This is a genomic window from Blastococcus brunescens (genome assembly GCF_035320885.1).
Lineage (GTDB): Bacteria > Actinomycetota > Actinomycetes > Mycobacteriales > Geodermatophilaceae > Blastococcus_B > Blastococcus_B brunescens.
In genome coordinates this window covers 2,570,176-2,626,584 of sequence record NZ_CP141261.1, presented here as the reverse complement: position 1 = coordinate 2,626,584, position 56,409 = coordinate 2,570,176, and the positions used below count along the sequence as shown (strand labels likewise).

Genomic DNA, 56,409 nt, shown 5'->3' with positions numbered 1-56,409 from the left:
ATCTCCTTGGTGGCCTTGACCTCGTCGTCGCCGAGGGCCGAGCCGTGCGCGGCGCCGGTGTTCTGCTTGTTGGGCGCGGGCCAGGCGATGATCGTCCGGAGCACGATGATCGAGGGCCGGGAGGTCTCGGCCTTCGCGGCGGCGAACGCGGCGTCGACCGCGGCCAGGTCCTCGCCGTCGTCGACGTGCTGCACGTGCCAGCCGTAGGCCTCGTAGCGCTTGCCGACGTCCTCGGTGAAGGCGACCGTCGTGTCGTCCTCGATGGAGATCCGGTTGTCGTCGTAGACGAGGACCAGGTTGCCCAGTTCCTGGGTCCCGGCCAGGGACGACGCCTCGCCGCTGACGCCCTCCTCGAGGTCACCGTCGGAGGCGAACGCCCAGATGGTGTGGTCGAAGAGGCTCTCCCCTCGGGGGTGTCCGGGTCGAACAGGCCGCGCTCGCGGCGGGCGGCCATCGCCATGCCGACGGCGTTGCCGACGCCCTGGCCGAGCGGGCCGGTCGTCGTCTCCACGCCGGGCGTGTGGTTGACCTCGGGGTGGCCGGGCGTCAGAGAACCCCAGGTCCGCAGTGCCTTGAGGTCGTCGAGCTCGAGGCCGTAGCCCGACAGGTAGAGCTGGACGTAGAGCGTGAGGCTCGAGTGGCCCATCGAGAGCACGAACCGGTCGCGGCCGACCCAGTTCGGATCGGTCGGGTCGTGGCGCAGCCACTTCTGGAAGAGCAGGTAGGCCGTCGGCGCCATGCTCATCGCGGTGCCGGGGTGGCCGTTGCCGACCTTCTGGACGGCGTCCATGGCCAGGATGCGGGCGGTGTCGATCGCGCGGCGGTCCAGGTCGCCGAAGCCGTCCGGGAGAGTGGGTCGCGGCTCGGTCGGGCTGCCGGTGGGGCTGTCGGTGGCCGCCTCGGCGGGGGCTTCGGACCGGGTGCTCTGCGTCATGTGCTGGGTGCTCCCTCGAGATCTGGCCCTGGAAATGGCCCTGCGTGGTGCGGTCGGCGTCCGGGCGGGGCCCGCGCTGGACCGGCGGCGCGCCGTCGTCGTCGACGACAGCCCTACCCGCTGCACACGCAGCAACAACGCGTTCAACCCTAGTCATCCGCACTCGTCCCGCGACGTGACCGGTGCGCCCTCCCGGCTACAGTGGCTCGCGTTCCCCGTCCTCGGTTCGAAGAGGCCCCCTTGCTGTTCAGCCGGTCGGCAGTGCCCTGCGATGCGCGCGCCCGCGCGCACGAGGGCACCCGGTGACGGCGCTGTCGACGCGCCGGGCCGATCCGGAACGGCGTCCTCCCAGCGCCCTCCGCGCACGGGTCACCGCTTACGTGGCCCTGACCAAGCCGCGGATCATCGAGCTGCTGCTGGTGACCACGGTCCCGGCGATGATGCTGGCGGCCCGCGGCTGGCCGTCGCTGTCGCTGCTGCTGCTCACCCTGCTCGGCGGCACCCTGGCCGCGGGCGCGGCGAACGTCTTCAACTGCTACGTCGACCGGGACATCGACCGGTTGATGCAGCGCACCCAGAAGCGGCCGCTGGTGACCGGTCAGGTGACACCGCGTGCGGCGCTGGTCTTCGGGTCCGTCCTGACGGTCACGTCCATCGTGCTGCTGGCGCTGACCACCACGCCGCTGGCCGCCGCGCTGGCGGCGGCGGCGATCTTCTACTACGCCGTCCTCTACACGATGGTGTTCAAGCGGCACACCCGCCGCAGCACCGAGTGGGGCGGCGTCCCGGGGCGGCGCCGGTGCTGATCGGCTGGGCCGCGGTCACCGGGTCGCTGGACTGGCCGGCCGTCGTCGTCTTCGGCGTCGTCTTCTGCTGGCAGATGCCGCACTTCTGGGCGCTGGCGCTGCGGTTCAAGGACGACTACGCGCGGGCCGACGTCCCGATGCTGCCGGTCGTCACCACCGCGGTCTCGGTCGGCCGGCAGAGCGTGGCCTGGGCCTATGCGACCGTCGCCGTGTCGTTGTCGCTGTGGCCGATCGCGGCCGACTACGGCATCGGGCTCGGCTACACGATCGCCGCTGCCCTCCTGGGGGCTGGTTCGTCGTCGAGGCGCACCGCCTGCTGCGCCGGATCGTGCGCGGCGGCGACTTCAAGCCCATGCAGCTGTTCCACGTCTCGATCTCGTACCTGGCGCTGCTGATGGTGGCGATCGTCGTCGACGCCATCGTCTGAGCAAGGACCACCCTTCCCCCACGCCTCGCACGCTCGGCGTGGGCCCCTGAAGGGCGGCCGCTCCATGACGTCGCCAGCGGCGGTAGCTTCCGTGCCGTGCGGAGGGACCTCGCGAACGCGCGGATGGGTCAGCTGGTCGGGGCCGACGGCCGGACGTACGCACTGAGGACGACGGGGCTCGAACCGGCCGAGGTCGAGGCACTGATCGAGGCCGGCTGGCCGGTGGTCACCTACTTCGCGGGCGGGCGGCTGGTCTGGCACGACGAGGGGGACGCCTGGCCGGCGTGGGCCGACGCCCGCAGCGCCCCGGAGACGGTGACCAACGGCCACTGGGAGTCACCGGACGGATCGCTCGCCGTCGTCCTCGTCTGGCACGAGTGAGCGCCCGGCCGGTCGCCGCTCAGCGGGTGGCGGCGGCCGCTTCGGTCGTCGTGCTGAGCGGCAACTCCGACGCCGGGCCGCGGACCGACCACACCAGTCGCGCGGTGTACGCGGTGATCAGCACGGCGCCGAGCATGTGCAGCAGCACCAGCGCGATCGGCAGGTCGGTGAAGTACTGCACGTACCCGATGACGCCCTGCGCGAGCTGCACGATCAGCAGGTCGCGAGCGGCCCGGCGGACGCGGCTGGGGAGTCGGTGGCGTGGAGGGCCACGAGCAGCGCGACGGTCAGGCCGAGGAGCAGGAAGACGACGTCGGCGTGGAGCTGGCTGACCAGCTCGGGGTCGAACCCCATCCGGACCGGCCCGGCGTCCGGGTCGTCCGGCACGTCGCCGCTGTGCGGGCCGCTGCCGGTGACGACGGTGCCGAACACCAGGACGACGGCGGTGACGGCTGCGATGCCGTTGACCAGCAGCACGAAGGGACGGCGCAGCAGCGGCCGGCCGACCCCGGTTCGCGCGAGCGCAGCCACAGCGTCGTCGCCAGCGCCACCAGGAGTGCCGACACGAGGAAGTGCGCGGCCACCGTCCACGGGTTGAGGCCGGTCAGCACGGTGACGCCGCCGAGCGCCGCCTGCGCAGGGATGCCGAGGAACGTGAGGACGGCGAGGGTGCGCAGGTCGCGCCGCGGCGCGCGCCACACGGCCACGACGGTCGCGATGGCGACCGCGGCCAGCACGAAGGTGAGCAGCCGGTTGCCGAACTCGATGGCGCCGTGGCCGGCCAGCTCCGGGGTCGCCACGAAGCTCTCGTCGGTGCAGCGCGGCCACGTCGGGCACCCCAGCCCCGAGCCGGTCAGCCGGACCAGCCCGCCGGTCACCACGATCAGCCCGTTGGCGACGGCGTTGAGCAGGGCGATCCGGGAGACGGTCGCGGGGAGAAGGAGGTGGGCAGGCCCGGCACGGCCCCGATGCTATGCGGTGGCACCGTCGGCACGGCTCCCTGCTGTGGTCACGGCGCCGCAGCCGCGTGAGCCTGCTCACGGGCGGTCCCTGTGGCGGCTGTTCTTAGGTTGACCTTGCTTGCGGCGTTCCCGATATAGGACACACTTGTGTTGTGGAAAGCGCTGGGTCGGTCGAGGAGCGGGCACACCCGCGCGCGTCGGCGACCGCCGACGACGGGCGTACCCGCGACCGCGTCAGCAGCCTGCTCCTCGAGCACGGGCCGCAGACCGCCACCGAGCTGGCCGCCCGCCTCGGCATCTCGCCGGCCGCCGTCCGCCGGCACCTGGACTCCCTCGTCGCCGCGGGCCGGCTCGAGGAGCGGCTCACGCGGGACGCCCACCGTGGCCGCGGCCGGCCCGCCCGCCGCTTCCACCTGACCGATGCCGGACGGTCGGCCTTCCCGCACGCCTACGACGACCTCGCGCTGACCGCCCTGCGCTACGTGGCGGCGTCCGGTGGGCCCGACGCCGTCCGCGCCGTCGCCGAGCAGCAGCTCGCCGGGCTGGAACGCCGCGCGTCCGACGCCGTCCAGCAGGCCGTCGACGCCCGTCCGGACCAGCCGGTGGACCGGGCGCAGGCCCTCGCCGCCGCCCTCACGGCGGAGGGCTACGCTGCCACGGCCTCGGCGATCTCCGGCGGGGGCAGCTCTGCCAGCACCACTGCCCGGTGGCGCACGTGGCCGCGGAGTTCCCCAGCTGTGCGAGGCCGAGACCGCGGTGATCGGCCGGCTCGTGGGCACCCACGTCCAGCGGCTGGCCACGATCGCCCACGGCGACGGGATCTGCACCACGCACATCCCCGGGCCACTGCGCAGCCAGAACCACACCCGCGCGGGGAACAGATCAGCCCCCGCACGCCCTGTACCAGGTGAGCGAGCAGCGCCGCACCGCGAGCGCCCCGCACCGTCCACCACGAGCACCACCCCCACGATCGACCGGGAGAGGACGCCCGCATGACCAGCACCCAGCAGCCGGTGACCAGCACGCCGCTGACGCAGGACGAGCAGATCGACCAGCTCGGCCGCTACAAGTACGGCTGGGCGGACGCCGACACCGCCGGTGCCTCGGCCCGCCGCGGGATCGACGAGGACGTCGTCGCCGACATCTCGCGGCGCAAGAGCGAGCCCGACTGGATGCTCGAGCGCCGGCTCAAGGCCCTCAAGCTCTTCGGTCGCAAGCCCATGCCCGACTGGGGCTCGGACCTCTCCGGCATCGACTTCCAGAACATCAAGTACTTCGTGCGCTCCACCGAGGCCCAGGCCGCCTCGTGGGAGGACCTGCCCGACGACATCAAGAACACCTACGACCGGCTCGGCATCCCGGAGGCGGAGAAGCAGCGCCTCGTCTCGGGTGTCGCCGCGCAGTACGAGTCCGAGGTCGTCTACCACCAGATCCAGAAGGAGCTGGAGGACCAGGGCGTTCTCTTCCTGGACACCGACACGGCCCTGAAGGAGCACCCGGAGATCTTCCAGGAGTACTTCGGCTCGGTGATCCCGTCCGGCGACAACAAGTTCGCCGCGCTGAACACCGCCGTCTGGTCGGGTGGCTCGTTCATCTACGTGCCGAAGGGTGTGCACGTCGACATCCCGCTGCAGGCCTACTTCCGGATCAACACCGAGAACATGGGCCAGTTCGAGCGGACCCTGATCATCGTCGACGAGGGCGCCTACGTGCACTACGTCGAGGGCTGCACCGCGCCGATCTACAAGAGCGACTCGCTGCACTCCGCGGTCGTCGAGATCATCGTCAAGAAGAACGCGCGCTGCCGGTACACGACCATCCAGAACTGGTCGAACAACGTGTACAACCTGGTCACCAAGCGGGCCGTGGCCCACGAGGGCGCGACCATGGAGTGGGTCGACGGCAACATCGGCTCCAAGGTGACCATGAAGTACCCGGCCGTCTGGATGACCGGCGAGCACGCCAAGGGCGAGGTCCTCTCCATCGCCTTCGCGGGCGAGGGCCAGCACCAGGACGCCGGCGCCAAGATGGTGCACGCCGCCCCGTACACCTCCTCGACGATCGTGTCGAAGTCGGTGGCCCGTGGCGGTGGCCGCACGTCCTACCGCGGCCTGGTCCAGATCGACGAAGGGGCCTACGGCTCCAAGTCGACGGTCAAGTGCGACGCCCTGCTCGTCGACACGATCAGCCGGTCGGACACCTACCCCTACGTCGACGTCCGCGAGGACGACGTGGCCATGGGTCACGAGGCGACCGTCTCGCGCGTCAGCGACGACCAGCTCTTCTACCTGATGAGCCGCGGCCTGTCCGAGGACGAGGCCATGGCCATGGTGGTGCGCGGGTTCGTCGAGCCGATCGCCCGCGAGCTGCCGATGGAGTACGCCCTCGAGCTGAACCGGCTCATCGAACTGCAGATGGAAGGTGCCGTCGGCTGATGTCAGCCCCCGACCACACCAGCACGACCGACCTCACCACCCAGCCGAGCACCCTCGCCTCGGAGCTGTTCGCTCCGGGCGTGGGTGCCCAGGCCGGGCCGCCGACGACCCCGGCCGCCGACACCGGCAGCGCCGGGGAGGCGGCCCCGGGTGCGCACTCGCACGGTGGCCCCACCCCGACCGGCTCACCGGCCGAGCGCCTCACCTCCACCGACCCGGACGCGTTCGGCGTCCCCACCGGTCGTGAGGAGACGTGGCGCTTCACGCCGATGAAGCGGGTGCGGGCCCTCCTCGACGGCGCACCGTCCGACGCCCACCTGACCTGGACGACCGACCTCCCCGAGGGTGTCGAGCTGACCAGCGTCGAGGCCGACGACCCGCTGCTCAAGGGCCTGCCCGAGCCGGTCGACCGGCTCGCCGCACTGACCCGTCAGCGCTCCGGCGGCGCGGCCGTCGTCCGCGTGGCGCAGGAGGCGCAGCTCGACCGCCCGGTCACCCTCGGCCTGGCCGGCGCCGGTGGCGACGACGTCGTGTGGGGCCAGCTCGTCGTCGAGGTCGGCGCCTTCGCCAAGGCCACGATCGTGCTCGACCACACCGGCCTGGCGAAGTACTCCGGGGGCGTCTCGGTCCTCATCGGCGACAGCGCGCAGGTCACGCTGGTCTCCGTGCAGGACTGGGCTCCCGGCGCGGTCCACGGCGGCCAGTACGACGCCGTCGTCGGCCGCGACGCCACCTTCAGGCAGGTCGTGGTCACCCTCGGCGGTGACCTGGTCCGCCTGGTCAGCAACGTGCAGTACGCCGGCCCCGGCGGCAGCGCCGAGCTGTTCGGCGTCTACTTCGCCGACGAGACCCAGCACCAGGAGCACCGGCTCTGGGTCGACCACGCGGTGCCGAACTGCACCAGCAACGTGCTCTACAAGGGCGCGCTGCAGGGCGAGCAGGCGCGCACGGTCTGGATCGGCGACGTCCGCATCCGTCCCGCCGCGACCGGCACCGAGACCTACGAGCTGAACCGCAACCTGGTGCTCACCGACGGCGCCCGCGCCGATTCGGTGCCCAACCTGGAGATCGAGACCGGCGAGATCGTCGGCGCCGGCCACGCCAGCGCCACCGGCCGCTTCGACGACGAGCAGCTGTTCTACCTCTGCTCGCGCGGCATCGACGCCGAGACCGCCCGACGGCTGGTCGTCCGCGGCTTCTTCGCCGACGTCGTCCAGCACATCGGGATCGACAGCCTGCAGGACCGGCTGATGGGCACCATCGAGGCCCGTCTCGGCGCGCTCCCGGGTCTGGAGGAGCAGGAGGTGCCGGCGTGAGCTTCGAGCGCGTCTGCTCGCTGGCCGACGTCAAGGAGCCCGGCTCCCTGCGGGTCGAGCTCGCCGACGTCGACATCGCCGTCGTCCGCTTCGAGGGCGACGTCTACGCCATCGAGGACCAGTGCTCGCACGCCGAGGTCCCGCTGTCGGAGGGCGACGTCGAGGAGTTCAAGGGCGCCCCGACCATCGAGTGCTGGCTGCACGGGTCGTGCTTCGACCTGCGCACCGGCGAACCCACCAACCTGCCGGCCACCGAGCCGGTGGCCGTCTACCCGGTCCGCGTGGAGGGGAGGACGTGTACGTCGACGTGTCGATCGACGACAGCCTCCCTGCCGCGGCCAGCAACTGAGGAGAACGAGTGTCCGTCCTGGAGATCCGCGACCTGCACGTCACCGTCGGGGACGGTGACGACGCCAAGGAGATCCTCCGCGGCGTCGACCTGACCGTCCGTTCCGGGGAGACCCACGCGATCATGGGCCCGAACGGCTCGGGGAAGTCGACCCTGGCCTACTCGATCGCCGGCCACCCGAAGTACACGATCACCGGCGGCACCGTCACGCTCGACGGCGAGGACGTCCTCGCGATGAGCGTCGACGAGCGCGCCCGCGCCGGCCTGTTCCTCGCCATGCAGTACCCGGTCGAGGTCCCCGGCGTGTCGGTGTCGAACTTCCTGCGCACCGCCGCCACCGCGCTCAAGGGCGAGGCGCCGAAGCTGCGCACCTGGGTCAAGGACGTCCGGACCGAGATGGCCGGCCTCGAGATGGACCCGGCGTTCGCCGAGCGCAACGTCAACGAGGGCTTCTCCGGTGGCGAGAAGAAGCGCCACGAGATCCTGCAGATGCGGCTGCTCAAGCCGAAGATGGCGATCCTCGACGAGACCGACTCCGGCCTCGACGTCGACGCGCTGCGCATCGTCTCCGAGGGCGTCAACAAGACCCGCGAGGAGGGTGACGTCGGCGTCCTGCTGATCACCCACTACACGCGGATCCTCAAGTACATCAAGCCCGACTTCGTGCACGTGTTCGTCGCGGGCCGGGTCGTCGACGAGGGTGGCCCGGAGCTCGCGGCCAAGCTCGAGGACCAGGGCTACGCCGCCTACGTCAAGGACTCCAACGAGCAGGCGAGCGCCGAGCGTGCCGCCGCGGAGGTCGCTTCCGCATGACCGTGACCGTCTCGCGTCCTGATGCCGGGGCGCAGAAGCAGCCCCTGCCGCTGGACGTCGAGGCGATCCGGGCGGACTTCCCGATCCTGTCCCGCACCGTCCGGGACGGGAAGCGGCTGGTCTACCTCGACTCCGGGGCGACGTCGCAGAAGCCACGCCAGGTGCTCGACGCCGAGCGCTGGTTCTACGAGAACGTCAACGCCGCTCCGCACCGGGGAGCCCACCAGCTCGCCGAGGAGGCGACGGGCGCCTACGAGGCCGCCCGCGCCACCATCGGCGGGTTCATCGGCGCCCCGAGCGAGAGATCGTCTTCACCCGCAACACCACCGAGGCGATCAACCTCGTCGCCTACGCCCTCTCCAACGCCGCGACGGCGAAGGAGGAGGAGTTCCGGACCTACGCCGTGGGCCAGGGCGACGAGATCGTGGTCACCGAGATGGAGCACCACGCCAACCTCGTGCCGTGGCAGCAGCTCTGCGAGCGCACCGGGGCGACCCTGCGCTGGCTGGGCCTGACCGACGACGGCCGGCTCGACCTCGGCGACCTGACGACGGTGGTCAACGAGCGCACGAAGCTGGTCGCGGTCACCCAGCAGTCGAACATCCTGGGCACGATCAACCCGCTGGGCGAGATCGTCGCCCGGGCGCACGAGGTCGGGGCCCTGGTGCTGGTCGACGGCGCCCAGTCGGTGCCGCACCAGCCCATCGACGTGGCCGAGCTCGGCGCGGACTTCCTGGTGTTCTCCGGGCACAAGATGCTCGGGCCCACCGGCGTCGGCGTCCTGTGGGGGCGCTACGACGTGCTCGACAAGCTGCCCCCGTTCCTGACGGGCGGCTCGATGATCGAGGTCGTGCGCATGGAGGGCAGCACCTTCGCCGCCCCGCCGCAGCGCTTCGAGGCCGGCGTGCCGATGACCGCGCAGGTCATCGGCCTGGCAGCCGCCGTCGAGTACCTGCAGGCGCTCGGCATGGACACGGTCGAGGCGCACGAGCTGGCGATCACCGGCTACGCGCTGGGGAAGCTCGCCGAGATCCCCGGCGTGACCGTGATCGGCCCGCCCGACACCGTGGCCCGCGGGGAGCGATCTCCTTCACCGTCGAGGGCATCCACCCGCACGACGTGGGCCAGGTCCTCGACGACCACGGCATCGCGGTCCGGGTCGGGCACCACTGCGCCTGGCCGGTCGTACGGCGCTTCAAGGTGCCGGCGACCACGCGGGCGACGTTCTACGTGCACACCGGCTACGACGACATCGATGCGCTGGCCGACGGAATTCGCGCGGCCCAGAAGTTCTTCGGAACGGTGTGAGGTCGAGCCGCTGATGCAGCTGGAGAACATGTACCAGGAGATCATCCTGGACCACTACAAGAACCCGCACGGCCGAGGTCTGCGCGAGCCGTTCGAGGCCGAGGTGCACCACGTCAACCCGACCTGCGGTGACGAGGTCACGCTGCGCCTGCACGTCCAAGGCGACACCATCGCGGACGTCTCCTACGAGGGCATGGGCTGCTCGATCAGCCAGGCGTCCATCTCCGCGATGTACGACCTGGTCATCGGCAAGACGGTGCCGCAGGCGCTGGAGACCGGCGAGCACTTCATGACCCTGATGCAGGCCAAGGGCGACCCCGCCGTCGCCGAGAAGCTCGAGGACGAACTGGAGGACGCCGTCGCGTTCGCCGGTGTGTCGAAGTACCCCGCGCGCATCAAGTGCGCGCTGATGAGCTGGATGGCGCTGAAGGACGCGTCCGCCCGAGCTCTGTCGGCCACCCACCCCACCGCCGCTGCGCCTGCCGCCCACCCCACCGCCGCTGCGCCTGCCGCCCACCCCACCGCCGCTGCGCCTGCCACCCACCCCGCAGCCCCCACCGGAGGCCCCGCATGAGCGAGACGACCGAGAACGCGACCCCCGCCACCGACGGTGCGCCGGGCGACCTGCCGGCCTACAAGTCGGCCCTCATCGAGGACCTCGAGGAGGCCATGCGCGACGTCGTCGACCCCGAGCTGGGCGTCAACGTCGTCGACCTCGGCCTCGTCTACGGCCTCGACGTCGACGACAGCAACGCCGACGCCAGCGTGGCCATCATCGACATGACGCTGACCTCGGCGGCCTGCCCGCTGACCGACGTCATCGAGGACCAGGCCCGCCAGGCGCTGACCGGCGGCCCCGGGCCCGGGCTGGTCGACGACATCCGGATCAACTGGGTCTGGATGCCGCCGTGGGGTCCCGACAAGATCACCGACGACGGCCGCGAGCAGCTCCGGGCGCTCGGTTTCCGCGTCTAGGCACCTCACCGCGCGCTATTCGGCGCCCTGACCATGACACCTGGTGTCGCACGGTCAGGGCGCCGAGTGCGTTCCCAGGCTCCGCGCTTCGTCATGGGCTGAGCCCTCGGCGTCCGCATGCGTCTGCGCGCGGTCATCCGGCCTCTATGACCGCATCGACGCGCCTACGGGCGGTGTGCCCGCGCAGGAGGCGTCAGCGGAGGTCGGCCAGGCGGACGCCGAAACCGGCGACCGGACGGCGTTCCCGCCGCGTCCCCACGGCCAGCAGGGCCGCGCCCACCACGAGCGCCGTCGCCAGCGGCCACGGCAGCGCCCGCACGGTGAACCCGAGCCCCAGGAACAGCACCGTTGCGGCGCCGACCATCAGCGGTGCCCGGATCCCGGTGCGGGCCGCGGCCACGAGCACGGCTGCCGAGACGAGCAGGACGCTGACCGCCCGGTTGCCGTCCGACGTCGTCACGGCGAGCAGGGCCGAGGGCACGGCAGCCACCAGGAGGCCTGGCCCCCAGGCCGGCCACGACGGGCCGTCCACCAGCCGCGGCCCGGCGGCGACCAACAGCCCGAACGCCGCCGGGAGGGAGTACCACTCGATCGCCGCGAGGTCGGCGGCCGCCGCGAAGAACCAGGCAGCCGCCACGACCTGGAGCGCTCCACCTCGCCAGGCGGGGAGGACGTGGCGTCCAGCGGCTGCCCGGGGACGTGCGTGCGCCACGCCCAGCTCAGCGTGAAGGCCGACTGGACGGCGAGCAGCACCGCCAGCGTCGTCCGCTCGTCCTCGGCCCGGAGCAGGACGGCGGCGGCGACCGAGCACACCGCCGCCGCCCGGGCCGTGGCCCGACGGGACGGGGCCTCGAGTACGGCGCCCGTCGTCATGGCGACGCAGTACAGGACCGTCAGGAGCACTCCCACGGCGACCGGGCCCAGCAGGCCGTCCGGCATGGCCAGCAGGGCGGCCCCGGCCAGGCACAGGAGGGCCACGGGCAGGGCCACCGGCCGGTCGTCGGGCCGTCGGACGGCGACCACCACCGTCGGCAGAGCGGTCAGCAGCAGCAGGAGGCTGAGCTCGGACCACCGCTCCCGCGTGACCAGCTGACCGACGGACAGCAGCGCCATGACGATGCCCGCCGCGAGCGCGACGGGCAGGAACAGCCCCGTCGCCAGCCGGTCAGGGTCGCCGCGGCCGTGGTGGCGAGCAGGACGCCGGCGTAGCCCGTCAACGTCATGGCGACGGTGCCCAGCGAGGAGAACGCCCCGGTGACGGCCGCTCCGGCCACGAGCCCCGCGACGACCGGCACGGCCACCGGGGGCCCATCAGCGGCTCGACCTCCGCGCGCAGCCGGGCCAGCAGCAGTCCCGCGGCGGCGGCGATCATCATCCCGGCCGAGAGCCACCGTTCCAGGCCGGCATCGCCCCACGCGCTCGACGTGCCGCCCACGACCCCGGCGAGCCACCACGGGGCCGCGGTCACCAGCGCGACCCGCGCGACGATCCGCCGGCCGAACAGCGCGATGCCCAGTCCCACGAGCGCGACGGCGAGGAAGAGACCGGTGTGCAGCGCCGGGGCGACGGCGTCGAGCGCGCGCAGGACCGCGAGCTGCGCCGCACCCCACGCCACGAGCGGCCAGGTGATCGTGGTGGGGGCCGCCCGGTGCAGCACGAGGAAGCCCGCCGTGAGGGCCGCGGCCGAGCCCGGGTGCCCGCCGAGCAGCGGACCGCCCAGGTCGGCGCCCGACAGCGCCAGGCCGGCGGCGGAGGCGGCCAGGGTCTCCCGGGAGCTGCGCAGCCGGCTCGCGCCGCCCGCAACGAGTACCAGGTGGCCGCGCCGGCGGCGCGAGCAGCAGGATGCGCACCGGGCCGCCGCCGTACGCGGAGGCGACCGCCGCTCCGGCGCTGACGAGGAGCACCGCCCCCACACCGAGCAGCACCTGCGGCGGCCGGGCGCGGTAGGGCAGCGGAGGCAGCGGTGCCGTGCCGACCGGTTGCTTCATCGCCGCCCCTTCCTTCCCCCGGGCCGTCCCACCGTAGGGCGGTCGGGGGAGCGGGGCACCCGGTCAGCGCATCTGGGCCACCCAGGCGACGGCCTCGCGGGCCTGCTGGCGGCGGCGCTCGTAGGTGGCCCCGACGACCAGCAGCAGCAGCCCCGCGGCGCCGAGGGTGACCCAGCGGGGAGGAGAGGCGCGTACGGGCCGAGCCGGCCGACCGCGACGAACAGCAGCACGCCCGTCCCGACGACGAAGGGCGCCTGGCGGTGCAGCAGGGTGCCGGCCACGGTGAGCAGGGCCGCGGCGACGACCACCAGGACCAGCCGGAGCGCGGTCGGCTCCGCCACGACCACCAGGGCCGACGGAACGAGCGCGACACCGGCGGCCGCGCCCTCGGCCGCCCACGACGGCGCCCCGGTCCGCAGTCGCGGGAGGGCGATCACCAGGAGCCCGACCGCGGCCGGCAGGGTGTACGCCTCCGGGGTCTCGACCCCGCTCCGCCGACGGCGATCCACGTGGCGGCGACCAGGTCGGCGACGGCGACCGCGCCGACCCAGCGCCGGGACGCCACGATCGCGTAGACACCGGCGGCCACCCCGGCGACGCCGAGCTGCAGCCCGACCTGGCCCCATGCCTGCACCGAGCCGCTCGTCGCCGCCGCGGCCAGCCCGGCGACCGCGGCGGAGGCGGCCGCGGCCCACTCCTCGGGCCGTCCCGCGCGGAGCGTCGCCACCGCGAACGCCGCGGCGGCCACGAGGGCCAGCAGCAGCCCCGCAACCGTGGCGGGGAGCAGGCCGTCGGCGTGGGCGAGCAGCACGGCAGCCGCGGGAGCGAGGACCGCCACGGCCGTGGCCGGCCGCCGCAGGACCGGCAGCCGGACCGCCGCCAGCACGGCCGGCACCGTCGCGACCAGGGCGACGACGGCCAGCTCGCCGTAGCGTTCCTCGTCGGAGAGCAGTGCCCCGTGCACCGACGTCAGCGCCGCTCCGGCCGCGACGAGGCCGGCGGCCGGCGCGGTCCGCGCCGCGAGCAGGACGGCGACCACGAGGAGCACCGGGCCCAGGCCGATGGCGAGCCACGACCCGGGGTTACCGGCGGTCTGCAACGACGCGGTGAGGGCCAGACCGACGACCGCCCCGACCACGGCGGGGACGCCTTCGGGGTAGCGGGGCGCGCGGCCGGCCCGGGCCCAGCGGTCGAGGAGCAGCGCCCCGCTCCGGCGACGGCGAGCACGCCCGTCGCCGTCCAGGACTCGACCGCGTCGGACCCCGCGGCCGTGGCCAGGCCGCCGAGCACCCCGGCCGCCCCGAGGACGGCCGCCAGGGCGAGGGCGACCGGTGCCAGGCCCGGTCGCAGCCATCGCCACGCGACCACGTCGGCCGCGGCCACGGCGAGGGCGACGGCCGCCCCCAGCGGCCCGGTCAACAGTTCCCCGGTCATGAGCAGGAAGGGCAGCGGCTGCGCGGCGAGGAGTGCGGCGAGCGGCCAGGTGGCGGTGGTCCGGGTGAGCCGGGCGAGGAGCAGGGTCACCACCAGGACGACGGCGCAGGACACCGCCCACCACATCCGGAGGGAGACGTCCTCCAGGCGGAACAGGCCGAGGGCGCGGGCCCCGGCGAGGTCGACAGCCAGCAGGGCAGCACCGGCCGCGGCCAGGGCCTCCTCGGTGGCCCGCAACCCGCGCCGGGCGATCCACGCCGAGACTCCGCAGGCGAGGGCGGTGACCACGACCATCAGGCCGGCCTGGAACGCCACACCGAACCGCGTCCAGGCGACTGCGACGAAGGTGATCGCGGCGGCCACGACGAGGAGCGCCCCCAGCCCGAGCAGCACCTGCTCGGGGCTGAGCCGCGGACGAGGCGCCCGGGGTGGAGCGGGCGGCCCCGAGGGCACCGGTCCGGACGCGCTCCTGTTGGGGGCCCACGGTCCCTGGGGCGCTGTCCACGGCTGCTGGGGCGGGACCCACGGCGGGGCAGCGGGCGGGACCGGCGCAGCGGGAGCGTCCGGGCGGGGCGCCGCCGCGCCGGGTGCAGCGGCCCGGAGGGCCGCCAGCAGCTCGTCCCGGTCCCGGGCCAGCTCGCCCATCGTCGTCCCGATCCGCGCCACGACCAGGGCGGCATGGGCGACGGCGGGCAGCCTGCACGACGGGCACGGCCCCGCGCCGACGTCCGAGGCCGGGCGGCCGCAGACCGGGCAGACCGGCACCCAGGACGCCCCGTGCGGGTTCATGGCCGCATCCTGACGTCCCGCTGGGCGCCGTGGGGCAGATGTCCACAGCAACACGCCCGGGCGGGTGATGCCGCCCATGTCACCCCCAATGCGGTCGTGGTATCGCCCCGGAGCGCCTACCCTGGGATCAGTGATCACGACGACCGGCCTGGAGCTGCGCGCCGGCGCCCGCATCCTCATCAGCGACGCCGACCTCCGCGTGCAGCCCGGCGACCGGATCGGCCTCGTCGGCCGCAACGGCGCGGGGAAGACGACCACCCTCACCACGCTGGCCGGGGAGCGCGTCCCGCACGCCGGCAAGGTCGACGTCTCCGGCGAGATCGGCTACCTGCCGCAGGACCCGCGCAGCGGCGACCTCGACATCACCGCCAGCGACCGCGTCCTGTCCGGCCGCGGCCTCGACGTCCTGCGCGCCCAGCTGGTCAAGGCCCAGATCGCGATGGCCGAGCCGGCCGACGACGCGGAGCGCGACAAGGCGGTGCGCCGCTACGGCCGGCTCGAGGACCAGTTCGCCGCCATGGGTGGCTATGCCGCGGAGAGCGACGCCGCCCGCATCTGCACCAACCTGGGCCTGCCCGACCGCGTGCTCGCCCAGCCGCTGCGCACCCTCTCCGGCGGCCAGCGCCGCCGCGTCGAGCTCGCCCGCATCCTGTTCTCCGACGCCGAGACCCTGCTGCTCGACGAGCCGACGAACCACCTGGACGGCGACTCGATCACCTGGCTCAAGGGATTCCTGTCCAGCCATCGCGGCGGGCTCATCGTCATCAGCCACGACGTCGAGCTGCTCGAGGCCGTCGTCAACAAGGTGTGGCACCTGGACGCCAACCGGGCCACCGTCGACATCTACAACCTCGGCTGGAAGCGGTACCTGGACCAGCGGGAGACCGACGAGCGCCGCCGCAAGCAGGAGCGGGCGAACACCGAGCGGAAGATCGACACGCTCAACGCCCAGGCCGACAAGATGCGCGCCAAGGCCACGAAGGCGAAGGCCGCGAAGAGCATGGACAAGCGCGCCGAGCGGCTGGCCGCCGGGCTCGCCGACGTCCGCGTGCACGACAAGGTCGCCAAGCTGCGGTTCCCGACCCCGGTGGCGTGCGGCAAGACGCCGCTGTTCGCCGAGGGGCTGTCGAAGAGCTACGGCTCGCTGGAGATCTTCACCGACGTCGACCTCGCGGTGGACCGGGGCACGCGCGTCGTCGTCCTCGGGCTGAACGGAGCCGGGAAGACGACGCTGCTGCGCATGCTGGCCGGCACGGAGACCCCCGACACGGGCGAGGTCAAGGCCGGGCACGGGCTGCGGGTGGGCTACTACGCCCAGGAGCACGAGACCATCGACATGGACCGCAGCCTGCTCGAGGTCATGCGCTCGGCCGCGCCGGACAGCACCGACACCGAGCTGCGCCGGATCCTGGGTGCGTTCCTCTTCTCCGGCGAGACGGTCGACCAGCGCGCCGGCACCCTGTCGGGCGGCGAGCGCACCCGCCTGGCGATGGCGACGCTGGTGATCTCGGGCGCGAACGTGCTGCTGCTCGACGAGCCGACGAACAACCTCGACCCGGCCAGCCGGGAGCAGGTGCTCGAGGCGCTGCGCACGTACGCCGGCGCGATCGTGCTGGTCACCCACGACGAGGGCGCCGTCCGCGCCCTGAATCCCGACAAGGTGATCCTGCTGCCCGACGGCACCGAGGACACCTGGAGCGAGGACCTCGCCGACCTGGTCGAGCTGGCCTGAGAGTCGGGTAGAGCCGCTCCGCCGGACGTGCAGCCGCGCCACGGCGCGGCTCCACGTCTGCTGCCGCGGCTCGACCCGTGTGGAGTCTGTGCGGTCGCACCGGTCGGAGCCCCTCCGTCTCGCGTCGCGGCTCGCCGGGTTGTGCGTGATCATTGCCGCAGGGGATGTCGTGGTCAGCGGGACGGCGGCGCCCGAGGGAACGGACTGCCACCACCGGGCCGGTACCGACCGGCCGCACCCGGTGCTGGCGTGGACCGGCGGGGCTGACACGGAGGGAGTCATGGCCGACTCGAACACTGCCGAACTCGGCAAGGGCAAGCGCATCACCGGAGGGGACCGGTCGTCGCTGGCCGACGAGCTCCGCAAGCGCTACGACGGCGGCGAGAGCATCCGGTCCCTGGCCACGTCGACGAACCGCTCCTACGGGTTCATCCACCGCCTCCTGTCGGAGTCCGGGGCGACACTGCGCAGCCGCGGTGGGGCCAACCGGAATAGTAAGAAGGCGTGACAGCCACAGACCTCGAGACCAACGGGTGGGTCCGCACGAGCCGGGACGGCGCCGTCCTCACCGTCACCCTCGACCGCGCCGACCAGCTCAACGCCCAGACGCCGGCCACCTGGACGGCTCTGGCCGCCGTCGGCGCCTCCCTGGACGACGACGTCCGGGTGGTCGTGCTGCGCGGCGAGGGGCGGTCGTTCTCCGCGGGCCTGGACCGCAGCATGTTCAGCCCCGAGCCCTCGACGAACGGTGGGCTCGGGGAGCTGGGGCACCTTCCGGCCGAGGAGGCGCAGGAGCGCATCCGGACCTACCAGGGCGGCTTCCGGTGGCTGCGCTCGCCGGGGATCGTCTCGGTGGCGGCCGTCCAGGGACACGCCATCGGCGCGGGGGCCCAGCTCGCGCTGGCCTGCGACCTGCGGGTGTTCGCCGACGACGCGCAGCTCCGGCTGCCCGAGGCCACGCTCGGCCTGGTGCCCGACCTGACCGGCACCAGCACCCTCATGGAGCTGGTCGGCTACTCCCGGGCGATGGAGATCTGCCTGACCGGCCGCGCGGTGAAGGCGGCCGAGGCGCACGCGATCGGGCTGGCGAACGCCGCCGTGCCCCGTGCCGACCTCGACGCCGCCGTCGCGGACCTCGTCGCGGCGCTCACCGCTCCGCCGGTGGCGGCGAGCCGGGCGACGGCGGCGCTCGTGCGCTCCGCCGTACGCAACGATGTCGAGGCGCAGGACGCCGCCGAGCGGGCCGCCCAGGTCGAGCGGCTGCACGAGCTCGCCGGAGGCCGCTGAACCTGTCGTAGTCCGCTGGCAGGCTCAGCGGAACAGCCGGGCCGGCTGCGGTGTTGGCCGGGCTGACGAGAGGAGGCGGTGTGGACGTGAGTCATCCGATGACCTCCATGGCCGCCATGCGGTCCTTCCGGCGCGACCCGTCGGTCTCCGCCCGGGAGCTGCCGAAGGGAACGGTGCGCCGGATCCTCGGCATCGCCCGGCCGTACCGCAGGGAGCTGTCGTTCTTCCTGGCGCTGGTGGTCGGTTCCTCGCTGATCGGCGTCATCACGCCGCTGCTGGCCGGCAACATCGTCAACCGGATCGCGAGCCTCGAGGGCACGGCGGGGGACATCGTCCGCATCGCGCTGTTCATCGCCGGCCTGGCCGTCGTGGACGCCGTCATCTCCCTGGCCACCCGGTGGTACTCCGCGCGCATCGGCGAAGGTGTCATCTACGACCTGCGCAGCCGGGTGTTCGAGCACGTGCAGCGGATGCCGGTCGCCTTCTTCACCCGCACCCAGACCGGCGCGCTGGTCAGCCGGCTGAACAACGACGTCATCGGGGCGCAGCAGGCGTTCACCTCGACGCTGTCCGGCGTCGTGTCCAACGTGATCGGCCTGGTGCTCACCGCCGGCGTCATGCTGACGCTCTCCTGGCAGATCACCCTGCTGTCGCTGGTGCTCGTGCCGCTGTTCGTCCTCCCGGCGCGGCGGATCGGGCGGCGGCTGCAGGAGATCACCCGCGAGTCCTACGGCCTCAACGCATCGATGAACGCCTCCATGACCGAGCGGTTCAACGTCGCCGGGGCGCTGCTGGTCAAGCTGTTCGGCCGGCCGTCGGCCGAGGCGGCCTCCTTCAGCGACCGCGCCGCCCGGGTCCGCGACATCGGCGTCCTGTCGGCCATGTACGGCCGGTTCTTCTTCACGGCCCTGACCCTGGTCGCGGCGCTGGCCACGGCACTGGTCTACGGGCTCGGCGGCTGGCTGGCGTTCACCGGGTCGCTGAGCCCGGGTGACGTCGTGGCGCTGGCGCTGCTGCTGTCCCGCCTCTACGGCCCGCTGACCGCACTGGCCAACGTGCGGGTCGACGTCATGAGCGCCATGGTCAGCTTCGACCGGGTCTTCGAGGTGCTCGACCTCGCACCGATGATCGCCGAGGCCCCCGACGCCGTGCCGGTGCCGGCCGACGACCGGTCCATCGAGTTCGACGCGGTGTCCTTCAGCTACCCGTCGGCCTCCGACGTGTCGTTGCCGTCACTGGAAGAGGTGTCGCTGCCCGAGCACGGCGGCCCGGTCGACGTGCTCCACGACATCTCCTTCCGGGTCGAACCGGGCCAGCTCGTCGCCCTGGTGGGGCACTCCGGCGCGGGGAAGTCGACCATCGCGAACCTGGTTCCGCGGCTCTACGACGTGACCGGTGGATCGGTCCGGGTGGGCGGTATCGACGTCCGGACGGCGACGCTGGACTCGCTGCGGGACGCGATCGGGGTGGTCAGCCAGGACGCGCACCTGTTCCACGACTCGATCCGCGCCAACCTGCTCTACGCGCGGCCCGACGCGACCGAGGAGGAGTTGTGGGCCGCGCTGGAGGGGGCACGGATCGCGGCGCTGGTGCGGTCGCTGCCCGAGGGGATGGACACCGTCGTCGGCGACCGCGGCTACCGCATGTCCGGCGGGGAGAAGCAGCGGCTGGCGATCGCCCGGGTGCTGCTCAAGGCGCCCGGCATCGTGATCCTCGACGAGGCGACCGCGCACCTGGACAGCGAGTCGGAGGTGGCGGTCCAGCACGCTCTGGACGCCGCGTTGAGTGGCCGCACGTCGCTGGTGATCGCGCACCGGCTGTCCACGATCCGCAGCGCGGACCAGATCCTGGTGATCGACAAAGGTCGCGTAGTGGAGTCGGGCACGCACGAGCAGTTGCTGGCACTCGGGGGCGGTACGCCGACCTGTACCGGACCCAGTTCGCCGACGGCGAGCGTCGAACGGTCGAGGTCGTCTGAGCACTACCGTCACTCCTGTCCCAGTACGCGAAGAGGAGTCCGAAGCACCGTGACCGCAGCCCATCCGCACGACGCCCAGATTCGTGCGCTGTACCACCAGTTCCTCGACGGGTGGAACCGGCGCAGTGGCGCGTCCGTCGCGGCCGGCTTCGCCGACGACGGGGACATCATCGGGTTCGACGGCAGCCACCACCGCGGCCGGCTGTCCATCGCCGCCGACCTGCGGGCCATCTTCGGCAGCCACCAGACCCCGGCCTACGTCGGCATCGTCCGCTCCGTGCGGCCGATCGCACCCGGTGTGGCGGTCCTGCTCGCCCACGCCGGGATGATCCCGCCGGGGAGAACGACCTCGACCCCGAGCTGCACACGGTGCACACCCTGGTCGCGGTGGACGAGGGGGCGGCCGCTGGCGCATCTCGCTGTTCCAGTCGACTCCGGCGGCGTACCACGGCTTCCTGAAGAGCGCGAGGCGCTGACCGAGGAACTGCGCGGCCTGCTCGCCCCGCAGTGAGCACCGAGATCGGCACCCGGCCGGTCTCGCACGGCCCGGCTGCTGGTCTGCCGGCGATCGTCGACGACGGGGTCGGCGGCGTGAGCGTCCTGGTCCCTGCGGCTGCGGCTGGAACGGGTCGCTCGCGAACCCCTTGTCCGGTCGTGCGCAGCGCGAGGACACTTCGGCGCCCGGGAGCCTCCCGCGGCCGGTGACGGGCCCCCGGTGCAGCGCGAGAGGTGCAGCGATGGCCACCACCCAGATCCCGCTCCAGCCCCCACCCTCACCCGGGCGCAGCGGCGACCCGTCCCGGGGAGGGCGTCCCGGCCCACGGAGCGGATCGAGTTCCGGCTGGCCCTGGTCTGCTACGGCGGCGTCTCGCTGGCGGTCTACATGCACGGGGTCACCAAGGAGCTGCACAAGCTGGTGCGGGCCTCCCGCCGGTTCGACGGCGTCGAGGACCTGGACGGACCGAATCCCTTCGGCACCGACGAGACCGAGGCGGCGTACTTCGAGGCGCTGCGCGAGCTCGCCCGGGGCGGCCGGCGGCTGTCGGTGACCGTCGACGTCATCGCCGGCACGTCGGCCGGCGGCATCAACGGCGTCGTCCTCGGCAAGGTCCTCGCGCTCGACGGCGCCCAGGACGGGCTCAAGAAGCTGTGGATCGAAGAGGGTGACCTGCGCAAGCTCCTGCGCAGCCTGCCGCTCGGTGGCGTGCGGACACGGGCGGTCCTCGCTGCCGCCCGCCTGCTCCGCTCGGGTCTCTTCGGGAAGCTCGGCAAGGAGGACGACGCGCCGTCCCCCTGCGGGGCGAGCTCATGTCCACCCTGCTGCTGCAGGCGATCGAGGACATCGACGGCACGGCCGCCCAGGGCGGCACGCTGCTGCCGCCCAACGGTTCGCTCGAGCTCTACGTCACGCTCACCGACCTGCACGGATTCGAGGTGCTGGTACCCACCGGCGCCGGTGGCGCCAGCCAGCGCGACCGTCAGCACGCCCAGGTCCTCCGCTTCGTCGCGGCACACGGTGACACGGATGACTTCGGCACGGGCGCATCGGCGGATCTCGCGTTCGCCGCACGGGCCACGTCGAGCTTCCCGGGGCCTTCGCCCCGATCCGCATGGACAGGTTCGCCGAGGAATGCAGGAAGCCGCCGTTCCCCGACACGCTGTCCGCCCGGTTCGTCTACCCGTACGACGAGGCCGACGCGAAGGCCGCGGACGCCTGGTTCGTCGACGGCGGCGTGCTCGACAACGCGCCGTTCGACCTCGTGGTGGCGGCCATCAGCCGCAAGCGCGCCGAGACGGAGGTGCTGCGGCGGTTGGTCTACATCGAGCCCGATCCGGGCCGGCCGCTCGTGCCCTCGACCCCCGACGGACCACCGCCCGGCCCCCGTCGTGGCTCGGCGGCGTCTCCAAGGCGGTCCTCGGCGTGAAGGGCTCGCACGGCGTGCTCCGTGACCTGATCGCCCTGCGCGATCTCAACCGGAGGATCGGCGAGGTCGGGGCGATCGCGAAGAGCCAGATGAGCACGGTCGAGCACCTGGTGGAGGACTACCTGGATCTCCTGTGGTCGGACGAGCGGGACGAGCCCGGCCCCGTGGCGAGCGACCACGCCGCCGTTCAGCAGGTCTCGGACGTCGTGCACGAGCGGGCCAGGGACTCGCTGGGCGCTGCCTACCCGACCTACTGCCGGCTGAAGGTGGAAGCAGCCGCGCGCAGGATGGCCGACGAGATCGCGCTTCGGTTCGTCTTCCCTCCGGACTCCAGCCGGACCAGCTTCCTGCGGGCGGCCATCGGCGAGTGGGCACGCGGCCGCCCGGAGTGGGCCGACCCGGACCCGGCGCAGCTCATGGCGTTCCTGCGGCCGGCGGACATCCCGTACCGGGAACGCCGGCTGATGTTCCTGCTGGCCGGGGTCTGCGCCCTCTACGACGACGTCGGCGCCGGGCCACATGCCCCGCTCCGCCAGGACCTGGACGCCCTGAAGACGGCGGCGTGGGACCTGCTGGACGAGCTCCGCCGCATCCCCGGCGAGGTCGTCACGGACGTGCCGCCCGAGGCCGTCGCCTTCCTCTCGCCCACGGAGCTGGACGACAGCCTGCTGGCCGATCCGCGGCTGTTCGCCGAGCAGCACGCGGACGACTTCGCCACGCTCTTCCGTGCCTACCGCGATGCGCTGGAGAGCGCCCTCGGCGACGGTGGCACGCCCCTGTGGGAGATCTTCCAGCGGACGACCCAGGCGTGGGGGCCACCTACCGGCGCGCGCTGCTGTCGCGCTACCTCGCGTTCCCGTTCTGGGACGGGCTCATCTTCCCGACGGTCTCCCTGTCGGAGCTGCCCCAGTTCACCCCCATCGGCGTCGCGCAGTTCAGCCCGCTGGCCGCGGCCGCCCTCAGCACTCCGGCGGACGGCAAGCTGCGGGGCGTCTCGCTGCACCACTTCGGCGGCTTCGCCAAGGCCGAGTGGCGCGAGAACGACTACCTCTGGGGCCGCCTGGACGGTGTCGAGCTCATCCTGCGGCAGCTCTACGACGCGGGATCGGCGGCACCCACCGCCGCCGCCACCGCGCCGCCGCCGTCGACGGCCGGGGCGGTGGCCAGTGCCGGCGGTCCGGTGCTCGCGGCCGGTCTGCGCGCCGTGCTCGACTCCGAGCAGGGGCTGACCCGGATCGCCTCCGCGCGGGCACGACTGGCCGAGGAGGTGGCTGGGCTGCTCGGCTGACCGGACGGGCATACTGCCGCCGTGCCGACCTCCCGGACAGCCTCTCCCGGGCCGCTCGTCGTCGCCGCTCTGGCCGGGGTCGCCCACCTGGTCGTCGGGTACTTCTACGTGGTCGGCGGGCTCGTCATCCCCGGCTACGTGCTCATCCCGCTCTGGCTGTTCTGGGCCGGGCTCGCCCTGGTGCTGATCCGGCTGGCGTTCCAGCGCTCGTGGTGGACGGCGTCGATCCCGGTGCTCGCCGCCGCGGTGCTGGCCCTGACCCTGGTCGTCGGCGGGAACCTCCTCGGCTGGCAGGCCTGACCACAACTCCGTTGCGTCGCGCGCTCCGCCCCTCCTACCGTCCGGGCATGCCTGCCGCGTTGGTCGCGCTGTGCTGCGACGCACGGGATCCGGCGCGGCTCTCCCGCTTCTGGGCGGGGATCCTCGGCTGGGAGCTCACGGTTGCCCCTCGGGCGCCCCGGTGCTCCTGCCCGACGACGACACCGGGTTCTGCCTCCGGTTCCTGCCGACCGACCGGCCCAAGACCGGCGCGAACCAGATGCACGTCGACCTGACCAGCACCTCCGTCCAGGATCAGCAGGCGACGGTCGCGCGGGCGCTCGAACTCGGCGGTCGGCACCACGACGTCGGCCAGCTCCCGGAGGAGCAGCACGTCGTGCTCTCCGACCCCGAGGGCAACGAGTTCGACGTCATCGAGCCCGGGAACGACTTCCTCGCCGGCTGCGGCGTCATCGGCGCCCTCGCCAGCGACGGGTCGCAGGCCGTCGGGTACTTCTGGAGCGAGGCGCTGGGATGGCCGCTGGTCTGGGACCAGGACCAGGAGACCGCGATCCGTTCCCGCACGGTGGCCCGAAGATCACTTGGGGTGGCCCGCCCGTCGACGTCAGACGAGGGAAGAACCGGCTGCACTTCGACCTCGCGCCCACCGCCGGCAGCGATCAGCAGACCGAGGTCGACCGGCTGGAGTCCCTCGGCGCGAGGCGCATCGACATCGGCCAGGGCGACGTCGACCGGGTCGTCATGGCCGATCCGGACGGCAGCGAGTTCTGCCTGCTGCCGTCGACCGAACGGCCCGCGGCCGGTCAGGTGGGGAAGGCCGCTACCGCCACGTCGTAGCGGTCCAGGAGGACTGCGGCGATCCGGTCGTCGGGCAACAGCGGAGCGGTCACCGCGTCGGCGCCCGCCCCGCCCAGCTTGTCGTGGAAGTGACCGGGAGCCAGCAGGTACGAGGCGACGACGACCCGCTCCGCGCCGCCCCGCCGGGCCGCCAGCACCGCATCGGGCACCGGCGGTGTCGCCGCCGAGCCGTACCCGGTCGTCACCGGCCCGGCCCACGAGCGTTGCAGCAGGTCGGCGGTGTCCTCGACGTCGGCGACCGCCCGCACGTCGCTGGACCCGGCCGCGGCCAGGACGACGGCGGTGAGCGGGTCGCGCGGATCGGCGCCCGCCTCCAGCAGCCGGTCGTGCAGCACCGCGACCAGCCGCGGGTCGGGCCCCAGCGGACGAGCCGCCACCGCCGACCCGGCGTCGGCGACCGCGCCGGCGATGTCGACGTGCACGTGGTACCCGCCGGACAGCAGCAGCGGGACCACGACGGCGGGACGGCCGTCGGCCGCCAGCCCGGCGACCACGTCGACGACGGTGGGGGCTGGACATCCACGAACGCGGCGGTCGTCAGCAGTCCGGGGCGCTGGGCGCGGGCGGCGAGGGCGAGTTCGGCGATCAGCCGGCGGCCGGTTGGGTTGCGGGTGCCGTGCGCGCAGGCGACGAGCACCGGTTGTGCACTCATCGGGGTCTCCGGTGCCGGGTGACCCCGGAGGCGCACTTTCCGTGCCGGCGGAAGGGGTCACAGCGCGCGCAACGAGCCGCCGTCGACGGGGATCATCGCGCCGGAGACGAACGAGGCGGCGGGGGAGAGGAGGAACGCCGCGACGTTCCCGAACTCCTCGGGCCGGCCGACCCGCCCCAGGGGTACCCGCGCCGCGTTCCTCGCCCGAGCGGCTGCGGGGTCGTCGGCGGCAGCCTCGGTGCTGACCAGCCGGTCGGTCGCGATGGGGCCCGGCAGGAGGCCGAAGACCCGGATCCCGCGGGGCCCGAGCTCGTCGGCCAGCGACTTGGCGGTCATGGCCAGGCCCGGTCGCAGCCCGTTGGAGATGGCCAGGTAGGGGATCGGCTCGCGCACCGAGGTGGACAGGACCAGACCGATGGCGGCGCCCTCGCCCAGGTGCGGCACCAGGGCCTTGATCAGCCGGAGCGGACCCAGGACGACGCTCTCGAAGGCGGTGCGCCAGTCGTCCTCCGCCACCTCGAGAGCGGTGCCCTTGGGCGGTCCGCCGACGCTGATGAGCGCCCCGTCGACGCGGCCGAGCCGGGCCAGAGCCTCGGCCACCAGATGCTCCGCGGTCCCCGCGTCGCCGAGGTCGGCGGCCATCCCGACCGCGGACGGGGCCCCGCCCAACTCCCCGGCGGCGGCGGCGACGCCCTCCTCGGAGCGGGAGCTGACGAGGACCCGAGCGCCGTCGTCGACCAGGGCGCGGGCGGTCGCGAAGCCCAGCCCCGGCTCGCGCCGGTGAGCAGGTATCCGCGACCACCCAGTCCCAGGTCCATCAGACTGCCGTCATCAGGCGGCAGAGCCTCGCAGCGAGCGCAGGACGTACTGCATGATCCCGCCGTTGCGGTAGTAGTTCGCCTCGCCGGGGGTGTCGATGCGGACGCGGGCGTCGAACTCTGTCGTCTTCCCGTCCGGGCCATCCGCCTTCACCTTCACCGTTCGGGGCACCGAGCCGTCGTTCAGCGCGGTGATCCCGGTGATCGTGAATTCCTCGTCGCCGGTCAGGCCGAGCGACTCGCGGTCCTGGCCCTCGGGGAACTGCAGCGGCAGCACGCCCATGCCGATGAGGTTCGAGCGGTGGATGCGCTCGTAGCTCTGGGCGATGACCGCCGTGACGCCCAGCAGCGCGGTGCCCTTGGCGGCCCAGTCGCGCGAGGACCCGGAGCCGTACTCCTTGCCGGCCAGCACGACCAGCGGGATGCCGGCGTCGATGTAGGCGCGCGAGGCGTCGTAGATCGTCGTCGTCTCGCCGGTCAGGTGGTTCTTGGTGACCCCACCTTCCGTGCCGGGCACCAGCTGGTTGCGCAGCCGGATGTTGGCGAACGTGCCGCGGATCATGACCTCGTGGTTCCCGCGGCGGGAGCCGTAGGAGTTGAAGTCGCGCCGGTCCACGCCGTGCTCGCGCAGGTACCTGCCGGCGGGGCTGTCGGCCTTGATGGAGCCGGCCGGCGAGATGTGGTCGGTGGTCACCGAGTCACCCAGCACGGCGAGGGTGCGGGCGCCGGTGATGTCCTCGACCGGGGCCGGCTCGGCCGGCATGCCCTCGAAGTACGGAGGACGCCGGACGTAGGTGCTGTCCTCGGCCCACTCGAAGGTGTCACCGGTCGGCGTGGGCAGGTTCTGCCACTGCTCGGTGCCGGCGAACACGTCCTCGTAGCTGCGGCCGAACTGCTCCGCGGAGACGGCGTGGTCGATGACGCGCTGGACCTCCTGCGGAGAGGGCCAGATGTCGTGCAGGAAGACGTCGTTGCCGTCGGTGTCCTGACCCAGGGGGTCGTTGTTCAGGTCGACGTCCATGGACCCGGCCAGCGCGTAGGCGATCACCAGCGGCGGGGACGCCAGGTAGTTCATCTTGACGTCGGGGTTGATCCGGCCCTCGAAGTTGCGGTTGCCCGACAGCACCGAGACGACGGCGAGGTCGGCCTCGTTCACCGCGTTCGACACCGGCTCGGGCAGCGGGCCTGAGTTGCCGATGCAGGTGGTGCAGCCGTAGCCGACCAGGTAGAAGCCGAGCTTCTCCAGGTACGGGGTGAGCTCGGCCTTCTCGTAGTAGTCCATGACGACCTTGGACCCGGGGGCCAGCGTCGTCTTCACCCACGGCTTGCTGGTCAGCCCGCGCTCGACGGCGTTCTTCGCCAGCAGCGCGGCGCCGATCATCACCTGCGGGTTGGAGGTGTTGGTGCAGGAGGTGATCGCGGCGATCACGACGTGCCCGTGGTCGACCTCGGTCTCGGTGCCGTCCTCCATGACGACCTTCGTCGGCGTGCTCGGCCGGCGGCTCACGTCGTGCCCGTCGACGTGGTGCGGCTTGCCGGCCTCGCCGTTGCCGTCGGACGAGGGCGCCGCCGGGTCGGAGGCGGGGAAGGATTCGGCCGAGGCCTCGTCGACAGCGGACGTGACGCCGTACGGCTTCTCCTGCGCGGGGACGCCCGGCTTGCGGTCCTCGCCGCCGGTCTCGTCGGCCTGCACGTAGTCGGCCAGCGCGGCGCGGAAGGCCGGCTTGGCCTCGGTGATCGCGACCCGGTCCTGCGGGCGCTTCGGGCCGGCGATCGACGGGACGACGCTGCCGAGGTCGAGCTCCAGGTACTCGGAGAACGCCGGCTCGCGGGACGCGTCGTGCCAGAGGCCCTGCTCCTTGGCGTAGGCCTCGACCAGCGCGACCTGCTCGGCCGAACGGCCGGTGAGCGTCAGGTAGGTGATGGTTTCCTCGTCGATGGGGAACATCGCCGCGGTGGAACCGAACTCCGGGCTCATGTTGCCGATCGTGGCGCGGTTGGCCAGCGGCACCGCGGACACGCCCTCGCCGTAGAACTCGACGAACTTCCCGACGACGCCGTGCTCACGCAGCATCTCGGTGATCGTGAGGACCAGGTCGGTCGCGGTGGCGCCGTCCGGGAGCTGGCCGAAGAGCTTGAAGCCCACGACGCGGGGGATGAGCATCGAGACGGGCTGACCGAGCATCGCGGCCTCGGCCTCGATGCCGCCGACGCCCCAGCCCAGCACGCCCAGGCCGTTGACCATCGTGGTGTGGGAGTCGGTGCCCACGCAGGTGTCGGGGTAGGCGACGACCTTGTCCCCTCCTGCCGCGGGAAGATCACGCGGGCCAGGTGCTCGATGTTGACCTGGTGCACGATGCCGGTGCCCGGCGGGACGACCTTGAAGTCGCTGAACGCGCCCTGGCCCCAGCGCAGGAACTGGTAGCGCTCGCCGTTGCGCTCGTACTCGATCTCGACGTTGCGCTGGAACGAGTCCTCGGTGCCGAAGATGTCGGCGATGACCGAGTGGTCGATGACCAGCTCGGCGGGGGCGAGCGGGTTGATCTTCTGCGGGTCGCCACCGAGCTCGGCCATGGCCTCGCGCATGGTGGCCAGATCGACGATGCAGGGGACGCCGGTGAAGTCCTGCATGACCACGCGGGCCGGGGTGAACTGGATCTCCTGGTCGGGCTCGGCCGACGGGTCCCAGTTGGCGATGGCCCGGATGTGGTCGGCGGTGATGTCCGTGCCGTCCTCGGTGCGGAGCAGGTTCTCGAGGAGGACCTTCAGGCTGAAGGGCAGCTTCTCGGAGCCCTCCACCGCGTCGAGTCGGTAGATGTCGTAGTCGGTGCCGTCGACCGTGAGCGTCGACCGGGCTCCGAAGCTGTCCTTGCTGGCTGCCACTCTTCTGCGCCTACCCCTCGCTGGTTCGTCGCGGCTGGATCGTCGCGCTCGGTTCCACCCCCGATCATCCCAGCTCAGCGCCAGGAGCACCGGGTCAGGGGAACCTTCCCTCACCCGGTGACCTCCGTCACGCTCCGTGGTCGGGCACTCCCACGCGTCCCCGGTGTCCCACGGGCCGCTCGTGCGGGGAACTCGGGGCGCGTTGCTGGTCGACGGGCCTGCGGATGCCTAGCGTCGCTCGCCATGACCGTGGTCGAGTCAGCGGCGCTCACCGCGGCGATCCCCAGCCCGCGCACGCCTCTTCCGGCGGAGTCGTCGGGCGGCCGTGCGCCGGCCGCCGGGACGGGGCGCCACGTCCGCCGGCGCCGTCTGGTGCGCTGGCTCCTCGGCGCCGCCCTCGGGCTGTCCTTCGCGCTCACCTGCCTGCTCGTGGGGCTGCCGACCGACCGCGTCGTCCTGCTCGGCTGGGTCGTGGCCGGCCTGACGCTGTACGCCGTCGTCGACGGTCCCCGCCGCGTCGGCCGGCTCCTCGTCGACTGGCTGCCCCTGGTGGCCCTGCTGCTGGCCTACGACGCGAGCCGGGGGCTCGCCGACGGCTTCGGCGCGACGGTGCACGTCGCCGAGCTCGCCACGGCCGACCGGTGGCTGTCCGGCGGCAGTCTGCCGACGGTCGTGCTCCAGCAGCACTGGCAGGCCGACTGGTGGAAGGCCGTCGCCTCGCTGGTCTACGCCAGCCACTTCGTCGTGACGCCGGTCGTGCTCGGGGTGCTGTGGATCCGCGACCGCGACCGGTGGAAGACGTTCGCCGGCCTGGTCGTCGGGCTGTCGGCCGCCGGTCTGCTCACCTACGTCCTGTATCCGGCCGCGCCGCCGTGGCTGGCGGCGAAGGACGGCGTCATCGAGCCGGTCCGCCGGCTCAGTGGCGCCGGCTGGGAGGTGCTCGGCCTGCCGCGCGCCGGCGCCCTCCTCGCCGACAGCCAGGGCCAGGTCAACCAGGTGGCGGCCGTGCCCTCCTGCACACCGCCTTCGCCGTCCTCGTCTGCCTGGTGCTGCTGCCGGTCGCGCGCCGGCACTGGCAGCGCCTCGTGCTGCTGGGCTACGGGCCGGGGATGGCGCTCGTGCTGGTGTGGTCCGGGAGCACTACGTGGTCGACACCCTGCTGGGCGCGGCGTACGCGGGCGCGGTCGTCGCCGCGGCGGCGCAGTGGCGGGCCTGGCGACGGCGGACCGATCCCTGTCCGGGAACGGTTGCCGACGAGCGGGTCGGCGCCCTGACCGGGGGCGGGTGACCCCTACCGTGTACGGATGAGCGGAGCCGTTCCCGAGCCGCTGCCCGACTGGCTGAGCGGTGCACGGCGGATCGTCGTCCTCACCGGCGCCGGGATCTCCACCGAGAGCGGCATCCCCGACTACCGGGGGCCCAACGGCGTGTGGACCAAGGACCCCGACGCCGAGAAGCTCGTGACGCTCTCGTACTACGTGAGCGATCCCGAGATCCGCCGGCGCGCCTGGCTGATGCGCCGCGACCTGCGCGGGGACATCGCCCCGAACGCGGGCCACCGGGCGCTGGCCGACCTGGAGCGCCAGGGGCGGCTGCGCGCCCTGCTCACCCAGAACATCGACGGGCTGCACCAGCAGGCGGGTTCCTCGCCGGACGTCGTCCTCGAGCTGCACGGGACCATCCACGAGGTGGCGTGCCTGTCCTGCGGCGACCGGACGACGATGGACAGCGCCATGGCGCGCATCGACGCCGGCGACCCGGACCCCGGCTGCCTGGGCTGCGGCGGCATCCTCAAGTCGGCCACGATCAGCTTCGGCCAGCTGCTGGACGCCGACGTGATCGCCGCGGCGGCCGCGGCGGCCGCGGACTGCGACGTGTTCATGGCCGTCGGCACGTCGCTGACCGTGCACCCGGCCGCGGGGCTGACCGACATCGCGGCGGGCTCGGGTGCCCGGGTCGTCGTCGTCAACGCCGAGCCCACGCCCTACGACCGGACGGCCGACCTCGTCGTCCGGGAGCCGATCGGCGGTGCCCTGCCGCGGTTGCTCGGCGTCGCCGGCTGAGCGGACGCGCACCGCTCGTCGTGACCGGTCGCGGCCGTTAGCGTGACGGGGACCACGACGAGTGGCCGGCTCGACCGGCCCTTCCCCGGGAGCCGGCATGCGCGTGCCCTTGACCACCCGCGACTTCCTCGACCGGGCCGAGCTCGTCTACGGCGACCGCGTCGGCATCGTCGACGAGCCGAGCCAGCCGGCCCCTCGCTGGGGGAGGTGAGCTACCGCGAGGTCGCCCGCCGCGGCCGGGCGCTGCAGGCCGGTCTCGACGAGCTGGGCATCGGCGAGGGCGAGCGGGTGGCCATCGTCAGCCACAACGCCGGGCGCCTGCTGGAACTCCTCCTGTCGGTGCCGTCGTCGGGCCGGGTGGCGGTGCCGATCAACTTCCGGCTCTCGCCCGAGGAGGTCCGCTACATCGTCGGCCACTCCGGCGCCCGCGTGCTGCTGGTCGACCCGGAGCTGGAGTCCTCGCTGAAGGGGATCGAGGCCGAGCACCGGTTCGGCACGGGGAGGAGTACGAGCAGCAGTTGCTGCGCTTCGACGCCGAGCCCCGCGCCTGGGCCGAGCCCGACGAGGACGCCACCGCCACGATCAACTACACCAGCGGGACGACGGCGCGGCCGAAGGGCGTGCAGATGACCCACCGCAACCTGTGGGTCAACGCGGTCACCTTCGGCATGCACATGCAGGTCAGCGACCGCGACGTCTACCTGCACACGCTACCGATGTTCCACTGCAACGGCTGGGGCCTGCCGTACACGATGGCCGGGCTGGGGGCCCGGCAGGTGGTGCTGCGCAAGGTGGACGGCGCCGAGATCCTGCGCCGGGTCGACCAGCACGGCGTCACGGTCATGGCCGGGGCGCCCGCCGTCTGGAACGCGGTCCTCGAGGCGGCCGCCGACTGGGACGGCGAGATCCCCGGGCGGGACCGGGTGCGGATCATCGTGGCCGGCGCTCCGCCGCCGTCGAAGACGATCGCCCGTGTCGAGGCGGAGCTCGGGTGGGAGTTCAACCAGATCTACGGCCTCACCGAGACCGCGCCGCTGCTCACCATCAACCGGCCGCGCGCGGAGTACGACGAGCTGGAGCCGGAGGAGCGCGCGAAGAAGCTGTCGAGGGCCGGCGTCCCGGCCCTCGGCGTCCGCCTGGAGACCAGCGAGAGCGGCGAGGTGCTGGCGCAGTCCAACGTCGTGCTCGCCGGGTACTGGGAGAACCCCGACGCCTCGGCGGAGGCGCTGGAGGGCGGCTGGTTCCACACGGGGGACGGCGGCTCGATCGACGACGGCGGCTACGTGACCATCTCCGACCGCAAGAAGGACGTGATCATCACCGGCGGGGAGAACGTCTCCTCGATCGAGGTGGAGGACGCCGTCTTCAGCCACCCCGCCGTCGCCGAGGTGGCCGTCATCGGCGTCCCCGACGACAAGTGGGGCGAGATGGTGACCGCACTCGTCGTCGTCGCCGAGGGCGAGACGGTCACGGCGGACGACATCGTCACCCACTGCCGGGGCAGGATCGCCGGGTACAAGATCCCGAAGCGGGTCGAGTTCCGCGACGAGCTGGCCCGCACCGCCACCGGGAAGATCCAGAAGTTCAAGCTGCGCGAGTCGTTCTGGGAGGACTCCGAGCGCAAGGTGAACTGAGGAAGGACTGTGAGTGTGGCCGGGTCGGTACATCGGTGATGGGCTGACGGCCGACAGCAGTGGGTGTGACTCCAGGGAGGACTGGCTTCGTGCCTTGCATGGGACCTGTCCGCCTGCTGCTGTCGGCACCGGCCCGGCGGGAGACGTTGGCCTGATCAGGAGCTTGACCGCCAGTAGCTGCTGGCGTGTCTCATCACAGTCCTGCCATCTCCGCACCGGACCGGGACCTGCCGCGTCCCCCGGTCAAGGAGAAGAACGCATGTCCATGCTGGCAGAACTGGTCGAGGTCGTCATCGGCGTCGACACGCACAAAGACACCCACACCGCTGCCGTGATCGACACCGGCACCGGCGGGGTGCTGGCCCGGATCACCGTGCCGGCTGACCCGGACGGTTATGCCCGGCTCAGCGCGGTGGCGCAGGAGCACCCGGGCTGCGGGCCTGGGCGATGGAAGGCTCTGGCGGCTACGGCGCCGGCCTGGCCCGGCACCTGGCCGAGCTCGGTGAACTGGTCATCGAACTGGACCGCCCCAAGCGCCCGGCGCGCAAGGCCGGAGCGAAGTCTGATCCGATCGACGCCGAACGCGCCGCCCGGGATGCGCTGGCCCGCACCCACCTGGCCCAGCCCAAGACCGGTGGCCAGCGCGCGGCGCTGCAGATGCGACTGACCGCCCGCCGGGCCGCGATCGAGGCCGCCACAGCCGCCCAGCGGCAGCTGCACGCGCTGGTCACCACCGCCCCCGAGGTGGTCCGGGGCAAGTTCCGCGGACAGTCCACCCGCACCATGATCACCACCGCTGCCCGGCTGCGACCGACGGCGGCCACCGGGGAGCTGGAGGTGATCACGGCGTTGACGGTGCTGCGCGATCTGGCCCGCCGGATCCGGTTCATGGAGAAAGAAGCCCGCGGGCACGAGACCCAGATCCGCGCCATCGTGCGGTCCTGGCGGCCCGATCTGCTCGAGCTGACCGGAGTCGGCCCGATCGTCGCCGCCACCGCGCTCACCGCCTGGTCCCACCCCGGCCGCTGCCGCGACGATGGCGCCTTCGCCATGCTCGCCGGCACCGCACCGATCCCGGCGTCCTCGGGCAAGACCGTCCGCTACCGACTCAACCGAGCAGGCGACCGACAGCTCAACCGCGCCCTGCACACCGTGGCCCTCGTCCGGCTACAACGCGACGCACGCACCCGCGCCTACGCCGACCGCCGCCGCGCCCAGGGCAAGACCGACCGAGAGATCAAACGCATCCTCAAGCGCTACATCGCCCGCGAGCTCTACCGCCGCCTCGAAACAGTCCCCACGACGCCTTGACACGTCATAGGAGCGTCCCCCGCTGCCGCCACCTTCGCAGCCCCGCGGTGGGGCCCTGCAGGATCCTGTTGGCCGATCGCCCTTGCATGCTGGTGCTGGCCGCAGGAGTCCGGTTCCGAGGGTGCAGCGGAGCCCCGCTGTCCACGTAGAGCCCCACGATCGACTGTCCGGCCGCGTCATGGCGCGGCTCAAGGCTCCGGCGCGCGGCTCGACCCGCTCGTCAGCGGCGGCCGGCGGCCCGACGGACGTCTGCGACTGCCGGGGCTCGACCGCCCACCGGCGACTCGGCCTACCCCTGCTGAGGGCGCTCTCGTACCGATTTCTCCCACGGTCGGAGTGAGGACCAAGGCTGACGGCTGCCTCGGGGCCTCACCCGGAAGGGGAGCCGACCTCCTCCGCGCTGTTCCGTTCACCCGATCCGGTCGATCTGGACGCAGTGCACCCCCGTGGTGCACGACGTCGGTCGAGACCGGTGCCCCCGTCCGGGTGGTTCCGGGCAACGGAGGAGTCGGGTTCGTGAGCACGCAGGACGGAACGCACCGACGGGGTGCCCGCTGGGTGCACCGCATGATCGGGGTCGGGGCCGTCGCGGTCATCGGCCTCGTCGCGGCCCCGGGGATCGCGGTGGCTGCGCCGCGCAACCCCAGCGACGCCCAGCTCACCCAGGCGCAGCAGGCGAAGGCCGACGCCGCCGCCCGGGTCGGCGCCATCACCGATCAGCTCACCCAGGCTCGGGCGGCCGCCGACGCGTCGCACCAGGCCGCGCTGATCGCGCTGCAGGACTACGAGGACAAGCAGGCGGCGTACGAGACCGCCCGCGCCACTGCCGATGCCGCGTCCGCCGTGGCGGCCGCGGCGGCCGCCGACCTCGTGGAGGGGCGCAACGACGTCGTCGCCTTCGCGCGCACCAGCTACATGCAGGGGACCACCGCCCCGGGCATGGCCGCCCTGCTCAGTGCCGGTGGCCCCGCCGAGTTCGTGGAGCGCGCGGCCCTGCTCGACGCCGCCGGCGTGCACCGGACCGACGTCCTCACCGAGCTCACCGTCCTGCAGGTGCAGGCCGACGCCGCCGACGCGGTCGCGAAGGAGACCGTCGAGGCGGCCACCGCCATCCAGGCGCAGGCCGCCGACCTGCTCGCCCACGCCCAGACCCAGGAGGTGTCGGCGCGCGCCCAGGCGGATGCGATCGATGCCGAGGAGGACGGGCTGCGGGCCGAGCTCCAGCAGGCCGAGCAGACGCTGTACGCCCTGGAGGGTGCCCGGACGGCAGCCCAGCAGCAGGCCGCACGGCAGGCCGCGTCCGCGACGCAGCGCACGCCGACGCCCGCCCCGCCCGTGGCCAGCCCGCCGCGCCCGGCCCCGCAGGCTCCGTCGTCCGGCGGTGGCACGGCCGGCGCCCCGTCGGCGTCGGCGGTGCAGACCGCGATCGCGGCCGCCAGGACGCAGCTGGGCGTCGCGTACTCCTGGGGCGGTGGCGGGAGCAACGGACCCAGCTACGGCATCTCGCCCGACACCCAGGTGTTCGGCTTCGACTGCTCCGGGCTCACCCAGTACGCCTACGCCCAGGCCGGCATCGCCATCGGCGGGACCAGCCGGGACCAGTGGTGGCTCAACCGGCGCAAGCAGGTGGCCACCGGCGACCTGAAGCCCGGCGACCTGCTCTTCTGGGGCGGCGACCGCAACGACTACATGTCGATCACGCACGTGGCCCTCTACCTCGGCAACGGGCAGATGATCGAGGCTCCCGACCGCGGGAAGCACGTGACGATCGCCAGCGCGCGGACCGCGAGCTCCACCTACTTCGGCGCCGTCCGCCCCACGGCCTGAGCGGATCGCTCCACAGGGGCGCAGAGAATTCAGGGCGTCGGGCAGCCACGGGGGAGCTGCCCGACGCGCTGCCCAGGCTAGCAGTCACGGGGCTCCGAGGGCAGGCTTGTGGACGCGCCGTCGGCGACTCCCAGCCGACTCACAGGAGGGCGCTCCGCCATCCCCGGCCGTCGATCGGATCGATGTAGGACACTGGCACGGGGAGCGGTCCTGCCGCCCCGTCGACGCACCGCCCCGGAGGGCGGCCGCCGGCCGGCACGACCAGGGAGCACCGTGAGTAGCGCTGCCAGCACGCCGATCGACACCACGCCGGATCCGCAGACCCGCGGCGACGCGCCGGTCCCGCCGTCGGCCGACGCGGCCCGGCTGGAGCGGGTCCTGTTCGAGATCAAGCGGGTCATCGTCGGCCAGGACCGCCTCGTCGAGCGCATGCTCGTCGCGCTGCTGGCCCGGGGCCACGTGCTGCTCGAGGGCGTGCCGGGCGTGGCGAAGACCCTCGCCGTCGAGACGCTGGCCACCGCCGTCGGCGGGAAGTTCGCCCGGCTCCAGTTCACCCCCGACCTGGTGCCGGCCGACATCATCGGCACCCGCATCTACAAGGCCGGCCAGGACGCGTTCGAGACCGAGCTCGGGCCGGTCTTCGCGAACTTCGTGCTCACCGACGAGATCAACCGCGCGCCGGCCAAGGTGCAGTCGGCGCTGCTGGAGGTCATGGCCGAGCGGCAGGTGTCGATCGGCGGCGTCACCCACCCGTTGCCCGATCCCTTCCTGGTGCTGGCCACCCAGAACCCGATCGAGTCCGAGGGCGTCTACCCGCTGCCCGAGGCCCAGCGCGACCGGTTCCTCATGAAGGTGCTGGTGGACTACCCGAGCCCGGAGGAGGAGCGGGAGATCGTCTACCGGATGGGCTCCGAGCCGCCGGTGGCCGAGACGGTGCTGGGCCCCGACGAGCTGCGCCGGCTGCAGAGGACCGCCTCGCAGGTCTTCGTCCACCACGCCCTCGTCGACTACGTCGTCCGCCTCGTGGTGGCCACGCGCTCGCCGCGGGAGCACGGCATGGAGGACGTCGCCAACTGGGTGTCCTACGGAGCGAGCCCCCGTGCCTCGCTGGGCCTCATCGCCGCCAGCCGGGCGCTGGCCCTGGTCAGGGGCGGGACTACGTGCTGCCCCAGGACGTCCTCGACATCACCGCGGACGTGCTGCGGCACCGTCTGGTGCTCTCCTACGACGCCCTGGCCGACGGCGTCCCGGCCGACCACATCGTCAAGCGGATCGTGCAGACGGTCCCGCTGCCGCAGGTCGCCCCGCGGCAGAACGCCACCGGCTTCGGGCCGGGCACGCCCGGCGGACCGCACGTGCCGCAGGCGCCGCAGTTCGGCCCGTCCCAGATGCATCCGGGGCAGGGCGGGCTCCCGCAGAACGGGCCCGACGGCCAGGGCGGGCCGTCGGCCAACGGCTACGCGCACGGGCCGCACCCCGCGTGATCCGGCGTCGTCGCGCCGCGCAGGCGGCGCAGCCGGCCGTCGACCACCCCGGCCTGCTCCTGCACCCGGCCACCCCGGGTTCCGGGATCGACGCGGGGAGGGCGACGGCGCGCCCCCGCGCTTCACCGACGGTCCGGCCGACGTGCTGTTGCGCCGGCTCGAGCTCACCGTGCGCCGACGGCTCGACGGGCTGCTGCAGGGCGACCACCTCGGCCTCGTCCCCGGCTCGGGCTCGGAGGCCGGCGACTCGCGCACCTACCACCCGGGGGACGACGTCCGGCGGATGGACTGGCCGGTCACCGCCCGCACCCAGGTGCCGCACGTCCGGATGACCATCGCCGACCGGGAGCTGGAGACCTGGGCCGTCGTCGACCTGTCGGCGAGCCTCGACTTCGGCACCGCCAACTGCCAGAAGCGCGACCTCGCCATCGCCGGGCTCGCGGCCGTCGGTCATCTGACCGTGCACGGGGGCAACCGGCTGGGCGCCGTCGTCACCACGGGGAGCGGGTGGACCGCTACCCCGCCATGCCGGGCCGGCTGGCCGCCGAGCGGCTGCTGCGGTCGGTGGTGGCCACCCCGCGCGCCACGAGCGGGCGCCGGGGTGACCTCGCCGCCGCCCTGGAGACGCTGCGCCGTCCGGAGCGCCGCCGTGGGCTGGTCGTGGTGATCTCGGACTTCCTGGGGGACAGCGACTGGGAGCGGCCCCTGCGCGGGCTCTCGGCCCGGCACGAGCTGCTCGCCATCGAGGTCGTGGACCCGCGCGAGCTCGAGCTCCCCGACGTGGGGCTGCTGACCGTCGTCGACCCGGAGACCGGCCAGACGCTCGAGGTGCCCACCGGAGACGCGGAGTTCAGGGCCCGGTTCGCCGCCGGGGCTGCGGCCCAGCGGGAGGAGGTCGCCGCGGCGCTGCGTCGGGCCGGGGCCGGCCACCTGCGGCTGCGCACCGACCGGGACTGGTTGATGGACGTCGTCCGATTCGTCGCCGACCGACGCCGGGCCGGCAGCGGAGGAGCGTCCCGATGACCTTCCAGGCACCCCTGTGGTTGCTGGCGCTCCTGCTCGTCGTGGCGCTGGTGGCGGTGTACGTCGTCCTGCAGTTGCGCCGCAAGGCCTACGCCGCCCGCTTCACCAACGTCGCCCTGCTGGGCTCGCTGGTGCCCAAGCGACCGGGCTGGAAGCGGCACGTCGCCTTCGGCATCGTCGCGGTGGGGCTGGCCACGCTGGTCGTCTCCTCGCGATGCCCAGCACGGAGGTGCGGGTGCCGCGGGAGCGGGCGACGGTGATCATGGCCGTCGACGTGTCGTTGTCGATGCAGGCCAGAGACGTCGAGCCCGACCGCTTCCGGGCGATGCAGACCGCGGCCAAGGAGTTCGTCGACGTCCTACCCGAGCGGATCAACCTCGGGCTGGTCTCCTTCGCCGGCACCGCGACCACCGTCGTCCCGCCGACGACCGACCGCATGCAGGTGGCCGCTGCGATCGACAACCTCGACCTCGCCGAGGCCACGGCGATCGGCGAGGCAGTGTTCACCTCGCTGAGCGCGATCGAGAACTTCCAGTCCTCGCTGGACGCGGGGAGGAGGCGGCGGCACCGGCCCGCATCGTGCTCCTGTCAGACGGCTACAACACCGTCGGCCGGGAGGACACGCAGGCGATCGACGCCGCCCGCGAGGCCGGTGTCCCGGTCTCGACGATCGCCTTCGGCACCGACTACGGCACCCTCGACCTGGACGGCGAGACCGTGCCCGTGCCGGTCGACCGGGCCACCCTCGAGGAGATCGCCGACGCGACCGGTGGCAGCTACAGCGAAGCGGCCAGCGCGGCCGAGCTGGAGCAGGTCTACGAGGACCTGGGCAGCCAGATCGGCTACACGACCGAGCCGCAGGACGTGAGCTACTGGTTCGTGCGCGCCGGCGTCGTCCTGGCCCTGATCGGCGTCGTCCTCAGCCTGCTCTGGACCAACCGCCTGGTCTAGCTGGTCGCCTGCTCAGCCCGGGGTGCCCGGCGGGAGGACGGGCACCAGGAGGTGGGACCCGTACCGGCCGCCGGTGTGCACCCGGTGCGTCCCCCGGTTCACCGTGTCCTCGTGGCGGGCGTAGGTGAGGGGCTTCGGGTAGCGCATGACGTCGCTGCCCTGGACGACGAGCAGCAGCCGCTCACCCGCCTCGAACCGGGTGCCCGATGGCAGGACCTCGATGTCGAGACGGACGACCTCGTCGGGGCGGACGGGCAGCTCGCGCTGGTGCGCGAGGACCGGGAGGTACTCGGTGGACCGCTCCTCGTCCAGTTCCCGGTGCGAGGCGCGCTGCCAGCCGACGGCGACGGGGCCGTCCTCGAACTGCGCGTAGTAGGGAATCCGACGTGCCGACCCTCGGCGTCGAGCTTGAACAGGGCAACGAAGACGTCCATGTCCTCCCCGTCGGACGTGGACACGTGCAGCGCGGCCGTGATGTGGCCGACCAGCTCCACCGGCTCGTCGAACGCGATCTCGAAGGTGGCCCGGTGCGGGTCCAGCCCGCTGCCCAGCCCGTCGTAGGCCACGCTCTCCTCGTCGTCGACGGGTGACCAGCCGAGGGAGCCGTCGCCGGCCCGCAGGTGGAGCTCGCGGTACTCGACGTCCTCCAGCGGCCAGTCCGTGGCGATGCGGTGCTCGCCGTCGTAGTAGGCGTTGCGCACCTCCACGCGCACGCGGGGCCAGTCCTCGATGCCGGTGTCCTTGCCGAGGAGGAAGTGGTCGAAGAACGCCCGCTGCCGCTCGACCTGCTCGGGCTCGTAGTAGTAGGCCCACTTCTTCCGCCCGTGGACGTCGAGCCACTTCTGGGGTGAGGAGATGCGCCGGAACCCTCGAGGGTGCCGCGGGTGTGCAGGCCCTGGTCCGACCAGCTGGCCACGACGAACGCCGGCACCCGGATCTCCTCCAGCCTGGCGCTCTTCGACTGCCAGAACGCGTCGTCGAAGGGATGCGCCGCCGTCTCCGCCTCGAGGTCCTCGATCTCGGTCACGCTCGCGCCCCAGCGCTCCCAGATGTAGGGCCAGAACGAGGTCTCCGGGATGCCGCCGTGACGGGCGACCTCCCGGTAGGTGTCGCTCCACCCCTCCCAGGGGTTGATCGCCGCGAGATGCGGCGGGTCGAGCTCGGCGACCCGCCACTGCGACACCGTCAGGTACGAGACGCCCGACAGCCCGACCTTGCCGGCGCTCCACGGCTGCGTCCCGGCCCACTCGATCAGGTCGGCGAACGCCTGCGCCTCCTGCGGGGAGCAGTAGGTCGCCCGGCCCTCGCAGTACCAGGTGCCCGGGATGTCGGCGATGACGATCGCGTAACCGTGCGGCACCCAGTAGTCGGGGTCGGGGGCCTCGAACGTCGTCAGCTCGCCGGTGTGCTCGGGCAGCACACCGGCGGCGGGGTAGATCACGCCGATGGGCGCCGGGTTGTGCTTGCCGTACGGCGACCAGCTGATCAGCGGTGCCGCGGGGACGTCGGTGTCCGGCCGGTAGACGTCGACGTGGATCCGCTCGCCGGAGGCACCGACCGGGACGGCGACGTCCCGCTCGATCACCATCCCGGGCCGACGCTCCGTGCGCGGGTTCGGCGGGCGGCCCGCCCTCGACTCGGGCGTGCTGCGCGGAGCCCGGAACAGCAGGTCGACGTCGTCGTCGGACTTCACAACTCTCCTACCGATCAGCCGGCGGGGTCGAGGACGAGCTTGCCGGTGGAGCGCCGGGCGAGCAGGTCCTCGTGCGCCGTGCGAACGTCGGACAGCGGGTAGCGGCCGCCGACGACGGGCTTGAGCCTGCCGTCGGCCACCATCGGCAGCAGGTCGTGCATCGCGGCGTCCATCATCGCGGGGCGGGCCATGCAGTGGGCCAGCCAGAAACCGATGACGGCGCGGCTGGTGCCCATCAGCGACGGGGCCTGCACCGGCTTCGGCGGCACCCGGCCCGCCATGCCGTAGGCGGCCAGCCGGCCGAACGGGGCCAGCGCCGACATCGCGCCGTCGAAGACCTTGCCGCCGGTCATCTCCAGGACGATGTCGACTCGTCTGCCGCCGTTGGCCTCACGGAGCGCCGCGGTGAAGTTCTTCGGATCCTCCTCGGCCAGGGCCGGGTCGACCGTCGCGTCGGCGCCGAGGTCCTCGCACAGAGCGCGCTTCTCCGCACTCGAGGCGGTGGCGATGACCCGGCCGGCGCCCCACTCCTTGGCCAGCTGGACGGCGAGGCTGCCGACGCCACCCGCACCGGCGATGACGACGACGGACTCGCCTTCGGCCAGGTGCGTGCTCGTGCGCAGGAGGTGCCAGGCGGTGGCGCCTTGGAGGACGACGGCGAGCGCCTGCTCGTCGCTGACGCCCTCGGGCACGGCCCAGGTGAGGAAGTCGTGCGCGACCACCTTCTCGGCGTAGCCACCGCCGTCCAGGAGCCCGATCACCCGCTGGCCGCCACCGACCGGAGTCCCGACGAACTCGGCTCCCGGGACCAGCGGCAGTTGCTGCTGCGCGAGGTAGGAGTTCTCGATCTGGTGGGTGTCGGCGAAGTTGACTCCTGCGGAGCTGACCTCGTAGAGCTGCTGACCGGGCCCTGGGGTGGGGTCGGGGAGGTCGACGATGTCCATGACCTCGGGGCCGCCGAATTCGGTGATCTGGACTGCGCGCATGGGGGTGAGGCTATGACCTGCTCACGCCCGAACGTCGTTCCGGCCAGCCCCGCCGGTCGCCAGGTGCTCGGCCGCGGGTCAGCCGCCGGCGAGCCGCTGCAGCCGGGTGGTCAGCGCGGTCCGCCGGTCGGCGTTGCCGTGCAGGTCCACGTACCGCTGCCCGAAGCCGGCCAGCAGCGTGTCGTCCAACCGGCGCACGGCACCCGGGGGATAGCGGTAGTCCATCCGGGCGGTGATGCCGCTGTCGTCGGCGCCGCGCAGCACCTCGCCCAGCTCCACCAGGCTGGTCACGCCCAGTTCGAGCAGCAGGCCGGAGATCCAGGTGTAGTGATCCGGGCGCGACCAGCCGGCGTCGGCGTACTGCCCGGCCAGGAACGCAGCCAGTTCCCGGGGCGCGATCCGAGGGTCGTCGGAATCGGTGTCGTCGGCGTCGTCGCCGGGAACCGGTGCTCGGAGGCGCTCGCGGATCGCGGTGAACTCCTGATCGGCCAGCTCCAGCAACCCGGCGGCCAGGGTGAACCGGCGGTCGAACTCGGAGGCGTGCTCGTCCGGCACCGTGCCCTTGTAGCGGATGTCGTGCTCGAACTCAGCCCAAGCGTGCTGCAGCACCGTGCGCACCTGCACCTGCACCACGCGCCCGACCAACTCCGGCAGCTCGGTCGCCCGACCCGGGTCCACGCCGATCAGCAGGTGCCGGCTGGAGTAACCGAACCGGCCCTGCTGAGCGGTCCGCCGCCCCATGTCGCGGTCGTCGATCACCCGCACCTGCGCGGCGAGCAGCTCGGCGACCGCCTCCACGTCGCTCTGCACGTAGGTGATCACCCGCACGCCGATCTGGTCGGTGATCTCCCGCGCCGGGTCTGGATAGACAGGCACGCCGTCGATCGCGCGAGCCGCCTTCTCCGCGAACGAGGCGATGGTCTTGGTCCGCCCGGTCACCGAGAGGTAGTTGATCCCAGCGTCGTCGAGCAACCCGGTGACGAGCGCGAGCGCCTGCGCCCCGGCGACCAGGGTCTCGGGCCGGCCGTCGGCGTACGCCTGGATGGCCTGCTGCACCTGGTCGGGCGGGGGTGCGGCGACCCGGGGGCCGGGCTGCAGGTCCGGCGGCAGGGTCGGGGTCACGATGGCGCCGCCGGCTGCGTCGCCGTAGGTGGTCACCTCGTCCGGGCGCCGGACGGCGATCCATCCCACGTAGGCGCAGACCACGGCGTCGACCTGGTCCTCCGCCACCCGCAGCTCGCTCTTGCGGGTGGCAGCCTGCACCTGTTGGCGCAGCGCGGCGAACGGTGCACCGAGGTCGAGCTCGACCACCGCGCCCAGCAGGTCGATGAGCAGCAGCAGCTCCGCGCGCATCTGCTCGAGCATCCGACCCGGCTTGTTCTTGTACTTCAGCGTGCGGCCCAGCCGGAACAGCGCCACCGTCGCCGCGTGCGGGTAGACCTCGATCGCCCGGCGGTCGCGGCCCGAGCGGGGGTCGAGGTCCAGCCCTAAGCGCCGGCCGATCCGCCCGCCGCGGGTGTCACCATCGGTGAACTCGGGTTTGCCGGTGTTCGTCGGGTGCGCCCCGGCCTCGAACCTCGCGAAGTCGGCGTTGAGCGCTCGCTCGGCGGCCCGGTTCCCGGTGGCGTTGGTGACCACCAGCGGGGCGTCGATCGCCACGATGCACGGGCCGGCGGTGAACGGGGCGAGCGCGGTCTCGATCTGTTCGTCGGTGCGCACCGCACTGACGTGCACCAGCCGGCCGGCGTCGTCCAGCACGGCGAGGCCGGTGGGCTGCTTGAGCCCCCAGGCGAGGTCGATCCCGATGTGCTGCACGGGGTCAGCTTGCCCCGCCCCGCACCTCGTCGGGGCTCGTCCCGTGGGATCTGCCTGGCGTGTGCGTGTGCGTGTGACGGTCTGCCCGAGGTCGCTCGGATGTGCACCTGGCCTCAGGTAGGGCTCGCGGTCGTGTCAGGCGGAGGCCGGACCTCTGCCTTCATCTCCGTCAACCGGTGCCGCCCAGCCCTGACTCCTCACTACAGCTGACCCTCGCCGCCGGCCTCGAGGTTGTCGAGGCGGGTGGTCAGGAAGGTTCGCTCGACAGCGTTGCTCGTCGACGCCAGCGCTTCCTCGTACGCCGATCGGGCCTCATCGATCCGGCCCAGCCGGCGGAGGAAGTCCGCCCTGGCCGCTGGGAAGTACCCGTAGCCGGCCAGCTGCCGCTCGCCGGCCAGCGCATCCAGCGCGGCGAGCCCCGCCTCGGCCCCTCTGCGAAGCCCACGGCCACCGCGCGGTTGAGCGCGACCACCGGCGACGGCCAGACCTCACCGAGGATGCCGTAGAGCGCCAGGATCTCGTTCCAGTCGGTGTCGGTCCACGTCGGCGACTCCGCGTGGACCGCGGCGATGGCCGCCTGCAGGGCGTAACGGGACGGTGGCCGGTGGCGCAGGGCCTCGCGCACCAGCGCCGCGCCCTCTTCGATGGCCCGGTGGTCCCAGCGGGAGCGGTCCTGCTCCTCGAGCAGCAGGAGCCGGCCATCGGAGCCGGTACGGGTCTCCCGACGGGCGTCGGTGAGCAGCAGCAGCGCCAGTAGACCTGTTACGCCCGGATCCTCGGGCAGTAGCTGGCGCAGCATGCGGCACAGGTCCAGCGACCGCTCGACGAGGTCTCGGCGCACCAGCTCCTCGCCGGTGGGCGTCGTGTGGCCGGTGGTGAACAACAGGTGCACGACAGCGAGGACGGCGTCCACCCGCTCGGGCAGCTCCGCCGCCGGGGGCACCCGGTACGGGATACGGGCCGCGGCGATCTTCTTCTTTGCGCGAGTCATCCGCGCTGCCATCGTCGCCTCGGGAACGAGGAAGGCACGGGCCACCTCGGCGGTCGACAGCCCGCACACGAGGCGCAGGGTGAGGGCCACCTGGGCTGCCTGGCCCAGCGCCGGGTGACAGCAGGTGGCGATCAGCCTGAGCCGGTCGTCCGGGAGTGGGACATCCTCGGGGCGCTCGGCGAGCAGCTCGGCGGGCCCTGGCACCGTCGGTTCCTCGACGAGCAGAGGCAGCGCGCGGCGTTCCACGCCCCGGTGCCGGAGGACGTTGAGAGCCCGCCGCTTCGCCGTCGTCGTCAGCCAGGCACCGGGACGAGCCGGGATACCGGAGGTCCGCCAGTCGGTGAGGGCGGCGGCGAACGCCTCCTGGGCGCACTCCTCCGCGACGTCGAGATCACGAGTGACCCGCACCGTCGCGGCGAGCACCAGGGCCCACTCGCGACGGTGCGCGTCGGCGACTGCGGCGGCGACCGATGACGTCTCCAGGCTCATCCGGTCACCTGCCCGCTCAGTCGAACGTCCTGACCGGGCGGACCTCCACCCCGCCGAAGCGAGCCGGAGTCATGCGGGCCACCGCGAGCGCGGCGTCGAGGTCGGGAGCCTCGACGAGGTAGTAGCCGCCGAGCGCCTCCTTGGTCTCGACGAAGGGGCCGTCGGTCACCTCGGACCCGCCGCGGACGCTCGTCGCGGTACTGATCGGCTGCAGCGCCTCGCCGCCGAGGACCTTGGCGCCGTGCTCCTCCACCTGTGCGGCGAAGTCGCCATGCGCCTGGTAGACCTCGCCCAGGACCTCGGGCGTCGCGGTCGCGTACTGCGCCTCGTCCTCGTAGATCAGGATCAGGTACTGAGCCATCGGGCTTCCCTCCCTCGGGGCCCGTCGTTCGGGCCCACACCACTCCGACACGCATGTCACACCCGGATCGACATCTACGGGAAGAATTTCTCGCGCCTCTCGCTATCAACCCGTCGGGAGCGGTGACGTCCAACGCCGTGGTTCGGCCCGATGTGGGTTTCAGGACACGGAGTGGTGGGTGTCGGCGAAGTTGACTCCTGCCGAGCTCACCTCGTAGCGCTGCTGACCGGGCCCAGGGGTGGGATCGGTCAGGTCGACGAGGTCCATGGCCTCGGGGCCGCCGAAGCGGGTGATCTGCACGGCTCGCATGCAGATCGGCTAGGGCGGACGCCGGACGGCTACTCGTCCGGGCGAAGACTGCCGGTGATCCAGGAAAGGATGACAGGAGCCCCACTAGCGCGTGCCCGAGGAGCTCGCGCCGCCGATCGTGCGGTTGATGGAGGCCCAGCACGGGCACGTCGACGCGCTGCTCAGCGAGATCGGGGAAGTCCACCGGGCTTGCTCGGCCGCCAGTGCGAGGTAACAGTCGCCGGGATGGTCCGCAGCCGGTCGTCCGTGGCGCGCGCCCGCGGAGCCGGCTCCAGTTCCCGGCGGAGGCGGGCGGCGTAGGCCTGCAGCGAGGCGTCGACCCGGGCCGGCGGCTGCTCGCCCCGGTTCTGGTCGACCAGGTGGGACACCGACACCGGCCTACCCTCGGCGGCGACGAGCAGTGCCCGCGGTCCCGGCCCACCGAGGTCGGCAGGCGCGCCGTCCACCTCCACCGCCGGCTCGCCGAAGACCCGGACCCGCACGGGGCGGATGCCGGGCGCGACGGGACCCGACCGTCACACGGACGAGCAGCAGGCGGCGCCCGGGACCCCGGGCGCCGCCTGGACGTGGGCGTGGTGCCGGCGGTCAGCCGACGGATGCGAACTCTCGGGTGGCGGTGGTCTTCTCGGCGCCCGCGCCGGTCGCCGCGGTACCCAGCGCCCAGAGAGCCAGCAGCACGCCCGCGACGGCGAACAGTGGCGTGAACTCGGTGTCGGGCGACAGGAACGTCAGCGGCACCACCACGGCGTGCGCCAGCCCGCCCACGATGCCGAACACGGCCACGACGCGGCGCAGACCGCCCTGGATCCTCGCCAGGGTCGTGGCGAGGTATGCGACGGCCAGGCCGCTGACGGGGTACAGGACGGCGGCGAGCCCCAGGTGGGTGAAGGCGACCGGGGCAGCGTGGCCTTCGTGCAGCGCGTGGCTGTCGACGACGGCGGCGAGGTGGAAGACCGTCTCGACCGCGTAGAGGGAGAGGGCCACGACCGCGACGGCGAGGGGCGTCCGGCTGCCGCGGGCCAGACCTGCCGGCGGCGAGCCATCCAGAGGCCTGCGACGAGCAGCACGGTGCCGGCCACGACCAGCGTGTGCCCGGGCACCCACATGTCGTCGGCGGTCATCATCGCCAGTTCCTCGCGCATCGAGCCCGAGGCGTCGGGTCGGGGTGCATGGGGCCGCCGGCGAGCAGGGCGGCTCCGGAGGCGAAGAGGGCCAACCGCCAGCCCTGCGGCCGGCGAGGAGCAGAGGTCTGGGTGTCCGGGGAGGTCGTCATGGCCGCAACGCTGACGGCAGCGACTTGCAACCTGCTGGTCGAACTCTTGGACTCCGGCGCAAGGCGACGCACGCCTCGCCCGAGGAACCGCTGCGCGCGTGAGCGAGCCCCAGTCGCACAGGGTCTGCTGAAGACTCCTGGGCGGTTGTCGGGCCCCGAAGCGAGGAATCTGCACGGGTCACCTGCAGGGAAGGCGGGGGCTCGTCCGGAGCGCCCTTCCGGGCCAGTGCGGGGCGGCGACCGTGCCTGCGGCTTAGGGTTCTCTGCGTGGCGCAGACCGTCGATCCGGGACCTGATCCCCTCGAGGTGATCGCTGCGCAGTTGGACGCCGTCATCGAAAGTGCGCCCTTCGGTATCGGGCTGTTCGACGTGGACGTCCGTCACGTCCGCGTGAATCCCGTTCTGGTGGAGATGAACGGGTTGCCGGCGTCGGAACTGCTGGGACGTAGGCCGGCTGAGCTGCATCCGTCCGTCGGAGGAGAGGCCGAGCTGCTCTACCGGGAGGTGATGCACTCGGGTCGACCGCGGCGGGACGTGCTGCTGACCGGCGAGATCGGGAGCCGGCCGGGCGACATCCGGCACTGGAACGCCAGCTTCTTCCCCGTCCGGCAGGCCCACGAGGTCATCGGGCTGTGCGTGGTCGTGGCCGACGTGACCACCGAGCACCGACTGACCGTCGCGCTGGCGGCCTCGGAGGAAGCGCACCGCCGCCTGGCCGAGGACCTGCAGCGCAGTCTCCTGCCGCATGCCCTCCCTCGACTGGCAGGCATGGAGCTGGGCAGCGTCTACCGGCCCAGCGGTGTCGTGGCCGCCGTCGGCGGGGACTTCTACGACCTCGTCGAGCTCGACGACGCGTCCTGCCTGCTCGTCATCGGCGACGTCGAGGGCACCGGACCCGTCGCGGCTTCGCTCACCGCCGCCGCACGGTATGCGATCCGGGCGACGGCCGTGCGGACCACCGATCCGGCGGAGCTGCTGCGCATCGCGAACGAGGTGCTCCTGCGCGAAGGGGCTCCCAACGGGACATGCACGGTCGCCTGCGTGCTGGCAACCCGGGTGGGGGACCTGATCGAACTGCGCGCGGCATCCGCCGGGCACCCGTTGCCGCTCATCCTGCGGAGAAGTTCGGACGGAGTGGAGGAGCTCGGCGCTCCGGGGCCACTCCTGGGCGTCTTGCCCGACGTCCGTCTGCCGGTGTCCAGGGCGACGCTGTCGGCGGGAGATGTGCTGGTCCTCTACACCGACGGTGTCACCGAAGCGCGGTACCGGACACCGGAGGGCGCCCTCGAGCTGTTCGGCGAGGAACGGCTGCGCTCGGTGCTGGCCGCGACCGCCTCGGCCGGCGCGGCGGAGATCGCCCGGACCGTGGAGACGGCGGTCGCGACGTTCGAGTCCGGCCATCCGGCCGACGACCTGGCCGTTCTCGCCCTGAAGGTCCCAGCCGGCGCGTGACCTCGACCGCTGTCGCGCCACCAGGACTCCTTGGAGGTCGCTGACCGGCGACTGCGGGGCTGCGCTCCGGTGTCCGGGCAGGGCATGCGACATCGGTACGGCGAGGCGCCGAAGTCCCGGCCCGGGCTGGCCCGCTGGGAGGTTGGCGGGAAGGTCCGCAACGCCTTCTGGCTCAGTGCTCCTTCGCGACGATGCGTGTGTGCCGCGACGTCACGTAGGGGCGCCGAGCGGCGGGTGCTCGAGCACGCGCGGCTTGTACTCGAGCAGCTGGATGCGGCCGTCGAAAGTCCGGTGCTCGATCATCTCGAGGGCGACGTCCGGGTAGCCGTCGTAGATGCGTTCCTCGCCCGTGGCCCCGGTGATCACCGGGAACATCCCGACCCGGAAGCGGTCGACGAGTCCGGCCTTCAGCAGAGACCGGCACAGGCTGAGGCTGCCGATCGTGCTGAGGAGCCCCGAGCCGTTCTCCTTCATGGCGCGGACCGCTTCGACGGCGTCGTCGCGGACGAGCGTGCAGTTGGCCCACGCCAGTGGCTCCTCGAGCGAAGAGGAGAACACCACCTTGGGCGCTTGCGTGAGCTCGTCGACGGACGCCTCTTCCTCGGGCCTGAAATCCTCCTGACCATTCGGGACCTCGCCCGCGGCGAAGCCCGACATCAGGCGGTAGGTGTTCGCTCCCATCAGGTAGGTGACCTCGGGCTGCTCGGCGAGCCACGCCAGGTACTCCGGGCCCTCAAGGCCCCAGAACCCGGGCCAGCCCTCTCCCGATGCGTAGCCGTCGAGGGAGGTGATGAAGTCGACGAGTAGCTCTGACATGGCGGTGTCCTTTTCCGGGGTGTCACGAGCTTGGACCGGCCGGGAGCCACGAACTCATCGGCCGCGCTGTGGAGCAACGAGGCACCCGTGACGCTGCAGCCGTTTCCCAGCCGGCCCGCGCCCAGCGGGCTGCGCCGACCTGACCCATGCCCACCTGTCTTCCCGTTGCAGTTGGCGACGTGGAGGCCGGTCACCTCCTGCAGCCCCGGGGGCTGATGCCAGACGGATGGACGTGGCGGCGCCTCCGCCTGGGGACTTCGTCAGCGGCCCAAGGAACGGAACGAGGAGCCGCTGGACGCGGGCGGGGTCCTCGGCCCCGAAGGACGTGCGCACCCTCCCGGGGTGCGGCGCGTCGGCGGTGACCGACGTGCCGTCCAGACGCCGCGCCAGCTCGTGGGTGAACAGGACGTCGGCCAACGTGGCAGCGGCGGGGATGGACCCCGTCCGGTCCGCCCGCTAGCTAGCCGTCCGCATCCGACGCCGGCCCGTCCGTGCCCGGGGCCGAGGTTCCTGACGAGCGCCCGGGGCCGACGGCAGGAGCGGCGCCGCCGAGCTCTTTGCTCACCGTCGGATCGGCGTCGTCCGGCTGCGGTACCCGTGGGTCGTCCGGGAGTCGGACGTCGACCTCGTCGCCCGGCGCTGCCACGGGTGCGTCGTCCTGCGGGTGGATGCTTCCGCCGTCCATGCCGTGGGACTACCCGGGCCGTCGCCCGGAACTCGGCCGGCTCCCCAGATCGGCAGACCTGCCGATGCCCTGTGTCCTCACGGCGGGTCGGCCGCGGCGGGAGCGGCCGTCGGAGCCGGCTCGGGAAGCGCGTTCGCGATGACGTCCGGCTCGGTGTCGGGCCGCGCCGCGGGCACCGCGTAGGCCCAGACGAGGTGCCGCACGACCGTGCCCGTGTTCCCGGCGAGGTAGGCCCGGGCCCGTTCCTCCAGCGCGGCGTCGGCGACCGTGCCGCGTTCGACGTGCTGCCGCAGGTGCTCCCGCCACGTTCCGACGGTGAACGTCTCCAGGAACAGCTCGGGGTCCTCGGCGTCCTGGAACACGCCCCACAGGGAGGCACCGGTGCGGCGCCGGGCACGGGCGAGATATCGCATCACCTCCAGGAAGCCGGGGACGTCGGCGTCCCGCACCCGCCACTCCACGGTGACCAGCACCGGCCCCGCGTCGGGATCCCAGTCCAGGGACGGCGGCCGCGGCCACGGGAGTTCGCTGTGCCGGACGTCGTGCTCGGACTGCAGCGGCACCAGGAGGAGTCCCAGCAGCGCGGCGAGCACGAGTCCCGCAGCCGGCAGGAGGAACGCCGCGGTGAGTCCGAGGGTGTCCGCCACCGCACCCCACATCACCGCCCCGAGCGCCTGCCCGCCCATGAACACGAGCTGGAAGTACGCCAGCGCCCGGGCCCGGGCCCAGGTGGGAGCAGCAGTTGGGCGGTCGCGTTCAGCGTGGACTGCACGGCGATCCAGCTGAGGCCCGCCAGCACCAGGGCGGCGACGACCACCACCGGTGAGGGATGCACGCCCACCACGGCCACGGCCGCCGCGTAGCCCAGCGTCGCGGCGGGCACGACCACGCCCGAGCCCCGCCGGGCGCGCAGCCGCGGCAGCACCGCGGTGCCGAGCACCGCCCCCGCCCCCACCGCGACCAGCAGCCCCCGTACCCGTTCGGGCCCATGCCCATGGGGCCGCGCGCCACGGCCGGCAGCAGTGCCCAGAGACCGCTGGCGAACACCATGAAAAGGGCCGAACGGGCGAGCACGCTGCGGAACGCGGGCGCGCTGCGGACGTACCGCAGGCCCGCCCGGATGGCCTGGCCGATCGGCTCGGCACCCAGCGGCCGCCGCGTGGCCGGCCGTGGCCAGCGGTACAGGACGGCGAGGACTCCGAGGAAGGACGCGGAGTTCAGCGCGAACGCGGCGGCGGGACCGGCCGCGGCGACCAGCAGCCCGCCGACCGCCGGCCCGACGGCGCGGGCGACGTTGGCATTGGCGCCGTTGAGCAGCGCCGCGAGGGGAGCTCCTCCCGGGGCACCAGTTCGGGCTGGACCGCCTGGAAGCAGGGCGCGGCGAGCGCCTGCCCGACCGCCAGCACGGCGGTGAGGGCGAGCAGCCGGTTCGGCGTCACCCCACCCACCGCCGTCAGCACGGCCAGCGCGGCGGACGCCAGCAGCATCAGCGTCTGGCTGAGCAGCAGCAGCCGCCGGCGGTCGAGGACGTCCCCGAGCGCCCCCGCGGGAATGACGAGGAGGAAGACGGGCAGCGTGGCCGCCGTCTGCACGAGGGCGATCTGCAGGGCGCTGCCGCCGAGGTCCCCCATGAGCCACTGCGCGCCCACCGTCTGGGCCCAGGTGCCCGTGTTGGCGACGAACTGGGCGATCCACAGCGCGCGGAACCAGCCGTGCCGCAGCGGCGCCCAGGCGGACGGGACCGCGGCCGGGGATGAGCCGGGAGCAGGGGTGTCCCGGCGGACGTCGACGACGTCGACCATTCCGAGCAGCCCTCCCCACCGGATCCGTGCCCACACCCCGACCGGGGTCGGGGCGATCCACTCAGCTGATCGCGGCCAGCCCGCGCTGGACCGCGGTCTCGCCGGCGGCCAGGCGGTCCCGGGCCACGGGAAGCAGACGACCCTCGCCGTCGAGCATGTCCCGCCAGCCGCGCAGCGGGACCCACCCCAGCAACCTGTCCGCCTTCACGCACGAGATCCCGGAGGCGTCGGGTCGCGGCACCGGCCGCAGCCGCACGGCGTCCCCGAAATGCCGTCGGACCAGGTCGTGCAGCGGCAGGCCGTTGGCGTTGTCCGACGCCGCCGCGTAGACGACCTCGTGACCACTGGTCCCGGCGGTCACGGCGGCCAGCAGGAGATCGGCCAGGTCGTCGACGACGACGTAGGACCAGAACGAGGCGCTGGTGTCCTCGCCCCGTGCCCGCACGATCGGGCCGACGTTGCGCTCGATGTTGCCCTCCCACTGGATCCACGTCGGCCGGACCGACACGGCGGTGATGTCCGACCGGGCGACGGCGGCGTCCATGAGCAGTTCGCCGAACCACTTCGACAGCGCGTAGGTGTCCTGCGGCGCCACGGGGTGCAACTCGTCGACGGGCGCGTACTGGGCGTGGAAGTACCGCTTCGGGTACGAGAATCCCGGCACCGTCTCGCTGGAGATGTGCACGAAGCGCCGCACGCCGGACCGTTCGGCGGCTTCCACCGTGGCATGGGTCGCCATCAGGTTGGTCCGGAGGATCTCGTGCGGCGGGTTCTTCACCGGGCTGGGGATCCCGGCCGCGTGCACGACGGCGTCGTGGCCCGGCAGGACGGCCGCGGCATGCCCGGCATCGCTCAGATCTGCCTGGATGTACCGCACCCCACCTGCCCGCTCGTAGACCGGCGGCAGCCGGTCGACGGCGGTCACCTCGTGTCCGGCGCGGAGCTGGGTGTCCAGCGCGGCAGCGCCGAGTTTGCCGCGTGCCCCGGTCACGAGGATGCGCATGGTGGGGGTCACCTGTCGGTCCCGGGGGCGCTGCCTCGCCCGTTCCTGTCAGCTGACATGGCGGCGCGCCGTCGGTCCCGCCGACCCCGTGGCCGCCCGGGCGAGGAGTTCGGAGTAGAGCCGCTCGTAGCCGCGGGCCATGACCGCGGGGCTGAAGCGGCTGCGGGCGGTCGCGGCGCAGGCCTCGGGGTCCAGCTCGGCCAGCCGGCCCAGCGCCGCGGTGAAGTCCACCTCGTCCTCGGCCAGAAATCCGGTGACCTTGGGCTCGACGAGCGAGGGAGGCACCCACGGGCCATCGCCACGACCGGCGTCCCGGCGGCCAGGGCCTCGCAGACCGCGGTGCCGCCGGGCTCCTCCCAACGGATGGGGAAGAGCACCGCCCGGGACCGCCGGAGGAGGTCGGCCTTCTCGTTCCCGGCCACGCTGCCGATCCAGCGGGCCCGGTCCCCGTCGAGGTGGGGTGCCACGTGCTCGAGGAACCAGCGGACGTCGGGATAGCCGCGGACCGGGCTCGTGGGGTCGGCGAGCGCGGCCTCCAGGGCGGCCCGGTCGGGCTGACCACCGACCGGTCCGGCGAGCACCAAGCGCACCCCGGCCGCCCGGCAGGCCCGCAGCGCGATGTCGATGCCCTTGGCCTCGCACAGCCGGGCCAGCACCAGCACCGAGTCGGTCCGCTCCTCCGGAGCCGCCGGCCGGCTGTCGGGGATGGGGACGGAGAGCGGCACGGAGCCGAGGGCCTGCCGGCGCAACGTGGCCGGGCCCCGCTCGATCTGGGAGTCCGAGACACCGGCGAAGAACACCCGCCCCCGTCCGTCGAAGGACTCGTAGAAGTCGGCATTGCGTCGCAGGTCCCAGTGCAGCGTGTGCAGCACGGGCGGAGCCGCGTCGCCGAGGGCGCCGAGCACCGCGGGACCGACCACCTCCAGGTGCGTGTGGACCACATCGAACGGCCGCCCCGTAGCGGCGTGCCGGCCGATCTCCTCGACGACGACCTGCGCGTGCGCGTGGGCCGTCCCGACCACCTCCGGGTACGGCGCCGCCAGACGGGCGAATTGTCCCCGGGGAAGGCGCTCACCCGGCCGTCGGCGTCCTGCTCGCTCTCCGCCACGGTCGCCAGGACGACGCGGTGCCCACGACGGCGGAGCTCCGTGGTCAACGTGGCGACAACCGTCTCCAGGCCGCCGTATCCCCGGGGTGGAACCGGCAGCCACGGGCCGGCGTCCATGAGGATCTTCATGCCGACCAGCCGGGTGCGCCCGTGGTGCGGCGGGCGGCATAGGCGGGCACCGTCCGCATCGGCGGCCGCTCGACCACGCCGACGTCCCAGGTGACGGCTTCGATCCCGCCACCGGTCCGTACGTACTGGATCAGCTGGTCGCTGGGCACCCCGATCCCGGGGCAGCGGGCCAGCGCGGTCTGGATGATCTGGCCGGCCATGCGTCCCAGCGCGGCGTCGGGCTGGTGCGAGTGGCGCCGCGTGCCGAGATCGACCTGCGCGAGGGCGTCCACCCCGGCCAGCTCGGCGAGGTCGATGAGCAGCCCGAACTCCACGCCGTAGTGCGAGACGAACGGAACCTGCTCCAACAGTTCGCGCCGGCCCGCGTACTCACCCGACAGCGGCTGGACGAACCCGGACAGCTGGGGCCACAGCGCGCCCAGTAGGGGCCGGGCGGTCAGCTCGGTCACCCGTCCGCCGCCGCTCGGTACCAGTCCTTCGGCGGTGGACAGCGGCCGGTCGTAGAGCCCCTTGACGTAGCCGACGGTGGGGTCGGTGAGGAGGGGGCCCAGCAACCCCACCACGAACTGCGGATCGAAGGAGATCAGGTCCGAGTCGATGAAGACGATCAGATCGCCGTCGGTGACGTGCAGCGATTTCCACAGCGCTTCACCCTTGCCGGGAACGCGACCGCGCTCGGGCAGCACGTCGTCGACCCTCACCACCCGGGCCCCGGCACTCTCGGCTGCGACCACCGTCCGGTCCGTCGAGCCGCTGTCGGCCACGACCAGCTCGTCGACCAGTGCATGGCTCTCCACGAGCTCGCGGCGGATCTCCTCGACGATCGCGCCGACGGTGCGCTCCTCGTTCAGCGCCGGGAGCACGACACTGACCGTTCGGCCCTGAGCCTGTTTGGCGGCCGACAGCGCGGCTGCCTGGTAGTTCGTGGCGGTGTAGGTCCGGCGGCTGAGCCACCGGGAGACGTCCACGCGCATGCGGTGTCCTTCCCGTCGAGCGATGACCGGTACGCCACCGCATCTCGGCAGCGGGGAGGTATGGCTGTTCCCGACCGTCCGCGCGGGACAGCGTCTCCCCGCGGGGGCGATCCAGGGGCAGGATCCGCACGGTGACTTCCGACGACGGCAGCCTCCCGTCGTGACCGTCCGCGTGGGGCTCGTGGGGGCAGGTGGGGTCGGCGCCCGGCATGCCCGCACCCTGGCCGGTTTCGACGACGTCGACCTGGTCGCGGTCTGCGACCCCGTGGCCGAATCCGCCGAGGTCCTGGCCGGAGAGGTGAACGCCCGGCACGTCCCCGACCTCGCGGGCCTGCTCGCCCTCGGACTCGATGCCGTCTGGTTGTGCGTGCCACCGTTCGCGCACGGGGAGCTGGAACTGGCGGTCGTGGGCGCCGGGCTGCCGTTCTTCGTCGAGAAGCCCCTGGCAGCCGACCTGAGCGTGGCCGGGGACGTGGCCGCGGCGGTCGAGGCCGCCGGGGTGCCGACGGCGACGGGATACCACTGGCGGCACCTGGACATCGTCGAGCGGGCCCGCTCGGCGCTGGCGGGCACCGCCGTCCGGCTCGTGGACGCTCGCTGGTGGAGCACCACACCTCCACCCGCCTGGTGGAGCCGGCGGGACCTGTCCGGCGGCCAGGTCGTCGAGCAGGCGACCCACCTGCTCGACCTGATCCGGCTGCTGGCCGGGGAGGTTGTGGAGGTGGTGGGCGGGTCCGCGCCGTCCTCGGCCGGCGGACGGGACGTCCCCGACGCCGCCGCGGCCGTGCTGCGCCTGGCATCCGGCGCCGTCGGGACGGTCAGCGTCTCCTGCGTCCTGCCGGCGCTGACGGCTGCCGGGCTGGAGGTCATCGGCGACGGCGTCGCCCTGGAGCTCACCGAGACCGGACTGCGCGTGCGCACGCGGGACGGGGAGGTCCGCGCCGAGCCGGTGATGGACGCCAGGAGGGCCGTGGACCGGGCGTTCGTGGACCTGCTCTCCGGCGGAAGCGCGTCACCGGGGATCGTCGACGTGGCCGAGGCGCTGCGGACCCACCGGCTGGCCTGGGCCGTCTCGGAGGCCGCCCGCACCGGGACCGCCGTCCGCGTCGGCGATCGATGACCACAACCGTCCCCGTCCGCACCCTCGAGGTGCCACGGGCCGGCGAGCTGGAGATCGTGGAGACCGTCCTGCCGCCGCTCCCGGACGGCCGGTTCCTGGGACGGACGCTGTTCACCGGGCTGTCGGCCGGCACCGAGCTCACCTGGTACCGCGGGACCAGCCCGTACTTCCGCGCCGGCTGGGACGCCGAGTTGGGCATGTTCGACCGTGACCGGCCCACGGCGCGCTTCCCGGTGCAGCGGCTGGGCTACATGGAGGTCGCCCAGGTGACCGACAGCCGGACCACCGCGGTGCGCGAGGGCGCCCTGGTGGCGATGGCCTACGGGCACTCGACGGCCGTGCACGGGGATCCGCTCACGCAGCACGTCGTACCTCTGCCCCCGGGGCTGGACCCGCTGCTGGGCGTGTACGCGGCCCACCTCGGGCCCATCTGCGTCAACGGCCTGCTGCACGCTGCCGCGGACGTCGGTGGCAGCGAGCTCCGGGACGGGGT

At 73.0% G+C, this 56,409-nt stretch carries 53 protein-coding genes and 13 pseudogenes (2 of these 66 cut by a window edge); 35 read left to right on the top strand and 31 right to left on the bottom strand.

The window, feature by feature from the left end; translation table 11 throughout:
- Both U6N30_RS17495 and U6N30_RS17490 read right to left on the bottom strand, forming a co-directional pair.
- Positions 1–383 carry the start of a transketolase family protein gene (locus U6N30_RS17495; RefSeq protein WP_324278350.1) on the bottom strand. The gene continues 1,288 nt to the left of window position 1, outside the view, so 383 of the gene's 1,671 nt are visible here — the first part of the coding sequence; the start codon lies at positions 381–383; the stop codon falls past the left edge of the window.
- Positions 384–493: 110 nt separating this feature from the next.
- Positions 494–790, bottom strand: a pseudogene (locus tag U6N30_RS17490) (transketolase); the annotation flags it as partial.
- Positions 791–1,371: 581 nt separating this feature from the next.
- Here U6N30_RS17490 and U6N30_RS34080 point away from each other — a divergent pair.
- Both U6N30_RS34080 and U6N30_RS17475 read left to right on the top strand, forming a co-directional pair.
- Positions 1,372–2,135 (top strand): annotated as a pseudogene (locus tag U6N30_RS34080) (heme o synthase).
- Between the two features lie 128 nt (positions 2,136–2,263).
- Positions 2,264–2,548 (top strand): hypothetical protein, encoded by a 285-nt coding sequence (locus U6N30_RS17475; RefSeq protein ID WP_324273255.1) that lies wholly within the window; start codon positions 2,264–2,266, stop codon positions 2,546–2,548.
- Positions 2,549–2,567: 19 nt separating this feature from the next.
- Here the strand turns inward: U6N30_RS17475 and U6N30_RS17470 are convergent, their stop codons facing one another.
- Together U6N30_RS17470 and U6N30_RS17465 are read right to left on the bottom strand one after the other, a co-directional pair.
- The gene (locus U6N30_RS17470; RefSeq protein WP_324273254.1) at positions 2,568–2,759 is read right to left on the bottom strand and encodes a hypothetical protein; all 192 of its coding nucleotides are present in this window, start codon (positions 2,757–2,759) and stop codon (positions 2,568–2,570) included.
- A 76-nt stretch (positions 2,760–2,835) separates the two neighbouring features.
- A complete protein-coding gene (locus U6N30_RS17465) occupies positions 2,836–3,429 on the bottom strand; it encodes a COX15/CtaA family protein (protein WP_324273253.1) in 594 nt (197 codons plus the stop codon).
- Between the two features lie 233 nt (positions 3,430–3,662).
- Between U6N30_RS17465 and U6N30_RS17460 the strand changes: the two genes are divergently transcribed.
- The 8 genes and pseudogenes from U6N30_RS17460 to U6N30_RS17420 all read left to right on the top strand — a co-directional run bounded on the left by U6N30_RS17460 (position 3,663) and on the right by U6N30_RS17420 (position 10,706).
- Complete coding sequence (locus tag U6N30_RS17460; protein WP_324273252.1) at positions 3,663–4,421, top strand: helix-turn-helix transcriptional regulator; 759 nt, start codon at positions 3,663–3,665, stop codon at positions 4,419–4,421.
- An 81-nt stretch (positions 4,422–4,502) separates the two neighbouring features.
- Positions 4,503–5,945, top strand: a complete 1,443-nt coding sequence (gene sufB / locus U6N30_RS17455) for a Fe-S cluster assembly protein SufB (protein WP_324273251.1) — start codon at positions 4,503–4,505, stop codon at positions 5,943–5,945.
- Positions 5,945–7,261 carry a Fe-S cluster assembly protein SufD gene (sufD, locus tag U6N30_RS17450; protein ID WP_324273250.1) on the top strand — a complete coding sequence of 439 codons (1,317 nt, stop codon included), beginning with the start codon at positions 5,945–5,947 and terminating at the stop codon, positions 7,259–7,261. Before sufB ends, sufD begins: the two co-directional genes overlap by 1 nt.
- On the top strand, positions 7,258–7,704 hold the full coding sequence (locus tag U6N30_RS17445; protein WP_324273249.1) for a non-heme iron oxygenase ferredoxin subunit: 447 nt from the start codon (positions 7,258–7,260) through the stop codon (positions 7,702–7,704). The genes sufD and U6N30_RS17445 overlap by 4 nt, the downstream gene beginning before the upstream one ends.
- The gene (gene sufC / locus U6N30_RS17440) at positions 7,620–8,423 is read left to right on the top strand and encodes a Fe-S cluster assembly ATPase SufC (RefSeq protein WP_324273248.1); all 804 of its coding nucleotides are present in this window, start codon (positions 7,620–7,622) and stop codon (positions 8,421–8,423) included. Before U6N30_RS17445 ends, sufC begins: the two co-directional genes overlap by 85 nt.
- Positions 8,420–9,731, top strand: a pseudogene (locus U6N30_RS17430) (cysteine desulfurase). Before sufC ends, U6N30_RS17430 begins: the two are co-directional and overlap by 4 nt.
- Positions 9,679–10,305, top strand: a complete 627-nt coding sequence (gene sufU, locus U6N30_RS17425) for a Fe-S cluster assembly sulfur transfer protein SufU (protein ID WP_479690514.1) — start codon at positions 9,679–9,681, stop codon at positions 10,303–10,305. Before U6N30_RS17430 ends, sufU begins: the two are co-directional and overlap by 53 nt.
- Positions 10,302–10,706, top strand: a complete 405-nt coding sequence (locus tag U6N30_RS17420; RefSeq protein ID WP_324273247.1) for a metal-sulfur cluster assembly factor — start codon at positions 10,302–10,304, stop codon at positions 10,704–10,706. Before sufU ends, U6N30_RS17420 begins: the two co-directional genes overlap by 4 nt.
- 193 nt (positions 10,707–10,899) lie before the next feature.
- On the opposite strand, the gene U6N30_RS34075 is transcribed toward U6N30_RS17420, so the two are convergent.
- The 6 genes and pseudogenes from U6N30_RS34075 to U6N30_RS17390 all read right to left on the bottom strand — a co-directional run bounded on the left by U6N30_RS34075 (position 10,900) and on the right by U6N30_RS17390 (position 14,917).
- Entirely contained in the window at positions 10,900–11,418 is a 519-nt protein-coding gene (locus U6N30_RS34075) for an SCO7613 C-terminal domain-containing membrane protein (RefSeq protein ID WP_422677952.1), read from the bottom strand.
- Between the two features lie 328 nt (positions 11,419–11,746).
- On the bottom strand, positions 11,747–11,929 hold the full coding sequence (locus U6N30_RS34070) for a hypothetical protein (RefSeq protein ID WP_422677951.1): 183 nt from the start codon (positions 11,927–11,929) through the stop codon (positions 11,747–11,749).
- Complete coding sequence (locus tag U6N30_RS17405; protein ID WP_324273244.1) at positions 11,926–12,621, bottom strand: hypothetical protein; 696 nt, start codon at positions 12,619–12,621, stop codon at positions 11,926–11,928. Before U6N30_RS17405 ends, U6N30_RS34070 begins: the two co-directional genes overlap by 4 nt.
- A gap of 136 nt (positions 12,622–12,757) precedes the next feature.
- Positions 12,758–13,131 (bottom strand): annotated as a pseudogene (locus U6N30_RS17400) (SCO7613 C-terminal domain-containing membrane protein).
- The gene (locus tag U6N30_RS17395) at positions 13,128–13,742 is read right to left on the bottom strand and encodes a hypothetical protein (protein WP_324273242.1); all 615 of its coding nucleotides are present in this window, start codon (positions 13,740–13,742) and stop codon (positions 13,128–13,130) included. Before U6N30_RS17395 ends, U6N30_RS17400 begins: the two are co-directional and overlap by 4 nt.
- Positions 13,664–14,917 (bottom strand): hypothetical protein, encoded by a 1,254-nt coding sequence (locus tag U6N30_RS17390; protein ID WP_324273241.1) that lies wholly within the window; start codon positions 14,915–14,917, stop codon positions 13,664–13,666. Before U6N30_RS17390 ends, U6N30_RS17395 begins: the two co-directional genes overlap by 79 nt.
- A gap of 130 nt (positions 14,918–15,047) precedes the next feature.
- Here U6N30_RS17390 and U6N30_RS17385 point away from each other — a divergent pair, with 130 nt between their 5' ends.
- The 9 genes and pseudogenes from U6N30_RS17385 to U6N30_RS17345 all read left to right on the top strand — a co-directional run bounded on the left by U6N30_RS17385 (position 15,048) and on the right by U6N30_RS17345 (position 24,243).
- Positions 15,048–16,649: an ABC-F family ATP-binding cassette domain-containing protein gene (locus U6N30_RS17385; protein ID WP_324273240.1), complete on the top strand. Its 1,602-nt coding sequence runs from the start codon at positions 15,048–15,050 to the stop codon at positions 16,647–16,649.
- Positions 16,650–16,929: 280 nt separating this feature from the next.
- A complete protein-coding gene (locus tag U6N30_RS17380) occupies positions 16,930–17,157 on the top strand; it encodes a helix-turn-helix domain-containing protein (RefSeq protein WP_142025090.1) in 228 nt (75 codons plus the stop codon).
- Entirely contained in the window at positions 17,154–17,936 is a 783-nt protein-coding gene (locus U6N30_RS17375) for an enoyl-CoA hydratase/isomerase family protein (protein ID WP_324273239.1), read from the top strand. Before U6N30_RS17380 ends, U6N30_RS17375 begins: the two co-directional genes overlap by 4 nt.
- Positions 17,937–18,022: 86 nt before the next feature.
- A complete protein-coding gene (locus tag U6N30_RS17370) occupies positions 18,023–20,425 on the top strand; it encodes an SgcJ/EcaC family oxidoreductase (RefSeq protein ID WP_324273238.1) in 2,403 nt (800 codons plus the stop codon).
- 1,099 nt (positions 20,426–21,524) lie between these two features.
- Positions 21,525–21,839 (top strand): hypothetical protein, encoded by a 315-nt coding sequence (locus U6N30_RS17365; RefSeq protein WP_324273237.1) that lies wholly within the window; start codon positions 21,525–21,527, stop codon positions 21,837–21,839.
- A 133-nt stretch (positions 21,840–21,972) separates the two neighbouring features.
- Entirely contained in the window at positions 21,973–23,127 is a 1,155-nt protein-coding gene (locus U6N30_RS17360; protein WP_422677950.1) for a DUF3376 domain-containing protein, read from the top strand.
- Between the two features lie 21 nt (positions 23,128–23,148).
- Positions 23,149–23,427, top strand: a complete 279-nt coding sequence (locus U6N30_RS17355; protein ID WP_324273235.1) for a hypothetical protein — start codon at positions 23,149–23,151, stop codon at positions 23,425–23,427.
- A 70-nt stretch (positions 23,428–23,497) separates the two neighbouring features.
- Positions 23,498–23,761, top strand: a pseudogene (locus U6N30_RS34065) (VOC family protein); the annotation flags it as partial.
- Positions 23,762–23,919: 158 nt separating this feature from the next.
- On the top strand, positions 23,920–24,243 hold the full coding sequence (locus tag U6N30_RS17345) for a VOC family protein (RefSeq protein ID WP_324273233.1): 324 nt from the start codon (positions 23,920–23,922) through the stop codon (positions 24,241–24,243).
- Here the strand turns inward: U6N30_RS17345 and U6N30_RS17340 are convergent.
- From U6N30_RS17340 to U6N30_RS17325, 4 genes and pseudogenes are all read right to left on the bottom strand, one after another.
- Positions 24,210–24,758: a sirohydrochlorin chelatase gene (locus U6N30_RS17340; RefSeq protein ID WP_324273232.1), complete on the bottom strand. Its 549-nt coding sequence runs from the start codon at positions 24,756–24,758 to the stop codon at positions 24,210–24,212. The two genes, U6N30_RS17345 and U6N30_RS17340, sit on opposite strands and share 34 nt — an antisense overlap.
- Positions 24,759–24,973: 215 nt before the next feature.
- The gene (locus U6N30_RS17335) at positions 24,974–25,657 is read right to left on the bottom strand and encodes an SDR family oxidoreductase (RefSeq protein WP_324278349.1); all 684 of its coding nucleotides are present in this window, start codon (positions 25,655–25,657) and stop codon (positions 24,974–24,976) included.
- Positions 25,658–25,747: 90 nt separating this feature from the next.
- Complete coding sequence (locus U6N30_RS17330) at positions 25,748–28,003, bottom strand: aconitate hydratase (protein WP_324273231.1); 2,256 nt, start codon at positions 28,001–28,003, stop codon at positions 25,748–25,750.
- Positions 28,004–28,125: 122 nt separating this feature from the next.
- Positions 28,126–28,365: pseudogene (locus U6N30_RS17325) on the bottom strand (aconitase family protein); the annotation flags it as partial.
- A 495-nt stretch (positions 28,366–28,860) separates the two neighbouring features.
- Here U6N30_RS17325 and U6N30_RS17320 point away from each other — a divergent pair.
- The 12 genes and pseudogenes from U6N30_RS17320 to U6N30_RS17260 all read left to right on the top strand — a co-directional run bounded on the left by U6N30_RS17320 (position 28,861) and on the right by U6N30_RS17260 (position 38,910).
- Positions 28,861–29,925: a phosphatase PAP2 family protein gene (locus U6N30_RS17320; protein ID WP_324273230.1), complete on the top strand. Its 1,065-nt coding sequence runs from the start codon at positions 28,861–28,863 to the stop codon at positions 29,923–29,925.
- The gene (locus U6N30_RS17315) at positions 29,922–30,680 is read left to right on the top strand and encodes an SIR2 family NAD-dependent protein deacylase (RefSeq protein WP_324273229.1); all 759 of its coding nucleotides are present in this window, start codon (positions 29,922–29,924) and stop codon (positions 30,678–30,680) included. Before U6N30_RS17320 ends, U6N30_RS17315 begins: the two co-directional genes overlap by 4 nt.
- 207 nt (positions 30,681–30,887) lie before the next feature.
- Positions 30,888–31,310, top strand: coding sequence for an AMP-binding protein (locus U6N30_RS17310; protein WP_324273228.1), 423 nt, complete (start codon positions 30,888–30,890; stop codon positions 31,308–31,310).
- A complete protein-coding gene (locus tag U6N30_RS17305; RefSeq protein WP_324273227.1) occupies positions 31,199–32,314 on the top strand; it encodes an AMP-binding protein in 1,116 nt (371 codons plus the stop codon). The genes U6N30_RS17310 and U6N30_RS17305 overlap by 112 nt, the downstream gene beginning before the upstream one ends.
- 447 nt (positions 32,315–32,761) lie before the next feature.
- Positions 32,762–33,625, top strand: coding sequence for a transposase (locus tag U6N30_RS17300; RefSeq protein ID WP_324273226.1), 864 nt, complete (start codon positions 32,762–32,764; stop codon positions 33,623–33,625).
- A gap of 516 nt (positions 33,626–34,141) precedes the next feature.
- Positions 34,142–35,452: a C40 family peptidase gene (locus tag U6N30_RS17295; RefSeq protein ID WP_324273225.1), complete on the top strand. Its 1,311-nt coding sequence runs from the start codon at positions 34,142–34,144 to the stop codon at positions 35,450–35,452.
- 108 nt (positions 35,453–35,560) lie between these two features.
- Positions 35,561–36,289, top strand: a pseudogene (locus U6N30_RS35515) (AAA family ATPase); the annotation flags it as partial.
- A gap of 323 nt (positions 36,290–36,612) precedes the next feature.
- Entirely contained in the window at positions 36,613–36,936 is a 324-nt protein-coding gene (locus U6N30_RS35510; RefSeq protein ID WP_324278348.1) for a hypothetical protein, read from the top strand.
- A 283-nt stretch (positions 36,937–37,219) separates the two neighbouring features.
- Positions 37,220–37,959: pseudogene (locus tag U6N30_RS35505) on the top strand (DUF58 domain-containing protein).
- Positions 37,956–38,219 (top strand): BatA domain-containing protein, encoded by a 264-nt coding sequence (locus U6N30_RS17270; protein ID WP_324273223.1) that lies wholly within the window; start codon positions 37,956–37,958, stop codon positions 38,217–38,219. The pseudogene U6N30_RS35505 and the gene U6N30_RS17270 overlap by 4 nt, the downstream one beginning before the upstream one ends.
- Positions 38,174–38,431, top strand: a pseudogene (locus U6N30_RS17265) (VWA domain-containing protein); the annotation flags it as partial. The gene U6N30_RS17270 and the pseudogene U6N30_RS17265, both read left to right, overlap by 46 nt.
- 107 nt (positions 38,432–38,538) lie before the next feature.
- Positions 38,539–38,910 (top strand): vWA domain-containing protein, encoded by a 372-nt coding sequence (locus U6N30_RS17260; RefSeq protein ID WP_324278589.1) that lies wholly within the window; start codon positions 38,539–38,541, stop codon positions 38,908–38,910.
- Positions 38,911–38,922: 12 nt separating this feature from the next.
- Here U6N30_RS17260 and U6N30_RS34055 read toward each other — a convergent pair whose 3' ends face one another.
- The 9 genes and pseudogenes from U6N30_RS34055 to U6N30_RS17225 form a co-directional block, all read right to left on the bottom strand.
- The gene (locus tag U6N30_RS34055) at positions 38,923–39,222 is read right to left on the bottom strand and encodes a CocE/NonD family hydrolase C-terminal non-catalytic domain-containing protein (protein WP_422678125.1); all 300 of its coding nucleotides are present in this window, start codon (positions 39,220–39,222) and stop codon (positions 38,923–38,925) included.
- Positions 39,223–39,359: 137 nt separating this feature from the next.
- A pseudogene (locus tag U6N30_RS34050) lies at positions 39,360–39,611 on the bottom strand (CocE/NonD family hydrolase C-terminal non-catalytic domain-containing protein); the annotation flags it as partial.
- A 185-nt stretch (positions 39,612–39,796) separates the two neighbouring features.
- A pseudogene (locus U6N30_RS17250) lies at positions 39,797–40,498 on the bottom strand (CocE/NonD family hydrolase); the annotation flags it as partial.
- Between the two features lie 119 nt (positions 40,499–40,617).
- On the bottom strand, positions 40,618–41,589 hold the full coding sequence (locus tag U6N30_RS17245) for a quinone oxidoreductase family protein (RefSeq protein WP_324273222.1): 972 nt from the start codon (positions 41,587–41,589) through the stop codon (positions 40,618–40,620).
- Between the two features lie 78 nt (positions 41,590–41,667).
- Positions 41,668–43,404, bottom strand: coding sequence for a DUF429 domain-containing protein (locus U6N30_RS17240; RefSeq protein ID WP_324273221.1), 1,737 nt, complete (start codon positions 43,402–43,404; stop codon positions 41,668–41,670).
- Between the two features lie 200 nt (positions 43,405–43,604).
- On the bottom strand, positions 43,605–43,784 hold the full coding sequence (locus U6N30_RS34045) for a tetratricopeptide repeat protein (RefSeq protein ID WP_422678124.1): 180 nt from the start codon (positions 43,782–43,784) through the stop codon (positions 43,605–43,607).
- A 293-nt stretch (positions 43,785–44,077) separates the two neighbouring features.
- A pseudogene (locus U6N30_RS17235) lies at positions 44,078–44,884 on the bottom strand (RNA polymerase sigma factor); the annotation flags it as partial.
- A gap of 16 nt (positions 44,885–44,900) precedes the next feature.
- The gene (locus tag U6N30_RS17230; protein WP_324273219.1) at positions 44,901–45,245 is read right to left on the bottom strand and encodes a YciI family protein; all 345 of its coding nucleotides are present in this window, start codon (positions 45,243–45,245) and stop codon (positions 44,901–44,903) included.
- A 159-nt stretch (positions 45,246–45,404) separates the two neighbouring features.
- Positions 45,405–45,554, bottom strand: coding sequence for a Zn-dependent oxidoreductase (locus U6N30_RS17225; protein ID WP_324273218.1), 150 nt, complete (start codon positions 45,552–45,554; stop codon positions 45,405–45,407).
- Positions 45,555–45,645: 91 nt separating this feature from the next.
- Between U6N30_RS17225 and U6N30_RS17220 the strand changes: the two genes are divergently transcribed.
- Positions 45,646–45,768, top strand: coding sequence for a hypothetical protein (locus U6N30_RS17220; protein ID WP_324273217.1), 123 nt, complete (start codon positions 45,646–45,648; stop codon positions 45,766–45,768).
- Positions 45,769–46,139: 371 nt separating this feature from the next.
- Here U6N30_RS17220 and U6N30_RS17215 read toward each other — a convergent pair whose 3' ends face one another.
- Positions 46,140–46,538: a hypothetical protein gene (locus U6N30_RS17215; RefSeq protein WP_324273216.1), complete on the bottom strand. Its 399-nt coding sequence runs from the start codon at positions 46,536–46,538 to the stop codon at positions 46,140–46,142.
- Between the two features lie 136 nt (positions 46,539–46,674).
- Entirely contained in the window at positions 46,675–46,827 is a 153-nt protein-coding gene (locus U6N30_RS17210) for a hypothetical protein (protein WP_324273215.1), read from the bottom strand.
- A gap of 267 nt (positions 46,828–47,094) precedes the next feature.
- Between U6N30_RS17210 and U6N30_RS17205 the strand changes: the two genes are divergently transcribed.
- Positions 47,095–48,279, top strand: coding sequence for a PP2C family protein-serine/threonine phosphatase (locus U6N30_RS17205; protein ID WP_324273214.1), 1,185 nt, complete (start codon positions 47,095–47,097; stop codon positions 48,277–48,279).
- Between the two features lie 210 nt (positions 48,280–48,489).
- Here U6N30_RS17205 and U6N30_RS17200 read toward each other — a convergent pair whose 3' ends face one another.
- From U6N30_RS17200 to U6N30_RS17175, 6 genes and pseudogenes are all read right to left on the bottom strand, one after another.
- On the bottom strand, positions 48,490–49,095 hold the full coding sequence (locus U6N30_RS17200; protein WP_324273213.1) for a dihydrofolate reductase family protein: 606 nt from the start codon (positions 49,093–49,095) through the stop codon (positions 48,490–48,492).
- 762 nt (positions 49,096–49,857) lie between these two features.
- Positions 49,858–50,466 carry an MFS transporter gene (locus U6N30_RS17195; RefSeq protein ID WP_324278345.1) on the bottom strand — a complete coding sequence of 203 codons (609 nt, stop codon included), beginning with the start codon at positions 50,464–50,466 and terminating at the stop codon, positions 49,858–49,860.
- Positions 50,439–51,582: pseudogene (locus U6N30_RS17190) on the bottom strand (MFS transporter). The gene U6N30_RS17195 and the pseudogene U6N30_RS17190 overlap by 28 nt, the downstream one beginning before the upstream one ends.
- 61 nt (positions 51,583–51,643) lie before the next feature.
- On the bottom strand, positions 51,644–52,597 hold the full coding sequence (locus U6N30_RS17185; RefSeq protein ID WP_324273212.1) for an NAD-dependent epimerase/dehydratase family protein: 954 nt from the start codon (positions 52,595–52,597) through the stop codon (positions 51,644–51,646).
- On the bottom strand, positions 52,594–53,607 hold the full coding sequence (locus U6N30_RS17180; RefSeq protein WP_324273211.1) for a glycosyltransferase: 1,014 nt from the start codon (positions 53,605–53,607) through the stop codon (positions 52,594–52,596). The genes U6N30_RS17185 and U6N30_RS17180 overlap by 4 nt, the downstream gene beginning before the upstream one ends.
- 211 nt (positions 53,608–53,818) lie before the next feature.
- Positions 53,819–54,796, bottom strand: coding sequence for a glucosyl-3-phosphoglycerate synthase (locus U6N30_RS17175; protein ID WP_324273210.1), 978 nt, complete (start codon positions 54,794–54,796; stop codon positions 53,819–53,821).
- 160 nt (positions 54,797–54,956) lie between these two features.
- On the opposite strand from U6N30_RS17175, the gene U6N30_RS17170 reads away from it, so the two are divergent.
- Both U6N30_RS17170 and U6N30_RS17165 read left to right on the top strand, forming a co-directional pair.
- On the top strand, positions 54,957–55,916 hold the full coding sequence (locus U6N30_RS17170; RefSeq protein ID WP_324273209.1) for a Gfo/Idh/MocA family protein: 960 nt from the start codon (positions 54,957–54,959) through the stop codon (positions 55,914–55,916).
- Positions 55,913–56,409, top strand: partial view of a zinc-binding dehydrogenase gene (locus U6N30_RS17165; protein WP_324273208.1) — the start only. Its footprint extends 601 nt past the window's final position; the window shows 497 of its 1,098 coding nt (coding positions 1–497); the start codon lies at positions 55,913–55,915; its stop codon lies off the right edge, out of view. The genes U6N30_RS17170 and U6N30_RS17165 overlap by 4 nt, the downstream gene beginning before the upstream one ends.

Bases quoted from the DNA above. Each gene is read 5' to 3' on its own strand.
- U6N30_RS17365 (WP_324273237.1), top strand. From the start codon at position 21,525: ATGGACAGGTTCGCCGAGGAATGCAGGAAGCCGCCGTTCCCCGACACG.
- U6N30_RS17390 (WP_324273241.1), bottom strand. From the start codon at position 14,917: ATGAACCCGCACGGGGCGTCCTGGGTGCCGGTCTGCCCGGTCTGCGGC.
- sufD (WP_324273250.1), top strand. From the start codon at position 5,945: ATGTCAGCCCCCGACCACACCAGCACGACCGACCTCACCACCCAGCCG.
- U6N30_RS17300 (WP_324273226.1), top strand. From the start codon at position 32,762: ATGGAAGGCTCTGGCGGCTACGGCGCCGGCCTGGCCCGGCACCTGGCC.
- U6N30_RS17270 (WP_324273223.1), top strand. From the start codon at position 37,956: ATGACCTTCCAGGCACCCCTGTGGTTGCTGGCGCTCCTGCTCGTCGTG.
- U6N30_RS17210 (WP_324273215.1), bottom strand. From the start codon at position 46,827: ATGACGACCTCCCCGGACACCCAGACCTCTGCTCCTCGCCGGCCGCAG.
- U6N30_RS17315 (WP_324273229.1), top strand. From the start codon at position 29,922: ATGAGCGGAGCCGTTCCCGAGCCGCTGCCCGACTGGCTGAGCGGTGCA.
- U6N30_RS17420 (WP_324273247.1), top strand. From the start codon at position 10,302: ATGAGCGAGACGACCGAGAACGCGACCCCCGCCACCGACGGTGCGCCG.
- sufU (WP_479690514.1), top strand. From the start codon at position 9,679: ATGCGCTGGCCGACGGAATTCGCGCGGCCCAGAAGTTCTTCGGAACGG.
- sufB (WP_324273251.1), top strand. From the start codon at position 4,503: ATGACCAGCACCCAGCAGCCGGTGACCAGCACGCCGCTGACGCAGGAC.
- U6N30_RS17225 (WP_324273218.1), bottom strand. From the start codon at position 45,554: ATGCGAGCCGTGCAGATCACCCGCTTCGGCGGCCCCGAGGCCATGGAC.
- U6N30_RS17200 (WP_324273213.1), bottom strand. From the start codon at position 49,095: ATGTCAGAGCTACTCGTCGACTTCATCACCTCCCTCGACGGCTACGCA.
- U6N30_RS34070 (WP_422677951.1), bottom strand. From the start codon at position 11,929: ATGACGTTGACGGGCTACGCCGGCGTCCTGCTCGCCACCACGGCCGCG.
- U6N30_RS17175 (WP_324273210.1), bottom strand. From the start codon at position 54,796: ATGCGCGTGGACGTCTCCCGGTGGCTCAGCCGCCGGACCTACACCGCC.
- U6N30_RS17380 (WP_142025090.1), top strand. From the start codon at position 16,930: ATGGCCGACTCGAACACTGCCGAACTCGGCAAGGGCAAGCGCATCACC.
- U6N30_RS17230 (WP_324273219.1), bottom strand. From the start codon at position 45,245: ATGGCTCAGTACCTGATCCTGATCTACGAGGACGAGGCGCAGTACGCG.
- U6N30_RS17245 (WP_324273222.1), bottom strand. From the start codon at position 41,589: ATGCGCGCAGTCCAGATCACCGAATTCGGCGGCCCCGAGGTCATGGAC.
- U6N30_RS17320 (WP_324273230.1), top strand. From the start codon at position 28,861: ATGACCGTGGTCGAGTCAGCGGCGCTCACCGCGGCGATCCCCAGCCCG.
- U6N30_RS17345 (WP_324273233.1), top strand. From the start codon at position 23,920: ATGGCCGCTGGTCTGGGACCAGGACCAGGAGACCGCGATCCGTTCCCG.
- U6N30_RS17195 (WP_324278345.1), bottom strand. From the start codon at position 50,466: ATGGGCGGGCAGGCGCTCGGGGCGGTGATGTGGGGTGCGGTGGCGGAC.